This is a genomic window from Streptomyces sp. NPDC086077 (assembly GCF_040686175.1).
Taxonomy (GTDB): domain Bacteria; phylum Actinomycetota; class Actinomycetes; order Streptomycetales; family Streptomycetaceae; genus Streptomyces.
Window position 1 is genome coordinate 1 of record NZ_JBFBJT010000063.1, and the last position, 40,378, is coordinate 40,378.

The window sequence follows — 40,378 nt, forward strand, 5'->3', positions numbered from 1 at the left end:
CAGGAAGGCGGTGATCCCGCGCGGGCCGTCCTCGCCGGTGCGGGCCATGACGGTGTAGAAGTCGGCGATGCCGCCGTGCGTGATCCAGGCCTTGGAACGTGGCCTGCTGGGCGGCCCATTGGGGCTGCGCGGACGTACGGCTGCTGGGGCGGGTCGGGCCGGACGCGGCGGCGTGGCACGAGCGGGCGCTGACCGCGGCGGGGGTGCGGGCCCAGTTGGTGGTCGACCCGCAGGCGCCGACGGGGACGGTGATCTGCCTGGTGGACACGGGCGCCGCGGCCGAGCGGACGTTCCTCACCGACAGCGGCGCGTCGTTGCGGATCGGTCCCGGGGACTGGTCGGACGCGCTGCTCGACGGCGTGGCCTGGCTGCACCTCTCCGGCTACCTGCTCTTCTCCGAATCCGGCCGGGCGCTGGTGGCGGTGGCCCTGGCGGCGGCACGCGCGCGTGGAGTGCCGGTCAGCATGGACCCGGCGTCGGCAGGGTTCCTCGCGGAACTGGGGGTGGACCGTTTCCTCGCGCTCGCCGACGGCGTGCGGGTGCTGCTGCCCAGCCGGGACGAGGCCTGCCTGCTCACCGGGTTGCCGGACGCGGCCGACGCGGCGGCGAAGCTGAGCCGCCACGTCCCGCTGGTGGTGGCCAAGCAGGGTACCGACGGTGCGCTGGTGGCCCGCTCCGGCACCGTACGCGCCCACGTCCCCGCCGCAGCGGCCAGGCCCCTGGACACCACAGGTGCCGGTGACGCCTTCACCGGCGCCTTTCTCGCCGCCCTGGTCGCGGGAGCCGAACCGGAGGCGGCAGCGCGGGAGGGATGCGCGGCGGGCGCGCGGGCGGTGGAGCAGGTGGGTGGGCGGCCACCCGTGGGACCGGCCGTTCGGTGAGCGAGGCCCGAGCCCTGGTCGGACGACCGAACCGGTCACCGGCACACCGTCCGCGCGCTGCTGGGCGTGAATGCGTCCCAGTCCCCGGACGAGCCCCCGGAAGAATCCCCGCCGGACGAGCCCACCGCACACCTACCGCTTACGCCCCCACGCCGAAATCATCGGAGCGGCCGCCAGATCCATCGTGCCGGAGGCGATGTTGGTCAGGTGCTGCTCGACATCTTGGTCGGTGGCGAACTTCCCGGCGACGAGTTCTCCCCTTACCTGACGGATCGTCGCGGCCTCCAGGTCGGCGCAGGCCGGCGCCGCGACCGGGAAGTACGCGTCGGCCTCGACACGGACCATGCCGCACTGACGGAGCAGACGCGGCAGCCTGCGGCCGTTCTCGAGGTCGGTGCCCTGCCCGGCGAGGAACCGGTGCAGGCCGCGCCGCATCCGGTTCGCCAGTTGCTCCTCCGGGCCGTATTCGTCGGGGCAGATGAGGGGTTGCAGGGTGAGGTCGGTGTCCTCGACGAGGAGCCGGCCGCCGGGTCGCAGCGCCTTGACCATCGACCGCAACGCCCGCTCGATGTCCGGCACATGAACGAGGGCGAGTCGGGCGTGCACCAGGTCGAAGGCCTCCCCCGGCGGGTCCTGCGCACCCACGTCGTGCACGCGCCGCTCGACGGGCGAGCGGGACGGCCCCGAGGCCCACGAGCTGTCGGTGCCGGTCACGACGATCTTGCCGGTAGGACCGACCTTCTTGGCCAGCCAGGACTCCACGGAGGAACCGCCCGCGAGCTCCCAGCAACGCCAGCCGGGTCCGACGCCGAGCGCTTCGAAGTGCCGGAACGTCGTCGGGTCGAAGAGGCTTGCGAGGGCGTCGGAGAACGAGACCACCCGGGACTGGCGGCTGTCGGGCCGATAGCTGTTCTCGGTTAGCGTCATACCCCGATCATCCCACTTGTCCTACTTGTCCGAAGTGTCTGACGCTCCGGTACGACGAGTCGGCTGCGACGTGTGGTTTACAAGGCGACCCTCACACGGGGGCCATGGCGAGGACCGCGCCGGGGGCCCAACTCCCGTCGTCCACAACCGGGAACCAAGCGGAATCGGGGTTTTCCACAGGCTTACCCGCTGCTCACGCGGTCCTGGCACACTGGCGCGACAGGCGCAGGAATGCGGCGCGAGAGGGATCCACGCGAGGAGATGCAGATGTCCATGGCAGGGAATCTGCGGAAGGTCACGGGCCTTGGCAGGGGCGGCGGCCTGCGCAAGGTCGCGCGGCTGGCCAGGAGGCGCCGGCGCGTCGACCTGAGCCACCCGGCGCGGTCCCCGCTGGGCTCCTCGGTGGTCAACTGCGTGGCCTACGAGGAGGGGACCCGGCTCCCCCTCGGTGGCGACCTCGTGGATACGGTGAGCCGGGTGCGCAAGAGCGGGGCGGGCTTCGTCTGGCTCGGCCTGCACGAGCCGACCGACCAGGAGTTCGCCGGTATCGCCGAGCTCTTCGACCTGCACCCGCTGGCGGTCGAGGACGCGATCGAGGCCCACCAGCGCCCGAAGGTGGAGAGGTACGGCGAAACGCTGTTCGCGGTGTTCAAGTCGGTCTGCTACGTCGAACACGAGGAACTCACCGCCACCAGCGAGGTGGTGAACACCGGCGAGATCATGGTGTTCGTCGGCCAGGACTTCGTGGTCACGGTGCGGCACGGCCGGCACGGCTCGCTGGGCCCGCTGCGCGAGGAGCTGGAGGCCGACCCCCACCAGCTCACCAAGGGACCCTCGGCGGTGCTGCACGCGGTCGCGGACCACGTCGTCGACGAGTACCTGAACGTCATCGACGCGGTGCAGGCGGACATCGAACAGGTGGAGACGGACGTCTTCGCGGAGCACGGCGCACGCGCGGACCCGGGCCGTATTTACCAGCTCAAGCGTGAACTGCTGGAGCTGAAGCGGGCCGTGGTCCCGCTCGGCCGGCCGCTGCTGGATCTCGCCGACCGGCCGATGCGGGTGGTGGAGCCCGAGATACAGGCGTACTTCCGCGACGTCTCGGACCACCTGATGCGCGCGACGGAGCAGCTCGCCGGGTTCGACGAACTGCTCAACTCCATCCTGCAGGCCCACCTTGCGCAGGTCACGGTCGCGCAGAACGAGGACATGCGGAAGATCACGGCCTGGGCCGCGATAGTCGCCGTGCCCACGATGGTCTGCGGGGTCTACGGCATGAACTTCGACCACATGCCCGAGCTGCACTGGAAATATGGTTATGGCATGGTCATCGGCGTCATATCAGTGGCCTGCCTGGCCCTGTACCGCGGATTCCGGCGCAACGGCTGGCTGTGACCGCCCGGTGCGGGTGAGGCAGGCCGACGGTCAGCGGCTCGTGCTCCTGGCGTAGACCCGCTCCGCCCAGTAGGCGATCTGGTCCTCCGTCAGGTGCTGGGCGAGGTCGGCCTCGCTGATCATGCCGACCAGGCGCTTGTTCTCGATGACGGGCAGCCGGCGGATCTGGTGATCCTCCATCTCCTGGAGCACCTCGCCCACGTCGGCGCTCGCGTCGACCCAGCGCGGCGTGCCCTGAGCCATCTCGCCCGCGGTGACCTTGGACGGGTCGTGCCCCATGGCGACACAGCCGACCACGATGTCGCGGTCGGTGAGGATGCCGCAGAGCCGTTCGTTCTGGTCGCTGATGGGCAGGGCCCCGACGTTGAGCTCACGCATCAGCTGGGCGGCGCGGTCCAGGGTCTCGTGAACGGGGATCCACTGGGCGCCCCGGTGCATGATCTCTCCGGCAGTGGTCATGGGGTACCTCCCGGTGCCGGACGGCCGGCGCGGCGCGGAACACACCGCTAGTCCCGGCGCCTTCATTCTCGTCGGGCCGTCCTGCCCACGCACCCGGGAGCGGTCAGGGGGAGAACCCGATGATCTTCCGCGGTACGCCGCGGAAGATCACCCGGGACTCCTCGCCCTTCTCCGTCGGGGGATCGATGCGGCCGAGAGGCGTTTCAGCCGCTCCACGCCGGGCGGCGCGGGTCGTCGGCGCGGACGAGGACGTCGGCCGTGCCGGCGGGGTCGGTCTCCTGCTCGTAGCGCTCGAAGGCGGGGAGGGTCCAGTGGCCGGCCTCGGGGGTGCGGCGGCGCAGGGCGCCCGGGGAGAGCAGGAGATGAACGGTCAGGTCGAAGGGGAACCAGTGGCGCAGCAGGAAGGGGCCGTGCAGCAACAGGATGCCGCCGGGCGGGAGCTGGACGTAGGGGCTGCGCGTGGCGCGGTCGGTGACCGGGTCCAGGAGGTCGGGCAGGACGCGACCGTCGCCGTCCGCTTCGAGGGGTCCGAACACCTCGCGCCACAGGGCGCCGGTGTCGAACCAGCCGTCGTAGTAGGCGTCCACGTCCTGGTGCCCGTGCTCCAGACGGACGGAGGCAGGGCGGAGGAAGCCCTCCGTGCCGACGACCAGCGAGGAGCGGCCCCGGGTGCGCAGGACCTCGTGGACGCGAGCGGCGAGGTCTCCCGGCGCGGCCGCCGGGGCGCCGTCGAAGGCGACGCGTGGCCAGGGGCTGCCGTCGGCCGGCTTGAGGTCGAGCAGGCGTTCGGCGAGGCGGTCGCCGAGCCGGTCCCAGGTGATCGCTTCGAGTCGCACACGACCATGATTGCGGATGCGGGGGTGGTGACGGACAGGGCCGCGTCACGGTGCGGGAATGCGGGGCGTGGAAGCCGGGGGGCCGTGGGAATGAAGCGGACATGGCAGTGCGCGTGACTCCCTCGCCGGCCGGCGGAGGCGAGACCAGACCCCTCACCGGCTGCGGTACCGCTCCCGTTGTCATCCAGTCGCTGAAGAAGAAGCGCTGCGCCCGCTGCCGGCGTGGTCCGCTGTCGCTGCTCGTCATGGAGGACAGGGCGCCCCGGTGCCTCCACTGTGCCGACCTCGGGCATCTGGTGTTCCTCCCGCGTGGCGACACGGCGCTGACGCTCCGGGCGCGGGAGGAGAGCTCGCTGTCGGTGGTCGTCGTGCGGTTCAACCGGCGCAAGAGCCGTTACGAACGGCAGGGCGTCCTCGTCGAGGAGGCGGGGCTCGCCCGTGCCGAGGAGCGGTGCCTGGCGGACGCGGAGGCCCGCCGCAGGCGCCGGGCGCGGGACGCGCAACGCCGGGCGGTCGCGGACTCACGGTTCGCGGAGGCGTTCGCGGCGGAGATCCTGCGGCTGTTTCCGGGGTGCCCTCCGGAGCGGGCACGGGCAATCGCGGCGTACGCGTCGCAGCGGGGCAGCGGGCGCGTGGGGCGGTCGCCGGCCGGGCGGGCGCTGACGGAGGGGGCGGTGACGTCGGCGGTGGTGGCGGCGGTGCGGCATGGGGACACGCCGTACGACCAGCTGATGATGAGCGGAGTGCACAGGCACGAGGCGCGGCGCAGGATCGCGGCGTCCGTGCAGACGGTGCTGCGGGAGTGGCGGGAGGCGGGGCTCGGGTCCGTGGGGTGACGGGACGGGCTCGTGAGGTGACGGGGACCGGCCGTGGGATGACGGGGGCGCTGACGGAGCGCGTACCGCGACGCGGGCCTCCTCGCGTGGACGCTCGCGTATGGGCTTGCGGCGCCGAGGAATGGTCCGGGTCGGTCGGCCGGGATTCACTGAGGAGGAGCGGGGACGACCGGTGTGCCGGTCGGGGGCCCGATACGACATGGGAGGAGTGGGTGACGTGATCGACGGGCCGTACTTCGTGCTGACGGTCGTGGGGCTGCTCGGGGCGGGGCTGGTGGCGGGGGTCTTCTGCGGTTTCTCGACCTTCGTGATGCAGGGGCTGGCCGCGCTGCCCGCGGCGCAGGGCGTCGCCGCGATGAAGGCGATCAATGTGACGGCGTTGCGGCGGCCGTTCATGTCGGTGTTCCTGGGATCGACGCTGGTCTGCGCGGTGATCGCGGTGGTGACCTTCGTGCTGTGGCCGGACGAGGGGGCCGTGGAGCTGCTGGTGGGCAGCGCGCTGTATCTGTTCGGGTGTTTCGGGGTGACCGTGCTGGCGAACGTGCCGCGCAACGACGCGCTGGTCAAGGTGGAAGCGGGCACCGGGGAGGCCGCCGCCTACTGGCCGACGTACGTGCGCGAGTGGACGGCGTGGAACCACGTGCGGACGGTCGCCGCGGCCGGTGCGGTGGTGGCGTACCTGCTGGCCCTCGTGTGAGCCGCCGGCGGGGGCTCTGCGCGGGTCGCCGACGGGACGTATCGTGGCCAGAAGGGTGCCGCCGATGACGTACGGCCCGTCGTACCCCGATGCAAGGAAAGCCGGCCATGGCCGATCCCAAGGGTTTCATGACCACACCCCGCCAGGAATGGCCCAGGCGGCCGGTCGAGGAGCGGGTGCGGGACTGGAACGAGGTCTATGTCCCGGGGGCGCTCCTTCCCATCATCAACCAGCAGGCGGACCGCTGCATGGACTGCGGCATCCCCTTCTGCCACGAGGCGTGTCCCCTGGGCAATCTCATCCCGGAGTGGAACGACCTGGTCTCCCGGGAAGACTGGCGGGCGGCGAGCGACCGGCTGCACGCCACGAACAACTTTCCCGAGTTCACGGGACGGTTGTGTCCGGCGCCCTGCGAGGCGGGCTGTGTGCTCGCGATCAACCAGCCGGCGGTCACCATCAAGAACGTCGAGTGCGCGATCGCCGACCGCGCCTGGGAGGAGGGCTTCGCGCCGCCCAGTCCGCCGGACCGGCTGAGCGGGCGGACGGTCGCGGTGATCGGGTCCGGGCCCACGGGGCTGGCGGCGGCACAGCAGCTGACGCGGGCGGGACACACCGTCGCCGTGTACGAGAAGGACGACCGGGCCGGCGGGCTGATGCGGTACGGCATCCCCGAGTTCAAGATGGAGAAGCACCATCTGGAACGGCGGCTGGAGCAGATGCGGGCCGAGGGGACCAGGTTCCGTACGTCGACGGCGGTCGGGCGGGACATCGGGGCGGCGGAGCTGCGGTCGCGGTACGACGCCGTGGTGATCGCGACCGGCGCGACGGCGTGGCGGGAACTCGTCGTGCCGGGGCGCGAGCTGGCCGGTGTGCATCAGGCGATGCAGTACCTGCCGCTGGCGAACCGGGTGTGCGAGGGAGATCTGGAGGCCTCGCCGATGTCCGCGGCCGGGAGACATGTCGTGATCGTCGGGGGTGGTGACACGGGGGCGGACTGCTTGGGGACGGCGGTACGGCAGGGTGCGGCCTCGGTGACACAGCTGGACATCTACGCCCTGCCGGGGACCGAGCGGGACGAGGACGTGGAGCCCTGGCCGACGTACCCGAAGATCTACCGGTTGTCGGGGGCGCACGAGGAGGCAGGTGAGCTGCGGACCGCACCGGCGGCGGACGCGGACGCGCGCCTGTTCGCGGCGTCGACGCTCCGCTTCTCGGGGGACGCCGAGGGGCATGTGCGGGCCCTGCACCTCGTGGAGGTGGACGCGCGACGGCAGCCGGTCTCCGGCACCGAGCGCGAGCTGCCCGTCGACATGGCGCTGCTCGCGCTCGGCTTCTCCGGGCCCGACCGGGAGGACGGGCTCATCGACCAGCTCGGCCTGGCGATGGAGTCGCGGGGCACGATCGCACGGGACGCCGGGTTCGCGACCAACGTCCCGGGCGTCTTCGCCGCTGGGGACGCGGCGCGGGGGCAGTCGCTCATCGTGTGGGCGATCGCGGAGGGGCGGGCGGTGGCGGCGGCCGTCGACCGCTATCTGACGGGGAGTTCGGCACTGCCGGCGCCCATAGGGCCGTACGACCGGCCGATGGCGGTGTGAGGGGGCTTCGCGAGCCGGGGTTCCGTGAGGTCGGCGACCCCGGCGTGGGGAATCCCGCTCACGCCGGGGGCCGTGAGGGAGGGCGCGCCCCTCCCCTCAGCACGGTCAGCGGCGCCGCTCGTCCGTCCCCGCCACCTTCGCCGTGGACAGCGCCACCCGGTTCCAGGTGTTGATCCCGCAGACCAGGGCGATGACCTGAGCCAGTTCCTGGTCCTCGAACCGGGCCGCGGCCTCGGCGTAGACGTCGTCGGGGACGCCCGCGTCGGCGACCATCGTGAGCGCCTCGGTGAGGGCCAGGGCGGCCTGCTCCTTCGGGGTGAAGAAGTGCCGGGCCTCGCGCCAGACGGCGACCATGTGCAGCCGGTCCTCGCTCTCACCGGCCTTGCGGGCGTCGTTGGTGTGCATGTGCAGGCAGTACGCGCAGTGGTTGAGGTGCGAGGAGCGGATCTGGATCAGCTCGACGAGGGCCGGATCGAGACCGTCCCGCGCCGCCGCGTCGAAGCCGATGAGGGCGCGGAAGGCCTTCGGGGCGGACCTGGCGAAGTCGAGCCGGACCCGGCCGGCCTCGGCGGCGGCGCCGGCCGCAGGGGAGCCCACGGGAGTCGTGGTCCTCGTGGTCGCCGGGTTGGTCGTGCGGGTCGTGTCGGCCGGGGTCGTCGTATGCACCGTGTTCGTCGTCATGTCCTTCAACCTATGGGCCGCAAAGACCGACTGTAGGGTGCACTTCCATGGCAGAAACGTGGGTCAATCCCGCCCAACGCATCGGCGTGGACCTGCACTTGGAACTCGACGGTCCGGGCGGTCGTCGCGCCGCCCTCATCCGGGCCCTGCGGGACGCCGTACGCAGCGGCCGGCTCGCCCCCGGCACCCGTCTGCCCCCGTACCGCTCGCTCGCCGCCGACCTAGGTGTCGCCCGCAACACGGTCGCCGACGCCTACGCGGAACTCGTCGCGGAGGGCTGGCTGACCGCCCGTCAGGGTTCGGGCACCCGCGTCGCCGAGCGCGCCGAGCCCCTCAAGGGCGGCCCCCGGGTCGCGAAGAAGGCGCCCGCACGCGCGCGTGGCCCCCGGCACGACCTCCGGCAGGGCACCCCGGACGCGTCCGCCTTCCCGCGCGCGGCCTGGCTCGCCTCCTACCGGCGGGCGCTTCGGCAGGCACCCAACGAGGTGTTCGGGCCGGGCGACCCCGCCGGCCGCCGGGAGCTGCGCGAGGCACTCACCGAGTACCTGGCACGCGCGCGTGGCGTGCGCACGACGCCCGACCGCATCGTGATCTGCTCCGGCTTCGCGCACGCGCTGCGGCTGTTGTTCGGGGGTGGCGTCCTGGGCGGCCCGCTCGCCATGGAGGCGTACGGGCTCGGGTTCCACCGGGAGTTGCTGACGTCGGCCGGTGTCCGTACCGTCCCGCTCCCCCTGGACGAGGACGGCGTCCGCGTCGACCTGCTCGCGCGCGAGCGGGCCGTGCTCCTCACGCCCGCCCACCAGTTCCCGACCGGCGGCCCGCTGCACGCCACGCGCCGCGCAGCCGTAGTCGACTGGGCACGCGCGCGTGGGGCCGTGGTCCTGGAGGACGACTACGACGGCGAGTTCCGCTACGACCGCAAACCCGTCGGCGCCGTCCAGGGCCTCGACCCCGAGCGGGTGATCCTCGTCGGCTCGGTCAGCAAGAGCCTGTCACCGGCGCTGCGGCTGGGCTGGATGGTCCTGCCGGAGCGGTACGTCGACGGCGTCCTCGCGGCCAAGGGCGAGCGCGAGGCCTGGGCGAGCGTGCTGGACCAGCTCAGCCTCGCCGACTTCGTCACCACGGGCTCCTACGACCGCCATGTGCGCCGGATGCGGCAGCGGTACCGGAGCCGCCGGGACCGCCTCGTCGCCGCGCTCGCCGAGCACGCCCCGCACATCGAGGTCACCGGTGTCGCGGCCGGCCTGCACGCGGTGCTGCGGCTGCCGCCGGGCACCGAGCGCTCCACGGTCAAGGCCGCCGCCTGGCAGGGCGTCGCACTCGACGGCCTCGCCGCGTTCCGGCACCCGCGGGCCGGCATGACCGCGGGGGACGGCCTGGTCGTCGGCTACGCCGCCCCCTCGGAGCACGCGTACGGGGCGGCACTGGACGCGCTGTGCGGCGTCCTGCCGCCCCCGTGAGCCGGGGCGAAGCCTGGACGTAGACGCTTACGCCTTCCGTCCCACCGCGCCGTACCCCGGAATCACCCCGTCGTCCTGACCCGGCACCGGCTCCCCCAGTTCGGGACGCCATTCGGGCACCACCACGACGCCCGGCTCGACCAGTTCCAGCCCGCCGAAGAAGTCGGCGAACTCGTCCCGCGAGCGCAGCGCCAGCGTCACGCCCGCGGCCCGGAGCTGCTCGGTGGCCGCCGCGGACTCCTCCGGGGTGAAGTCGGCGGTGGCGTGGGTCATCATCAGGTAGCTGCCGGAGGGCAGTACGGCCAGCAGCTCAGAGACCAGCTCGTGAGCGCCGTCCGCGTCGGGTACGAAGTGCAGCAGCGCGACGAGGGAGAGCGCCACGGGCCGACTGAGGTCCAGGACCTTCGCGGCCCCCTCGATGATGGTGGCCGGATCCCGCACATCCGCCTGGAGGTACTCGGTGACGCCCTCCGGCGTGCCGCGCAGCAGGGCCGCCGCGTGGGCCAGCACGATCGGGTCGTTGTCGCAGTAGACCACGCGCGCGTCCGGCGCGACGGACTGCGCGACCTGGTGCAGGTTGGGCTCGGTGGGGATGCCCGTGCCGATGTCCAGGAACTGCCGTACGCCGTTCGTGGCCAGCCAGCGTGTGGCCCTGTGCATGAACGCACGGTTGACCCGCGCCATGACCGGCACCCGGGGGTCCAGGGCCAGCATCTGCCGGCCCATCTCCTCGTCGACGGGGTAGTTGTCCTTGCCGCCCAGATACCAGTCGTACATCCGTGCGGGATGGGGCTTGCTGGTGTCGATCGCGGTCATGAGGCGCTCCGTGGACGTCGGACGTGATGTGTGATCAATTCAGCACCAAGGTAAGGCAGTTGAGCCGGCAACAGGGAACCGGATGAAGCACGTCTACAAGCCGAGGTCCGTCAGGACAGCAGGAAGTCCGCTTCCCCCGCCTTCGCACCCTCGATGAACGCGGTCATCTCGTCGGAGGTGTAGATCAGCGCCGGCCCGTCGGGGTCGGTGGACTGCCGGACGGCGATACGGCCGTCGGCCAGCTTCATCGCCTCCAGGCAGTTGCCCCCGTTGCCACCGCTCCACGGCTTGTGCCAGCCCTCGCTGCCCAGTTCCCGGGCGGGCATGCCGTTGTAGATCCGCTCCGCGCGGACCCGCGGCTTGGGCTGGGACGTGATGCGATCCATTCACAACTCCTTGCGGAGATCCTCCAGGATCTCCTTCGTGCGATGTGCCGTAGCGGCCTGCGCCGCCATGCGGTCCATGACCTCCAGGTGGGTGGCCACCTCGACGCGCGCGTCCAGGTAGACGGCGCCGGTCAGGTACTCGCTGTAGACCATGTCCGGGAGTTCGGGCACGGCGAACCGGAACAGCACGAAGGGGCCGTACGTGCCGGGATGCGGTCCCGTGGCGAACGGGGCCACCTGCAACGTCACGTTGGGCAGCTTCGTCGCGTCGAGCAGCCTTTCGATCTGGGCACGCATCACCTCCGGGCCGCCGACCGGGCGGCGCAGCACGGTCTCGTCCAGCACGGCCCACATCCTCGGCGCGTCCCTGCGGGTGAGCAGGTCCTGGCGTTGCATACGCAGTGCGACGTGTCGCTCGATGTCCTCGGGCCGGGTCTGACCGACGGCGCCCGACCTCAGAACCCCGCGCGCGTAGTCCTCCGTCTGCAGGAGCCCGGGTACGAAGTGGGGCTCGTAGCTGCGGATGAGGGAGGCGGCACCCTCCAGGCTCACGTACATCGAGAACCAGCCGGGCAGGATGTCGTGGTACCGCTGCCACCAGCCGGGCTTGTTGGCCTCCTCGGCCAGCTGTACGAAGGCGTCGGCCTCGTCGTCGGAGATCCCGTAGGCCCTCAGGAGCAGTTGGAGGTACGGGATCTTGAGGGATACCTCGGCCGTCTCCATACGGCGGATGGTGGCGGGGGCGACGCGCAGGACACGGGCCGCTTCCTCGCGTTTGAGTCCGGCGCGTTCGCGCAGGTCGAGCAGGCGCCTGCCGAGGACGACCTGGCCGACCGTCGGCGCCGACCGCGGCTCGCTCACGCTCCACCTCCGCTCATCGAAACCCTGACAACTGCGCGATCCACAGGGATCCCGCGGTCATCCCGCATCAATCCCGTACGGACCTTGTACGAATCCTGACAGCCCAGCGGCGCCATTCGAAGACCTATTCGAAGGTCGGGGCCGACCTCGCAGATCTCAACTGGCGCCGCATCACATGCTGTTGCGAGCAGTGTGCCACGACCGTTCACCGCGTCACACAGCACTCTGCAATTTTCAGAGTGACACTTGCCAAGTTGTTCGCGGCAGGGCGATAGTGGCAAGCGTGATTCCGTCCGTGCCCTTAGGAACAGACGCCACCGCAGGCCTCTTCGGCCTCGGTGCCGATGGAGGTCCCTCCGCTCGCGCCGGTGCGAGAGTGGGGGAGCCGGCCGATCCCTTCGGGTCCGCCGCCGAGCGCCGGTTCCGCTTCGAGCTGACCGCGCATCCGGGTTCTCCCGCGCAGGCCAGGCGCCTGACGCGGATCCGGCTGAACGGCTGGGCCGTGTGCGAGGACACCTGCGACACGGCCGCACTGGTGGTGTCGGAGCTGGTCACCAACGCGATCCTGCACACCGCGAGCGATGTCGTCGTCTGCGAGCTGCAGGACCAGGACGACCTGGTGCGTATAGCCGTGCGTGACCAAGGATGCGCCACCGGTGAGCCCCACCCGTCCTCGGTCAGGGCCGAGGAGGAGCACGGGAGGGGACTGCTCCTCGTCGACGCGCTCGCACACGCCTGGGGCGCCCACGAACACGGCCCCGGCCTGCTGGTCTGGGCCGAGCTGCCGCGCCAGGCCGACAGCGCGCGCGGCGACCTCGGCTGGGGCGCCCGCCCCAAGCCGGACCCGTCCGGCGGCTCGGGCGAGGACGACGACGAGGCACACGCGCGCGTGTGCCGCCCGGCGCACGGCGAAACGGGGACCGAATGGGTGTGACGGCCGCTCCCGGCGGCGGACAGGCACTCACCCTGGACACGTTGGTCCGCCTCAGCCGCGGGCTGCGCAGGCCGGAGGCACCGTCGCTGCGGCTGTCCGTGCCCGACGGCATGACCGCCCCGCTGGGCTGCGACGCGGTGCAGGTGCCCGCCCGCTTCGGCCCGCTCGTTCTGCCCCGCCTCCCGCGCGTGGGCTGCGTCTACGCCGACGACGCGCACTGGTGGTGGCTGGTCCCGTCCGACTCGGACTACGCCCTGGAGTGGCCCGCCCCGGCGCGCTACGCGGCCGGTGCGCTGGTCCCCGAGGCCCCCCTTCTCATCCACCGCCCCGACGGCACCCTCCCCTACACTCCGCCGATCCCGCTCTATCTGGCCCTGTGCCGCATCATCGGGACGGCACCGAGCTGGTCACGGGCCATCACCGCGTAGGGCTCCGTCAGGTGCCTTCAGGGATCGGCCCACGGACGTCGTAGGCGCCCCCGCGCCGTGGGCGTACGCCCGCCGTACGGGCGAAGCGAGCCGGCACCACACGACCGACTGCCCCGGGCCGCCCTGATCCCCCGGGGCACACCTCCCCTGCGGGCCCCGCCCACCGGCACATCAGCCCGCGCGGTCCCTCTCCGTGCGCCCTCACCCCAAGGCCCGCACCCCCACGCACCCGGGCGTACGCCCCCGCCCCCCACCCTGCGCCCTGCCCAGTCGCCGACCGTGCCGCGATAGTGGCCGTTCGTGCGCGTTCGGGGGAGGTCGACCGTGGGGACGAGGGGCGGCGTGGGCAAGCCGGAGGTGTCCGAGTCGGAGCGACTGCTCTTCGGTGGCCCCCTCCGCTACGACATGGGCTGGAACCAGCACGCGGACGCCTTCCTGGAGCTCGGCTTCCGGGCCATGATCACGCGGATGCCCGCCCTGCTCGCCGCGAGCCTCCGGCTGGCCCGGCAGGCCGACCCGGGTGCCGCGCGGATCGTGCTGTCGGCCGAGGTGGGCCGGGGGCTCGCCCAGGCGGTGAGTCTGTTCGCGGTCAACAGCGTGCTGAGCGGACTCATGGGCACCGGCCCCATCGAGGACCGGCTGCGCGGCGCCGTCCCCGCGCTGACCGCCATCGCCGTCGTCCTGTTGCTCGGCGCGCTGCTGCGGGCGGTGTCGACGTACGCCACCGGCCGGCTGGAGCCCAAGGTGGAGCGCGTGGCCACCGAGCTGTACCTGGAGCGGGCCGCGGCCGTCGAGCTCGCGGCGATCGAGGACCACGCCTTCCACAAGCTGCTGGACACCGCGCAGTACGGCGCCTCCTCGGCTCGCCGCATGATCATGTACGGCACACGGGTGGTGAACGCGATGATCTCGCTGGTCGCGGCGGCCGGCGTGCTCACCGTGCTGCATCCGCTGCTGCTCCCGCTGCTGGTGACGATGACGCTGCCGAGCGCCTGGAGCGCGCTGACCAACGCCCGGCGCCGCTACGAGTCGTTCCACACCTGGGTGCAGCACGCGCGCGCTGGTCACCTGATCAGCGGCCTGCTGACGGAACCGGAGGCGGCCCCCGAGATCCGTGTGCACGGTGTGGGCCCGTTCCTGCTGCGGCACTTCCGGGCGATGTCGGAGGCCGCTGAGGCGGAGCAGGCCAGGCTGGCGGGGCTCGCGGCCCGTACCGGCCTGATCGCGGCGGCGTGGACGGGCCTCGCGACGGTGTCGACGTACGCCACGCTCGGTGGTCTGCTGCTCGCCGGGGCGATGTCGCTGGCGGTGGCGGGCACGGCCGTGATCGCCATCCGGACCGGCTCGGCGAGCCTGGAGACGCTCGTCCTGGAGATCAACCAGCTGCACGAGGAGGCCCTCTTCGTGGGTGATCTGGAGCGGCTGTACGTCGAGGCCGCCGAACGGGCGATTCCGGTCGGCGGCGCGGCCCTGCCGGAGGACCCGCGGGAGATCCGCTTCGAGAACGTCACGTTCAGCTACCCGGGTGACGCCACCCGCCCCGCGCTCGACGACATCACCCTGACGCTGCCGCTGGGCCGGATCATCGCGCTGGTCGGCGAGAACGGCTCCGGCAAGACCACCCTCGTCAAGCTGCTCGCCGGGCTGTACAAACCGGACCGGGGCCGGATCCTGTGGGACGGCGTCGACGCGGCGACCGCGGACCGGCACCGGCTGGCCGAGCGGGTCGCGATGGTGGCGCAGGACTTCAAGCGGTGGCCGTTCACGGCCCGGGTGAACGTGGCCGTGGGCCGCCCCTCGGCGCCGGTCACCGAGGAGCGGCTGGCCGCGGCGGTCGTGGAGGCGGGCGCCGAGGACGTGGTCGCGGATCTGCCGCGCGGTCTGGACACACTGCTGGCCCGCAACTTCAGCGGCGGGCACGAGTTGTCCGGCGGCCAGTGGCAGCGGCTCGGCATCGCCCGGGCGGCGTACCGGCGGGGCAGCATCCTGATCGTGGACGAGCCGACGGCCGCCCTGGACGCCCGGGCCGAGCTGGAGGTGTTCGACAAGATCCGCGCGCTGGCCGGGACCGGCCAGACTGTCGTACTCATCACCCACCGGCTGGCGTCCGTACGCCATGCGGACCTGGTGCACGTGCTGGACGAGGGCCGGCTCGTGGAATCGGGAACTCCGGAGGAACTGCTCGTCAAGGGCGGCGTCTACGCGGAGCTGTACGGGTTGCAGGCCGAGCAGTTCGCGGTGCGGGCGCCCGCGCCGAAGACGGGCTGACCCCTGCTCACTCCGTTCCGTCGCCACCTCGGACGATCACCAGGAACGTGTCCGTCGCGAGGTCCATCACGACCTCGGCGGGCAGCCCCTCCGAGCGACGTGCCTGCGCGAACTCCTCCGCCGGCCACGAGCCTCGCGGGCCGCCTGCGGGAAAGCGTTCGACCACCATTCGCCCGTTCACCATCCTGCACCTCCAGAAAGCGTCGTACTTGTAGGAGTTAACGCCGTCGGAAGGGAAATCGCCTCGCCAAGTGACACGACTGAGACGTAGTTGACACTCGTTCACCGTCAAACGTGCGGACGGCTGCCTCATTTCCGCGTTGACCGTTACCCTCTGCTTCACTCCTCGTACTCGTCGTGATAGCGAATCCGTTCGCTGCCCGCGGGTGCCCCGAATGCCGACGCGCGCCCCTTGGGTTCCTCCCACTCCTCCTGCCGACCCAGCGCGGTGAGGTCGAGAAGACTGGTGGTCGAGCCGAGTCCGTCCAGCCCGCGCTCGTACGTCGAATAGGTGTGGAACACCCGGTCCCGGTCCCGCAGGAAACAGCTCACGCCGGGACGCTCGACAAGTTCACCCTCGTGCACCAGCGTCGCCTCGAAGTCGACGTTGAAGTCGTTGCCGTACGACGAGTACCAGGGCAGCGTCCAGCCCATCCGTGCCTTGAACGGAAGGATCCTCGTGTACGGCGTCCGCGACACGGCGGCGAATGTCGTCCCGCGCGCGTGGAGATGCGCCAGATGGCCGACCTGGTCGAGGAACGCCGAGCAGCTGCGGCAGCCGGCCTCCCACTCGGGCGGAAACATGAAGTGGTAGACGACGAGCTGCTGCCGCCCCTCGAAGAGGTCGAGCAGGGTGGCCTTCCCGTCACCCCCCTCGAACACGTACTCCGTGTCGGCCTCCACCATCGGCAGCCGGCGGCGCTCGGCGTTGAGCGCGTCCCGCGCGCGTGTGGCCGCCTTCTCCTTGACCAGCAGTTCCTGACGCGCCCTGCGCCATTCCTCGCGCGAGGCGATCTCCGGAAGCGACATGGCCCCTCCTGTGCAACGGTCCCGTTGCGGGTGGTGACCGGTGGGCGGGGCGGAACTCATCGCGGATCCACGAAATTTTTCGGGAGGTTTTCCCGGGCCAGGTGACGGAGGGCGCCGCGTCAGGTGTCGTACTCCTGGATACGGCGTCCGTGGCCGCGGTCGATGAGCGCGGGCATCCGCTCGCGCAACTCGCCTGCGACCGCTCCCACGTTCAGGGTCAGCAGCTCGCGGTCCCGCATCAGTACCCGCCCTTCGACCACGGTCGTGCGGACGTCGCTGGAGCGGGCGCTGTGCACCAGGGTCGCGGCGAGGTCGTGCACGGGCTGGGTGTGCGGGCCGGTGAGGTCGACGAGGACGATGTCGGCGCGCCGTCCCGGGGCGAGGGAGCCGACGGTGTCCCCCAGGCCGACCGCCCGGGCGCTCTGCAGCGTGGCGTGGTGCAGGGCCTGACGCGCGGTCAGCCAGCGCGGGTCGCCCTCGGCGGACTTCTGGACGAGGGCGGTGAGCGCCATCGACTCCCACACGTCGAGGGAGTTGTTGGAGGCGGCTCCGTCGGTGGCGAGTCCGACGGGGATGCCGAGTGCGCGCAGGGCGCGTACTGGTGTGGTGCCGGGCCAGCCGAACTTCAGATAGCCGCGGGGGGCGGTGGCGACGGCGATCCGGCCGGCCGCGCGTTCCAGCAGGGGCAGGTCCCGGTCGAGGATGCCCGTGCCGTGCGCGACGAGGAGGTCGGTGTCGAGCAGTCCGGTGCGCTCCAGGACCCCGATGGGGGTGACGCCGTGGCGGGCGAGGCTGGCGTCGGTCTGGCCGCGGTTCTCGGCGGCGTGGAGGTGCACCGGCAGGTGGTGGGCGCGGGCCAGGCCGGCGGTCGCGGCGAGGTCCGCGTCGTCGACGGTGTAGGGGGCGTGCGGGGCGAGGGCGGTGGTGATACGGCCGCCCGCGCGCCCCCTGTTGCGCAGCGCGAAGTCGAGACTGCGCTCGCGCCCTTCGGGCCCCTGCGACGAGAAGAACGCCTCGCCCAGATGGGCCCGCATCCCGCACTCCTCGACGACGGCGGCGACGGCGTCCATCGTGAAGTAGTGGTCGGCGAAGCAGGTGACGCCGCCCCGGATCATCTCGGCGCAAGCCAGCCGCGCGCCCAACTCCACGTCCCGCGCGGTGAGATTGGATTCGACGGGCCAGACGACGTCGTTGAACCACGCCTCGGTGGGCAGATCCTCCGCGAGGCCGCGCAGGGTGACCATCGGGGCGTGGGTGTGGCAGTTGACGAGGCCGGGGAGGGCGACCTGACCGGCGGCGTCGATGCGCTCGACGGCCGGCCGGTGCCGTACGGCGTCGGCGGTCGTGACGGACTCGACGACTCCGCCCCGTACGACGACCGCGGCGTTCTCCTCGAACCGGATCCGCTCCTGGTCGTCGTGCACGAGGACGGCGCACCCGGTGATGACGAGGTCCGCGGGGGCTTCTGCGCGCGGGTGCGTGAGGGCTTCTGCGGGACAAGGCGTCATCCCGCCAACGTACGACGCGGCCGCCGGGGCGCGTGAAGTGAACGACGCATCGTGTCGCGGGTCTGTCCAGGGACCGCGCGCACGGGCACGCTGGCCTCACGACAGACGTCGTCCGGCCGCTGAAAGGATCCCGGCATGCTGCTCGGCACCTGGAACCTGGAGAACCTGTACCGGCCCGGCGGGCCGTACGGCCCCAAGGACAAGGCAGCCTACGAGACCAAGCTCGCCGCCCTGGCCGACGTGATCGCGGAACTCGACCCGGCCCTGCTCGGCGTACAGGAGGTCGGGGATCCGGACGCCCTGGCGGACCTGGCCGGAATGCTGGCCGGCAACTGGCACATCGCCCTGTCCGGGCACGCCGACAGCCGGGGTATCCGGGTCGGCTTCCTCAGCCGTACGCCGATGGTGGTGCTCTCCGACACGACGGGGTTCCCGGCACCGCTGCGGCCGGTGCAGGCGGACGACTCCGGGCCGGAGGTGACGGCCGCGGGCCGGGGTCTGCTGGCGGTGCGCGCCGGCGAGCTGTCGGTGGCGGTGGCGCATCTGAAGTCGAAGCTGCTGTCGTACCCGGACAACCGTTTCCACCCCCGCGACGAGGGCGAACGCGCCCGCTACGGGGCCTACGCCCTTTTCCGGCGGACCGCCGAGGCGACGGCGCTGCGCGCGCTGGCCGACAAGCTGCTGGCGGGCGACGGGCGGGCGCGGGACGTGCTGGTGCTGGGCGATCTGAACGACGAGGCGCAGGCGGCGACCACGCAGATCCTGCTCGGCCCGCCCGGTTCGGAGATCGGCACGCCCGGCTTCAAGGCGGCTGACAAGGGCGACGCGGCCCGGCTGTGGAACGTGGCGCCGCTGATACCCGCCGAACAGAGGTTCTCGCGGGTCAACTCCGGGCGGCGCGAGCTGATCGACCACCTGCTGTGCAGTCATCGGCTGGTCCGCCGGGTCACGGAGGCGGGGACGGGGCTGCCGGGGTCCAAGGCACCGGAACTGCCGTCGGTGGGACCGGATCCGGCGGAGCGCCGGGGGGTGGCGGGGTCGGATCACGCGCCGGTGTGGCTGCGGGTCGGGGTGTGATGGCCGCGTCAGGCCGGCGCGGTCATGTCGATGAGCCGCTGTTTCACGCGGACGGTCGACGTGGTGTCGCTCATCGCTGCCATCCGGACCTGGTGCCGGCCCCGCAGGCGACAAGCGGCCGTCTCGGCATAGGGGACGGCGTCAGGCGGCGACGGGCAGTTCCCGCACACGCGGGCCGAGTCGGCGGCCCCCGCCTCCAGTTCGTCGACGAGTTCGGCGAGCCGCCGGGCGTGACGGGGCGTGAGGCGGCCGGTGTCGTCGAGGTGGACGGCGCAGGCGGTGGTCAGGTCGACGAGCCGTTCCAGGGTGCCGGCGACCTCGTCGGCACCCTCCGTGTGGCGGGCGAGCGCGGGCAGTTCGGCGGCGGCGCGGGCGACGGCGCCGCGGGCCTCGGCGAGCGTGCGGTACGCCTCGCGGCGCAGGGCCCAGCGGGCGGCGCGGTCGTCGGACTCGCTCATGACGTGGGCGAGGTAGGCCAGGGCCGCACCGCCGGCCGCCGCGAGCCGCGCCCGCACTCCACCACCGCGCTGCCCCGGCATCGGCAGATGCCCGGCGACGAGCACGATCGCGCAGGCCAGAAAGGTCTCCCCGATCCGGCTCGCGGAGGCCTGCGGTTCGCCGCCCACCATCACCAGGGCGAGGACGAGGACGGTCGCGACGGCGGTCTGGGCGGCGAAGTGCCGCGTGGCGACGGGGATGAGGGCGCCGCTGAGGGCGACGAGCGCGACGAGCCCTCCAGGGCGGGGCAGTACGGCGGCGAACGCGGCGAAGGCGAGGGCCCCGAGGACAGTTCCGGCCGCCCGGCACAGCACACGGGACACCAGCGGCCCGAGGTCCGGCTTGACGAGGAAGACGACGGTGGCCGGAAGCCAGTACCAGTGCTCGTGCGGCCCGTACCACTGGGCGTGGCGCAGGGCCTGGGCGACGGCGACGCCGGCGCCGAAGCAGAGGGCGACGCGCAGCCCGTACTCGCGGCCGCCGACACCGACGACGGCGCGCAGCAGGTCCTTGCCCGTGCGCCGCCGGGTGTGCAGGTCGCCGCCCTCGCCGTGGTCGAAGGCCTCGGCGGCGTGCAGCAGGGCGTCGTCGAGGGCGCGCAGGGCGGGCATCGACCGGGACGGCGCGGGGAGCGGCCCGGCGTCCGTGTTCCCCCGGACGGCAGCGGCCAGCCGCCGAGGTCCCGCGGAGGCCCGCCCGCACAGCCCCTTCCCCGCCCAGGCGAGCGCGGTGGCGGCTTCGGCGAGGGGCAGGGCGGCGGCGTACTGCGCGTGCAACCGCCGCTCGGTGGCCGAGGAGGCGTGGCGCCGCAGCCGGGGCCCCGTGAGGGCGTCCTGGGCGTGGTCGAGAGCGGCGGTCAGGGCGGAACGCCGGGCAGCGGCCTGCGCCGTTCCCACGGCGTCGAGCAGGCCGCCGACGGCGTCGTACACGTCGGCGACGGCTTCCCGCTCCCCGTCGAACCGGTAGTCCCCGGCGAGGGCGCCGGGCGTGGGCAGCGCGAGCCGCAGCGCGAGCAGCCACCCGGCCCCCACGAGGAAGGCGAGCGCCCGCTGCCACCCCGGCTCGGGCAACGGCATCCCGGCGCCGACCGCGCACCCGACGAGCAACTGCGTACCGGCCGCCGAGGCGACGGGCCCGACAGCACTGACACCACCGGCGACCAGCCCGAGCCCGGTCAGCAGCAGCGTCAGCACCAGGGCACCCGTGCCCTGCCCGGCGTACGTCCCGGCGAGCATCCCCACCGCGCCGGCAAGCGCCGGCACCCCGAGCCGCCGCACGGACGCCCGTCGGCTGCCGGGCCGGTCGTTGATTCCGGCGAGCATGGCGGCGACGGCGGCGACGACACCGACGGAGGCGCGCCCCGCGACCACCGCGACAAGAAGCAACGGCCCGGCGGCCAGCGCCCCTCGGACAACGGCACTCCACGGCACGGGCCCACCCTGCGCGCGCAGGGCATGGGCCAGCCAGGGCGGCAGAACGCGGACGACGCGGCGGTACACGCGGCTCCTGTCGGGACGAGGGCGGGGGTGGCTGCACTCGGGCGACGGTGGCCGGGCGGCGGACGGTGCTGTCCACCGTAGATCGCGTTCCTGGAGGGGATGGAACGGCCGTATTGCCGGGATGTGACGATGCCTGGATGCGCCACGTTCTTTATGAACGCAACGGTCGCGGAGCGTTACGGGAGTGATCTCCGGCAGACACCGTCGGTACAGATCAGTGACCGTGGGCAGCCTTCACAGCCTTCTCGAAGAGCGCCTCGGCCTGCCCGATCGCTCCCGTCAGGGCGGTCCGGCCACTTCCTGCGGACAGGGTCGCGATCACGTCGTCAACGGTCCGCAACCCGGCCCGATCCAGCAACCGCTTCTCGTTGGTCACCCACTCCCCCCGCGCCGCCAGCACGGCATGTCCCGTCTGCACGGCGGCCGTGGCGATGGCGCCGGTCACCTCGGTCAGCCGGCCTGCGGGCGCGTGGTTGGCCTTGGCGTAGGCGAGGGTCGCGCCGGCGGTGCCGTACCAGCGGCGGCTCGCCGTGCGGCGCAGCTTCTCCGGGTACGACGCCGGCCTCGGCAGCTGCCCGCGCAGGACCTGGTTGATCGCCAGCTCGGCGACGATCAGGTAGGTGGGGATTCCGGCGAGATGGAACAGCAGCGGCTCCACCCGGAACCTGCCCTCCTGCGCCTCCGTCAGCTCCCGCTCCACGACGTCGAGGTCGCGGTAGTGAACGTCGACGCACCGCCCGTCGATCGTGAGCCACGCGCCCCCGTTGAACACTCCCCCGCCCCACTCGCCGACCTCGGACACCTCTCCTTCCCAGCCGAGGGCCCGGAGTTCGGCCGGCTCGAAGGGGCCGCGGTAGTAGACGGCCAGGTCCCAGTCGCTGTCGGGTCTGTGGGTGCCCTGAGCACGGGAGCCGCCGAGGGCCACGGCCTGGACGGTGGGGAGGGTGGCGAGGCGATCAGCGATAGTGTCGAGGAACGTGGTGTGGTCGGCGGGGACGGGCATGCTCGCAGCGTACGTAGTGGTGAGCCTTTGCTGCATGCGTGTGCGCCCTGGGCAGGGGCGAGTGAGGCACCTGCGCCCGTGTGACCTCGAGGCCGGGAAATGCGGATGCGCGCGTCGGCGCGGGCGCGGATGATCGGTGGGTCGACCACCGTACGCCCGTGTCGGAATGCCCAGTTGGCCGGTGTTTCTGTGCAGCGACACGCCCGTACGCCCCGCCGTCGACGTCAGGAGCGAGCCCATGATCAAGCGCGTCACCGTCCCCTCCCTCTTCCCTCCTCCCACCTACTCGCACGCCTCCGTCGTCGAGGCCGGCACGAAGCTCGCCTTCCTGGCCGGATCCGTGCCGCTCGACGCCGACGGAAAGCTTGTCGGGGAGGGGGATCCCGTGCGGCAGGCCGAGCAGGTGGTCGCCAATCTGGTGGAGCAACTACGTGCCGTGGGCAGCGACTTGGCGCACCTGCTGGCAACCGAGGTGTACGTCGTGAGCAGCGAACCCGCGGTGCTGTCCGCCGTGTGGGAGGTCGTCGAGGCGTCCGGGCTGAGCACCGGTCCGCACTCGTCGACGCTCCTCGGGGTGGCCTGCCTCGGGTACACGGGGCAGTTGGTGGAGATCACGGCCACCGCCGTCGTCCCCGACGGTTCTCGAGCGTGAGCCGGGTCGCTCTCCGCCGCGCCGTGGCGGCGGATGCCGGGGCCGCGGCGGACGTCTGGCTGCGGTCGTTCGCCGCCGCGTTGCCGACGGTCGTCCGGCCGCGCTCCGACGACGAGGTGCGGGACTACTTCCGGGACGTGGTGGTGCCGCTGCGGGAGACCTGGGTCGCCGAGACCACACAGGGTCTGATCGGCGTCATGGTGCTCCACGGTGACGAGCTCTCCCAGCTCTACCTCGATCCGGACTGGCGCGGCCGGGGCGTCGGGGACCGCTTACTGGACCTCGCCCGGCAGCGCCGGCCACACGGCATGACCCTGTGGACCTTCCAGGTCAACACCCCGGCCCACCGCTTCTACGAACGCCATGGCTTCGTCGCGGTCGAGCGCACCGACGGCAGCGGCAACGAGGAAGGGGAGCCGGACGTCCGGTACGAGTGGCGGCCCTGAGCAGCCGCCCACCGCGCAGGCCGGCGCAGCTCAGCGACTCGCGTACCGGTCCGTCGCCGCGACCAGCACCTCGGTGATCCCCGGCGCACCCGCGTTGTGTCCGGCCTCGTCGACCACCACCAACTCACTGCCGGGCCAGGCGTGGTGCAGGCGCCAGACGGTGCCGAGGAGGTTGCCGAGGTCCAGGCCGCCCTGGACGAGGACGCCGGGGATGCTCTTCAGCAGATGCGCGTCGCGGAGCACCACTCCCCCGTCGTCGCCCCCGCCCAGGAAGTGGTCGTTGCCCCAGTAGTGCGTGACCGTACGCGCGAAGCCCATGCGGAACACCGGGTCCTCGTAACGCGGCACGGAGCGCGGCGGCGCGGGAACGCACGCCGTCTCCCAGTCCGTCCACGCCCGGGCTGCCCGCTCCCGCACCCCCGCGTCCGGGGACTCGAGCAGCCGATTGTAGGCGGCGGCGAGGTTGCCTTCGCGATCACCTTCGGGCAGTTCGCCGACGAACCGTTCGAAGGCCTCCGGGAAGAGCTTGCCGAGCCCCCGGGTCAACAGCGCCACCTCGGCGCTGGACCCCGTCGCCACCCCGGTCAGCACCAGCTCGGACACCGCGCCGGGGTGCGTCTGCGCATAGCGCAGCCCCAGCACCGACCCCCACGACACACCCCAGACGAGCCACCGCTCGATCCCGAGATGCCGCCGCAACAGCTCCAGATCGGCGAGGAGACGATCCGTCGTGTTGACGCTCATGTCGGTGTCGTACGCACTGGCCCTCGGCGTCGAACGCCCGCACCCCCGCTGGTCCAGCAGCACGATCCGGTACGCCGCGGGGTCGAAGTAGCGCCGGAAATTCGGGGAGCATCCGGTGCCGGGCCCTCCGTGCAGCATCACCGCGGGCTTGCCGTCCGGGTTGCCGCAGGTCTCCCAGTGGACACGGTTGCCGTCGCCGACGTCGAGCATGCCGTGGTCGTACGGCTCGATCTCCGCGTAGAGACTCATCGGAGCACCGTAGCCCCGCCACGACGGCCCCGTCCGGTCAATTTCGCACCGCCAGCCCCGCCGTACGCCCCGCCTCGCGCAGCACGTCCCGCAGCATCTCCGGGGTGAGCCGGCCGGTGAAGGTGTTGCGCTGACTGACGTGGAAGCAGCCGAAGAGGTCGAGGGCGGGCAGTTGGTGGAGGGGTGGGGTGTGGGTGGGAGGTGGGGTGTGGGTGGGAGGTGGGGTGTGGGGTGGGGTGTGGGGTGGAGTGTCGGTGGGGGCGTTGGAGCGGGGGGGTGCGGTGAGATCGGCGGATGCGCTGAGTTTGGGGGATGCGCTCGGGTCGGCGGTTGCGCTCGGATCGGCCGGCGCGGCGAGCCTCACCCGTGCCCCGTGCGCAAAGGCGGGCCTCGGTCGCGGCACCGTCCAGCCCGCCGCCGCGAACGCCGGCAACGCCGCCTGCCACCCGAAGGCGCCGAGTACGACCACCGCCCGCAACGTCGGCCGCAGCAGCCCCAGTTCCTGGACGAGCCAGGGTCGGCAGGTGTCGCGCTCCGCCGGCGTGGGCTTGTTGGCGGGCGGCGCGCAGTGCACGGGCGAGGTGACGCGGACGCCGTACAGCTCCAGGCCGTCGTCGGCCGTCACCGCCGTGGGCCGGGAGGCGAGCCCCACGTCGTACAGCGCCTCGTACAGCACGTCGCCCGACCGATCACCGGTGAACATCCGGCCGGTGCGGTTGCCGCCGTGCGCCGCCGGAGCAAGGCCCACGATCAGCAGCCGGGCGTCCGGCGGGCCGAAGCCCGGCACCGGCCGCCCCCAGTACGTCCAGTCGGCGAAGGCGGCGCGCTTGGTACGGGCCACCTCCTCGCGCCAGGCGACCAGCCGAGGGCAGGCCCGGCAGCCCGCGATCCGCTGATCGAGGCCGGTGAGACCGGCAGGGGCGCTGCTGTCCATGCGTCCACCGTAGATCCGCGCCCCCGGCCTGCGGCGACCGCAACGGTGGCCGGCCCGGACCCGAGCTGGAGGAAAAGCGCCCCAGCGCACCGGGCCCGGCGGGCTAAGGTCAAGGGCATGGCTTCCGATCGCATGGACGAGGCGGGCAGCGGCGGGACCAGCCGGTACTCCCCGGACCGCACCGCGCCCCCGGCCGACGAACGTGCTCTCGAGACACCCCGGACCCGAGAGGCCGAGGCGGTACGAGGGACGACCGGCTCCTCCGCCCCGTCCGTTCCCACACCGTCCGCCGACGCCCCGCAGCCGGACGACCCTGCCGCCGCCCCCGAGGACCAGGGCGCCCCAGGGGATCAGGGCGCCCCAGGGGATCAGAGTGGCGACGCCGCCGGGACCGAGCACCCCGGCGCCGACGACCCGAAGGCCGCCGCCACAGCCGCCGCGATCGCCGCCGCCGAGGCGGCCGGTCCGGCGAACGGCGAGAGCGTCCGCATCGACAGCTGGATCTGGTCCGTACGGCTGGTCAAGACCCGCTCCCAGGGCGCCACGGCCTGCCGTGGCGGCCACGTGCGGCTGAACGGCGAACGGGTCAAGCCCGCCCACGCCGTACGCGTGGGAGACGAGGTACGGCTCCGGCAGGAGGGCTGGGAGCGTGTCGTCGTCGTCAAGCGGCTGATCCGCAAGCGGGTCGGCGCCCCCGTGGCCGTCGAGTGCTACATCGACAACAGCCCACCGCGTCCGCCCAGGGACCTCCTCGCCCCGGCCGGCATCCGTGACCGCGGCACGGGCCGCCCGACCAAGCGCGACCGCCGCGAACTGGAGCGCCTGCGCGGCCTCGGCGGCCCGGCGGGTCCGGGTGGTCCGGGTGCTCCGGGTGGTTCAGGTGGACTTGGAGGTGCTGGCGGCCGAGGTGCGCCGGGCGGACAGGGAAGTCCGGGCGGAAAGGGAAGTCCGGGCGGCAGGGGAGGCTCGGTCGGCAGGGGAGGCTCGGTCGGGCTCTGAGGCCCAAGCGGACTCGGTGGGCTCGGCGGGACGGGTGGGCCCGGAGGCCCGGGTGGCGGCTTCGGCCAGCCGGGTGGCCGGGGTGGCCGCACCGGAGGCGCTGACCTGCGGACATAGCGGAGAAGGCAGGGCGGAGGGGGCTCGGCGGCGGGGCCCGGCCGGAGGCCCAGCGGCGGAGCCCCGGCGGCGGAGGTACAGCGGAGCGGTGCGACGCGCTGTCACGGCCGTGCGGTGACGGCCGGTGTCATCCACCGATCGCCCCCGCCGCCGTACGCTCCCCGCCCGCCAGAGCCCGTGCCGCCGCTCGCTCCCGCCCGCCATACCCCCTGCCGCCGCACCCTCCCAGCCCGCCATACCCCCTGCCGCCGCACGGTCGGCCACGCCGGGCGCACCGTCCGTCACGCCCGTCGCCGCAGCATCCGCAGCAGCTCCGTGTTCTGGCCCCGCCGTGCCCAGGTGATCAGGGCGAGCGGCACCAGCAGGATCACCGGTGTTGCCGCGTTCTGCCCGTCGAACACCGTGAGCTGCGTGACGAACGCACCCACCATCAGCGCGCCCAGCGACATCGCGGCGACGGACTGGAGCGGCCGCACCAACAGGGCGACAGCACCTGCCAGTTCGAGGACGCCGACGCTGTACATCCCCGCGTTGCCCCAGCCCATGTCGGCGAAGGTCTCCGTGGCCGAGGAGTGCGCGATCAGCTTGGGCAACGCGCTGGCGACGGCGTAGAAGAGCGCGAGGACAACCTGTAGGGCCCGAAGGGCGATACGGGCCCGGCGGCCCCGAGCGGTCGCGGACTCGGCCGTCACGACGGGCGAGGGAGCGGGCGAGACGGATGCGTTGGACGCTACGGAGGCTACGGATGCGGTGGTCTCGGACATGGGGTCTCCTGTGTGAAGCGGTATGCGTTGCTGTCACAGAGACAGACCCGCCGCAGGTCGGGAACTCGTCGCCTCCGGCCGGAATTGCGCTCCCCAGTTCAGCCCTCTTCCACCAGCACGGCCTTCACCCACACCCGATCCTCCGTCAGGTACGCGTCCACTCCCAGGCCCACCTCCCCCAGCGCGGCCTCGAACTCCCCCTTGGTCAGCGGCCGGGCCCGGAACGTCTGTGTCCATGCCGCGTCCGGGAAGTCGTACTCCGCGCGCACCGAGTTCGTGCCGTCGCCGACCGGTTTCGAGGAGACGATCCGCACGGTGAAGCCACTCGGGTCGACCCGCTCGCGCGGCACGTTCGTGTGGTAATCCTCGCCCTCCCGCTGGATCAGCACACAACCGCCGTCCGCCAGGTGCCGCACGCCCGTCCGCAGCAGGCCGCGCCGCACCTCCTCGTCACCGGTGTGCACGAGGAACGACGCCAGCAGCACCGCGTCGAACCGCTCCCCCAGGTCGAGCTTCTCGATGGGACTGCATATCGTGCGCGCTCCGCGGACGCGCTCCAGCATGTCCGGGGACTCGTCCACCGCCGTGACCGTGTAGCCCCGCTCCAGCAGCGGGTGCGTCATCCGGCCGACCCCGCTGCCCAGCTCCAGAATGTGCGCCCCGGCCGGCACCGCGCCGGCGATGACCTCCGGCTCGTCCCTCACCGGAAGCCTTGAGTAGAGCTCGACCGCGCAGCCGTCCGGCGTGATCGCCCCCGGCCCCGTCCCCTGATGTCCCGCTCGCATTTTCAGCTCCATGCCCGCCCAACGGCGCGCGCCCGCACAGCCGTTCCCACCCGCCCGCACTTCACCCGTTCGAGTGATTGCACCCGGCCGCACGGGCCCGAGCCCCGCACCTGGAGAACGGCCGGGCCGGAGAGTACGTTGCGAGTGAGGAGTGATGATCGGGATGCGTACGGGCAGTGAGCCGATGACCGCGCGCAGTGCGCTGCGGGCGCGGTTCTGGCTGAGCGTGTGGGGAGTGGCCTGGGCGATCTTCGGCACGATCGCCTTCATGCTGGTCGGCCGACCGGGCTGGGCGATCGCCTGTGGCGTGCTGTGGCTGGTGATCACCGTCGACCTGGCCGTCATCGTGCGCCACATCCGCCAGGGCCCGCACTTCCAGCCGGGCCGGGACGTCCCGCCGTACCGGCCGGTGGAGAACCGCGCACCCTACCGGCCCCCGGACGACCACACTCCGTAGCCCGCGCTGCGGCTCACCGGTCGAACGGCGCCGTCCGCAGGCGGATCGGACGCCCCAGCCGCCTCGGACGGCTCACCCCAGGCGGATCGGACGCCTCAGCCACCTCGGACGGCTCACCCGTCGAACCGCGCCGCCTTCAGGTACTCCGGGTTCGGATCCAGCGCGGCCGCCAGCCGGAAATGCCGTGTGGCCTGGTCAGGCCGGCCCTGCCGCTCATAGGTGCGGGCGAGCGCGAAATGCGCGAACGCGTTGTCCGGCTCCCGCTCCAGAACGATCGTGAACTCCAGCTCCGCGGGCCGCAGTTGCGCGGCGGCGAAGAACGCACGCGCCCGCAGCAGCCGGGCCGCCGTGTTCTCGGGGTGGGCGGCGATGACGGGGTCGAGCAGCTTCACCGCGCCTCGGGGATCGCGCGCGGCGAGCAGTTGCTCGGCGGCGCGGTAGTCGATGACATGGGTCTCCGGCGAACGTCCGGTCGAACCGCTGGTCTCGGGCACGGCAGAGTCCTTCCCTTACTGCCTCGTTCCAACGCCCGCTCCCGTAGCCGCTATTCCCGGGACCCTTCCTGGGACGAACGCCGAGGCGCGTGCGCCCGGCGCACCAGCTCCGCCCACACCTCCTTCACGCGCCCCTGCAGCTCCGGCAGCGGCACGTCGTTGTCGATCACGATGTCCGCGATCTGGAGGCGCTTCTCGCGCGTCGCCTGGGCGGCCATACGCGCGCGTGCGTCCTCCTCGGTCATGCCCCGCAGCCGTACGAGCCGGTCGAGCTGGGTCTCGGGGCCGGCGTCCACGACGATCACGAGGTCGTACAGCGGCGCCAGGCCGTTCTCGGTGAGGAGCGGTACGTCGTGGACGACCACGGCGTCCTCGGCCGCCGCGGCCTCCAGCTCGCCGGAGCGGGCACCCACCAAGGGGTGCACGATCGAGTTCAGGACGGCCAGCTTCTCCGGGTCGGCGAAGACGATCGAGCCGAGCCTCGGCCGGTCCAGGCCGCCGTCCGGTGCGAGCACCTCCTCGCCGAAGGCCTCCACCACGGCGGCCAGGCCGGGAGTGCCGGGCGCGACCACCTCGCGCGCGATGCGGTCCGCGTCGATCAGCACGGCCCCGCACTCGACGAGCAGCCGCGACACCTCGCTCTTGCCGGCGCCGATCCCGCCGGTCAGGCCCACCTTCAACATGAGCGGAAGCTTAGGCCCTGCAGGTGACGAGGCACCGAGCGGAAACGGACGACGGCACGGCCCCCGGCCGACTCGTCCGGCCCCCCGAGCCACGCGGACCGCCCGCACCCCCAGGCCACCCGACCACCGGGCCCACCCCGCCACCCGCGTACGCCCCGACCCGGCCACCCGCCTCTGCCCCGATCCGACCCGACCACCCGGCCGCCCTCAGCTCTCCCCTTCACGCTCCGCCAGGAACCGCTCGAACTCCTGCCCGATCTCGTCGGCTGACGGAATCTCCACCGGCTCGGCGAGCATGTTGCCGCGGCTCTCGGCGCCCGCGACGGCGTCGTACTGGTGCTCGAGCCCTTGCACGAGAGCGGTGAGTTCCTCGTCGCCCTCCTGGATCTGCCGGTCGATCTCCGACTGGGTGCGATGGGCGTCCGTGCGCAGGGAGTGCGCGATGCCGGGCAGCACCAGCCCCGTGGCGGCCGTGATGGCCTCCAGGACGGTCAGCGCCGCGTCCGGGTAGGCGGAGCGGGCGATGTAGTGCGGGACGTGCGCGGCGACGCCCAGGACGTCGTGCCCGGCCTCCATGAGGCGGTACTCGACGAGGGACTCGGCGCTGCCGGGCACCTGGGCCTCGTCGAAGGGGCTGCGGTAGCCCGGCACGAGGTCGGTGCGGTTGCCGTGCGGGGTGAGGCCGACCGGGCGGGTGTGCGGGACGCCCATGGGGATGCCTTGGAAGTTGACGGCGAGGCGGACGCCGAGGCGCTCCGCGATCTGGTCCACGGCCGCGGCGAAGCGCTCCCACTCCACGTCCGGCTCGGGGCCGGACAGCAGCAGGAAGGGTGCCCCGGTGGTGTCCTGGACGAGCCGCACGGCGAGCGTGGGCTCCTCGTAGTCCGTGTAGCGGTCGCGCTTGAAGGTCAGCAGCGGGCGGCGGGCGCGGTAGTCGACGAGCCGGTCGTGGTCGAAACGGGCGACCACCTGATGGGGCAACGCGTCGAGGAGCCGGTCGACGATCTGGTCGCCGGTCTCGCCCGCGTCGATGTATCCGTCGAAGTGATAGAGCATGACAAGTCCGGCCGACTCCTGGGCGAGCGCCATGTCGACGACGGCCAGCCCCTTCGGCTCCCACGTGTACAAACCCTGCGGATCAAGCACAGTGACCGCTCCTCCTCGTGTCCGTACTCGACAACGCCGCCCGCAGGACGGGCATTCCCGCCCGGCATCCCAAGATCGGCTCGTGACGGAGCCGGCGAACACGTCGGAGGTAGGGCCGATTTCCCGGCTCGCCGCAGACACACCAAGGGGCCCGCACCACGAAGGTACGGGCCCCTTGGCTATCGGCTAGGCCTCAGCGGTGAGCGTTCAGCTCTGGCCGCCCGCCAGCTTCTCGCGCAGCGCGGCAAGCGCCTCGTCCGAGGCCAGCGCACCGGAGTTGTCCGGGCCCTCGGAGGAGTACGAACCGCCGGACGCGGCCGGAGCCGCACCCGCCGCGTCGCCGCCCTCGGCCGCGGCAGCGGCGTCGGCCTCGCGGGACTTGATGACCTGCTGCTGGTGCTGCTCGAAGCGGGTCTGCGCCTCGGCGTACTGGCGCTCCCACTCCTCACGCTGCTTCTCGTAGCCCTCGAGCCAGTCGTTGGTCTCGGGGTCGAAGCCCTCGGGGTAGATGTAGTTGCCCTGGTCGTCGTACGACGCGGCCATGCCGTACAGGGTCGGGTCGAACTCGACCGAGGCCGGGTCGGCACCGAAGGACTCGTTGGCCTGCTTCAGCGAGAGGCTGATGCGGCGGCGCTCGAGGTCGATGTCGATGACCTTGACGAAGATCTCGTCGTTGACCTGGACGACCTGCTCCGGGATCTCCACGTGGCGCTCGGCCAGCTCGGAGATGTGGACCAGACCCTCGATGCCCTCGTCCACGCGGACGAACGCACCGAACGGAACCAGCTTCGTGACCTTACCGGGCACGACCTGGCCGATCTGGTGGGTGCGGGCGAACTGCTGCCACGGGTCTTCCTGGGTCGCCTTCAGCGACAGGGAGACGCGCTCGCGGTCCATGTCGACGTCGAGGACCTCGACGGTGACTTCCTGGCCGACCTCGACAACCTCGGAGGGGTGGTCGATGTGCTTCCAGGACAGCTCGGACACGTGGACCAGACCGTCGACGCCACCCAGGTCCACGAAGGCACCGAAGTTGACGATCGAGGAGACGACGCCGGAACGGACCTGACCCTTCTGGAGGGTCGTGAGGAACGTCTGGCGGACCTCGGACTGGGTCTGCTCCAGCCAGGCACGGCGGGACAGGACCACGTTGTTGCGGTTCTTGTCCAGCTCGATGATCTTGGCCTCGAGCTCCTTGCCCACGTAGGGCTGGAGGTCGCGAACACGGCGCATCTCGACCAGGGAGGCCGGGAGGAAGCCGCGGAGGCCGATGTCGAGGATGAGACCACCCTTGACGACCTCGATGACGGTACCGGTGACGATCCCGTCCTCTTCCTTGATCTTCTCGATGGTGCCCCAGGCACGCTCGTACTGGGCGCGCTTCTTCGAGAGGATCAGGCGGCCTTCCTTGTCCTCCTTCTGGAGAACAAGGGCCTCGATCTCGTCACCGACGGCGACGACCTCGTTGGGGTCGACGTCGTGCTTGATCGAGAGCTCGCGGCTCGGGATAACGCCTTCGGTCTTGTAACCGATGTCGAGCAGGACCTCGTCCCGGTCGACCTTCACGATGACGCCGTCGACGATGTCGCCGTCGTTGAAGTACTTGATCGTCTCGTCGATCGCGGCGAGGAAGGCTTCCTCGTTACCGATGTCGTTGACCGCTACCTGCGGGGTGGTGGCGGTGGTCTCGGTGCTGCTCGTCATGTGGGAAAGGGCTCCGGTACGGACATTGAAGTCGTAGGTACTGCTTACGCCGGGAGCCCGTTTCGCCTCTGCAGAAGCCGGACAGCCAAGGAAGCGCCTCACCAGTAACCGGTGATGACGCCTCGACAACCGAGGGGACATACAACAGATGCGAGCGCAGCCTGCTACGTCTGAGGTGCGCAGGCCCGCAGCGCAACTTGTAGCATACGGGGGCAGCCGGACAGGGTCAATGCGCGAAGGCGCACACCCGGGGCGGATCACCCCATACCCGGCACAAAACCTGTCTCCTGAGGCCACGCGGGCCGTGAGGCGCCCCTCCAGTGACACCCCCGGGACGGGTTGGACGGCAGATTACGACGAGGGAGCCGATCATCCAAGAGCCGGAAGCGTTCGAGCCGGAAGCCACCCGGCGTACCGCGGATGTCACGGAGAGCGCCCGTGCCAACCGGGGCTGGTGGGACCGCAACGCGGACGAGTACCAGACCGAGCACGGCACGTTCCTCGGTGACGACCGATTCGTGTGGGGTCCCGAGGGCCTAGACGAAGTGGAGGCGGAGCTGCTCGGCCCGCCGGAGGAGCTGAAGGGCAAGCACGTCCTGGAGATCGGCGCCGGCGCGGCCCAGTGCGCGCGCTGGCTGGCGGCGCAGGGTGCCCATCCGGTGGCCCTGGACGTCTCCCACCGCCAACTGCAGCACGCGCTGCGCATCGGCGGGGCGTTCCCTCTGGTGTGCGCCGACGCGGCCGCCCTGCCCTTCGCGGACGCCTCCTTCGACCTCGCGTGCTCGGCGTACGGGGCGCTGCCCTTCGTGGCGGATCCCGGGATGGTGCTGCGGGAGGTGCGGCGGACCCTGCGGCCGGGTGGTCGCTTCGTGTTCTCGGTGACGCATCCGATCCGCTGGGCGTTCCCGGACGAGCCCGGCCCCGAGGGTCTGAGCGTCTCGGGTTCGTACTTCGACCGCACGCCCTACGTGGAGCAGGACGAACACGGCCGGGCAGTGTACGTCGAGCACCACAGGACGCTCGGTGACCGTGTCCGGGACGTCGTGGCGTCCGGGTTCCGGCTCGTGGACCTGGTGGAGCCGCAGTGGCCGGCCTGGAACACCGCCGAGTGGGGTGGCTGGTCGCCGCTGCGCGGGAACCTGATCCCCGGTACGGCGATCTTCGTGTGCGAGCGGGACTGAGCCCCTCCCCATCAAGCGCACGCGCGCGTAAGGGGCGGCTTCGCGGCCGTACGACACTAGGGTGCGTGATCCGTTACGACGCACTGGACGCGCTGCCCGTACGTACCGCTCTGCCCGCGCTGCGCGAGGCCCTCGACGGGCACGGCACGGCCGTCCTCGTCGCGCCGCCGGGCACCGGCAAGACGACGCTGGTGCCGCTCGCGCTGGCGGGGCTGCTCGGCGAGGGGCCGGCCCGGCGGGTGGTCGTGGCCGAGCCGCGGCGGATCGCGGCACGGGCGGCGGCCCGCCGGATGGCCTGGCTGCTGGGCGAGCAGGTCGGCGAGAGCGTCGGCCACACCGTGCGCGGGGAACGGGTCGTCGGGCGACACACGCGCGTGGAGGTGGTCACGACCGGGGTGCTGCTGCAGCGGCTCCAGAGGGACCAGGAGCTGAGGGGCGTCGACGTGGTGATCCTCGACGAGTGCCACGAGCGGCATCTGGACGCGGACACGGCGGCGGCGTTCCTGTGGGACGTACGGGAGGCGCTGCGGCCCGAGCTGCGGCTGGTGGCCGCGTCGGCGACGACCGACGCGGAGGGCTGGGCACGGCTGCTCGGCGAGGCTCCCGTGGTCGCGGCCCAGGGCGCCTCGTACCCGGTCGAGGTGGTGTGGGCGCCGCCGGCGCGTCCCGTGCGGCCGCCGCATGGGATGCGCGTCGATCCGGCGCTGCTCGGCCATGTGGCGTCGGTGGTGCGACGGGCGCTGGCCGAGCGGGCGGGGGACGTGCTGTGCTTTCTGCCGGGGGTCGGGGAGATCGCGAGGGTCGCCGGGCAGCTCGGGGACCTGGGGGACGTCGATGTGCTCCAGGTGCACGGGCGGGCGCCGGCGGCCGTGCAGGACGCGGTGCTGTCTGCGGGGGCGCGGCGCCGCGTGGTGCTGGCGACGGCGGTGGCCGAGTCGTCCCTGACGGTCCCCGGGGTGCGTGTGGTCGTCGACTCGGGGCTCGCTCGTGAGCCGCGGGTGGACCACGCGCGCGGGCTGAGCGCGCTGACGACGGTACGGGCCTCGCAGGCGTCCGGGCGGCAGCGGGCAGGGCGGGCCGGGCGCGAGGCGCCGGGGGCCGTGTACCGGTGCTGGGCGGAGGCCGAGGACGCGCGTCTGACGCGGTTCCCGGCGCCGGAGATCCAGGTGGCCGACCTGACGGCGTTCGCCCTGCAGGCGGCCTGCTGGGGGGATCCGGAGGCGTCCGGGCTGGCGTTGCTGGATCCGCCGCCCGGTGGGGCCATGGCGGCGGCGCGGGGCGTTCTGCGGGCTGTGGGGGCTGTCGACCCCGACGGCCGGGCGACGGAGCGGGGGGCGCGGCTGGCGCGGCTGGGGTTGCATCCCCGGTTGGGGCGGGCCCTGCTCGACGCGGCCGCGTACGTCGGGGCCGAGCGGTCGGCGGAGGTCGTCGCCCTGCTCAGTGAGGAGCCCCCTCGGGAGTACGGGGACGATCTCGCCGCGGCCTTGCGGGCGGCGCGGCGCGGCGGTGACGCCTACGCCGGCCGGTGGCGTGCCGAGGTCCGGCGGCTGCGGGCCCTCCTGGGGGAGTCCGCCGACGCGCCCGCCCGTCGTCGCCGGTCGGTGGACGTGGACGTGGAGGCCGTCGGCGTCGTCGCCGCGCTCGCCTTCCCCGAGCGGGTCGCCAGGGCCGACGGTGGGTCGTACCTCATGGTCTCCGGGACCCGGGCCGAGGTCGGGGAGGCCTCACCGCTGCGGGGGGCGCCCTGGCTCGCCGTCGCCGTGGCCGACCGCCCTCTCGGCAAGGGGCACGCGCGTGTGCGGCTCGCCGCCGAGGTGGACGAGGAGGTCGCCGGGCTGGCCGCGGGGGCCTTCCGCACCGACGCGCAGGAGGTCCACTGGGCCGACGGCGATGTCATCGCGCGGCGGGTCGAGCGGCTCGGGGCGGTCGAGCTGGCGGTGCGGCCGCTGTCCGACGCGCCCCCCGGCCTCGTACGGGATGCGCTGGTGGACGGGTTGCGGCGGGAAGGGTTCGGGCTGTTGCGGTGGTCGCCGGAGGCGGAGGTGCTGCGCCTGCGGCTCGGCTTTCTGCGGGCGCGGCTCGGGGAGCCGTGGCCGGACGTGTCCGACGGGGCGCTGCACGCGCGCGTGGAGGAGTGGCTGGAGCCCGAGCTGAGCCGCGTGCGGCGGCGGGGTGATCTGGCGCGGATCGATGCCGGGCAGGCGCTGGGCCGGTTGCTGCCCTGGGCCTCCGGGGAGGCGGCGCGGCTCGACGAGCTCGCCCCCGAGCGGATCACCGTACCGAGTGGGTCCAGGATCCGGGTGGACTACGGGGATCCCGAACGGCCCGTCCTGGCCGTGAAGTTGCAGGAGATGTTCGGGCTCCAGGAGTCGCCCGCCCTCGCGGGGGTTCCCGTGCTCGTGCATCTGCTCTCCCCCGCCGGCCGTCCCGCCGCGGTCACCGCCGACCTGGCCTCCTTCTGGCGGGACGGCTACAAGGGCGTACGGGCGGAGCTGCGCGGCCGCTACCCCAGGCATCCCTGGCCCGAGGACCCGGCCATGGCCGAGCCGACCCGGCACACCAGCGCGCGGCTCAGGCGCTGACCGGTTCCGGTTCCGTCGTCCGCCCGGGGGCCGGGTCGCCGGGGCGGCGGCCACGGGCCTCCAGGTAGAGGGCGAGGGCGAGCAGGAGGACGCCGAGCGTCAGGAAGCCCCAGGGCAGGTACGAGGTCAGCAGCAGGACGAGGGTGCGGTGGGAGTCGACCAGGTCGACCGTGTGGTCGATGTAGTCCTCGCGCATCTTCACATGTCCGGCGAACGCCGTGACCCTGTCACGGTCGCCGAGCAGGGTGCCGCCGCGGAGTTCCTCCTTGTGGATCTCCTCGCCGTAGACGGGGGCGCCGGTCAGTGGTTCCACCCAGAACTTGCGGACCGTGGTGTACCAGCGTGTCGTGCCCGTCGCGGCGACGGACTCGGGCGTGATGCCCGCCACGGGCATGGCCTTGGGGAACGGGACTTTCGTCCACGGGATCGTCTGCTCGAAGTAGTAGACCTCGACGCCGCGGAAGGTCTGTGTGCCTTTGTAGTGGATGGGTGCGGTGACGCGCGCCTGTGCGTCGAAGTACTCGTAGTTCCGTTTCTCCGTCAGGAACGGCCATTTGAACTCGATGCCCTCACGCCGGACGGGGTCGCCGTCGACCATCTCGCCGGTGGCGTGGACGGGTTCCTGGGTGTGCGCGTCGAAGATGTACCGCTCGGGGATCCTGGAGACCATCTTGCCGTCGGGGCCCTGGACGTAGGACAGGCCGTCCCAGACGACGACGTCCCGTCCCGCCGTCCGTTCGATCCGCTCGGAGGCCTCCACGTTACCCTTGAGGGTCTGCACGATGGTCACCTTGGGGACCTTGCGGGCCCGCATGGTGCCGTAGTCGAGGAGGGTGGCGTCCTTCGCTTCGAGGACCATGTCCTGGTACTGGTTCGGCGGGATCTTGGCCAGGCGCGGGAAGGCGTACCAGCGCAGCAGTGGGGACAGCGCCGCGAAGAACACGGCGAGCGCTAGCAGTACGAGGCTGGTCCTGCGGCGCATCTCGGTCTCCCTCCGCGGGGGTCACGGGTGTGCCGGCACCGTCGTCAGCAGCGGTCTCGGGGACGTCGCGCCGGTCGGCGCACCCATGGCCGTGATCGTGAGCACCAGGGCGACGGCGACGGCGAGACCGGTCGCTGCGGCGATCAGGGCGCGCATGCCTGCCTCCGGGCGAGCTGGAGCTGATATTTCGTCAGATCCGGCACCGTAGCAACGAGCGGGCGAGATGAGAACACGTCGCACACACGGGGGCGGCGCCCAGCCTTTTCGGGGGGCGCCGCCGCCGTGTGTCCGGGGCCGGGCGGTTACGCGTCCGGGGCCGCCGACTCGCCGGTGCTCTCGGACGGGGTGGGCGAGGGCGTCTCGGCCGCAGTCACGTTCAGCAGCACGTTGAGCGTCGCGCCGCCCTCGGCGGTGAGGCGGAGCATGTACGAGCCGGCGTTGTCGTCGGCGTACAGCTTGGGCAGCTTCAGCAGGCCGTTCGCGTCCGTCTCCAGGCCCGTGAGGGTGCGTACGGTCTTGCCCTCGGCGTCCTTGAAGTACGGGCCCTTGTCGTTCTCGGCCGGGTCGAGCACCGACTTGATGAGGGTGGCGGTGACCGCCACCCGGTCCGCCGCGGCGCCCTGGTACGTCGCCTTCACCTCGACCTGGTCGGCGAACTCGCCGCCCACCGGGCAGGTCAGCGGGGCGTCGCCGGTGCGGGCGAGGGCGTCCGCGGCACGGGCGGTGACGGTCGCGGTGTAGTCGACGCCGGTGATCGAACGGCCCACGACGGTGGCCCGCACGGTGAACGAGCCGGTCTTCTCACCCGCCTTCAGCGCCGGCGCGACGGCGACGCCCGCGGTGCCGGTGACGACCGTGGCGACCTTCTCACCGCCGGTGAAGGTGGCGTCGGTGTCGCCCACGATCGTGAAGCGGACCCGCACCTTGGCGACGCCCTTGCCCACCTTGCTCTCCGCGCGGGTGCTGACCCGCTCGGCGAACGCGTCTCCCGCCATCGTCGTGAGCTGCGCGGTGCCCCCGTCCTCCAGGTGGTGCACCGTGTCGGTGGGGGTCGGCGGGGTGACCGGCGGGGTGACCGGCGGCTTGGGCGCCGGCGGGGTGGAGCTGCCGCCCGACGGCGGCTTCGGCGAGCCGGTCTGCGGCTTGTGGGGCGGCTTCGGCGACGGCTTCGGCGACGGGCTCTCCCCGCCGCGGACGTCGCTGCGGCTCCCGGGCAGGTCGCCGGTGCCGTCGGGGATCTCGTGCGTGCCCTTGCGGTAGAACTCCAGCCAGGACAGGACAGTGTTCAGGTAGTCCGTGGAGTTGTTGTAGCTGAGGATCGCGCGGCGCAGGTCGTCCTCGACGGAGAGGTCCCAGCCGAAGCGGCACAGGTAGTGGCCGGCGGCGAGGGCGGCGTCGTAGATGTTGTTCGGGTTCGCGGCCCCGTCGCCGTTGCCGTCGCGGCCCGCCCAGGCCCAGGTGGAGGGGATGAACTGCATCGGGCCCACGGCCCGGTCGTACGTGCTGTCGCCGTCGAACGCGCCGTTGTCCGTGTCGCTGATGTGCGCGAAGCCGTCGCCGTTCAGGGCGGGGCCGAGGATCGGGGTGATCGTGTCGCCGGCGGCGTTGACGTTGCCGCCGCCCGCCTGGCCCGACTCGACCTTGCCGATGGCGGCGAGGAGTTCCCAGGGCAGGTTGCAGCCGGGCTTGGCCTCGCCCAGGGCGGACTCCGCCTTCTTGTAGGCGTCGAGGACGGTCGCGGGTATGCCCGCGGCGGCGTCGCCCGTGACGGTCGGGTCGGCGGTGGGGCCCACGGTGGGCGCGGGGCTGGGGCTCTCCAGCGGCGGCAGGTCCGTGTAGTACGGCGAGTTACCGGTCGCGCCGTCCTCTGTGGGCGTGTCGGGCGAGGGCCGGGCCCCGGTGGTGCTCTGTCTGCCGGCGTCGTCGGTCTCGACCCCCGGGGCCTGGGAGGCGACCAGTGCCGCCGCCACAGCCGCGGCCACGGCGGTGTTCGTCGCGCCCTTGCGCAGCCTCCTGCCGAAATGCGCCGCCATGAAGTGAACCCCTCCCGTGGGCGCCCGAGTCGCCCGCATATACCCTGTTGCTACTGCTCTGTAGACGCTGTTCTGTTGAAGCTGTCCTGTTGAGGCTGCTCTCTTGCAGCTGCCCCGTTGACGCTGCCCGCCGGTGCTCCAAGACTGGTGTCGTCCCGGTCGCGGTTGCACGCACTGCCCGGTACGTCAACCCACGCGACCCTACGGCAACTTCGTTCGCGCGGGCACCCGTTCCTGCCCGATTTTCACCGCTTGGCCATACGGCGTTGTGGCGTTGGCCTCACCCCGGGTTCGTGGGTTCGTCGCGTCCGGTCGTCGATACTGGACGCCGACGTCCGCCCTGAGGAGCACCGTTGCCGTTCACCCTCAGTCATGCGGCAGCCGTGCTGCCCGTAATCCGTCCCGATGGGACCGGCCGTGGCCCCCTGGTGCCGGCCGTACTCGTCGCGGGGTCCTTCGCGCCCGACATGACTTATTACGTGGCGAGTGTGCTGTCCGGCGCGATGGAGTTCGGCGACGTGACGCATTCCTTCGCGGGTGTGTTCACGATCGACGTGCTCATCGCCTGGGCGCTGGTGTGGGTGTGGTTGCTGGTGCGCGAACCACTGGTGGCGCTGCTTCCGCGCCGGCGGCAGCGCCGGGTGGCCGCGCTGCTGCGCTGCGGCGCGTCACGCGCGCGCGTACGGCCCGCCCTGGTGGCGCGGTGGTACGTGTCCGCCGTGCTCGGCGTGCTGACGCACGTCGTCTGGGACGCGTTCACGCATCTCGACCGATGGGGGATGCGGCTGTTTCCGGTGCTGGGCCAGGAGGTCGCGGGCTCGCCGCTGTACTGGTACCTGCAGTACGGCGGTTCCGCGGTGGCCGCGGTCGTGATCGCCGTGTTCGTGGCTGTCGCGCTACGGCGGATGCCCCTGGCCGAGCCGGTGGGGGTCCCGGTGCTGCCGGTACGGGACCGGTGGCTGGCCGGCCTCGTGATCGGCGGCTGTGCGGTGCTCGCGGCGGCGCATCGGGCGGCGCGGTGGTGGGCGTACTGGGGGTCGTCGGCGAAGCCCTGGGAACTGATCCCGACGCTGTGTTTCGGCGCGGGGGCGGGGCTGGCGCTCGCCGTGCCGGCGTACGCCGTGGCCGTGCGGCTGTGGCGACCTGCTCGCGTGCCTAGCGATTCGGGAGAGGCCGGCAGGGAGCGGGACCGGAGCCGTCAGGAGGCTTGATCACTCCGGCGACGGTGGGGAGCGGCGCGACGAACACCGTGAGTGTGCGTGCCGGGCGTGGGGCGCGGGGCAGCAGGGTGAGGCAGAGGGCCAGGTAGCTGCGGGCCAGATCCGCCCACAGGCGCCACGCGGCGGTGTCGC

Annotated in this window: 38 protein-coding genes and 3 pseudogenes; 17 read left to right on the top strand and 24 right to left on the bottom strand. The window is 72.4% G+C overall.

Annotated elements, in window-relative coordinates:
* Positions 1 to 95: 95 nt before the first annotated feature.
* Positions 96 to 881 (top strand): annotated as a pseudogene (locus AB0O67_RS19490) (PfkB family carbohydrate kinase); the annotation flags it as partial.
* Between the two features lie 132 nt (positions 882 to 1,013).
* Here the strand turns inward: AB0O67_RS19490 and AB0O67_RS19495 are convergent.
* Positions 1,014 to 1,808: a methyltransferase domain-containing protein gene (locus AB0O67_RS19495; RefSeq protein ID WP_365451632.1), complete on the bottom strand. Its 795-nt coding sequence runs from the start codon at positions 1,806 to 1,808 to the stop codon at positions 1,014 to 1,016.
* 267 nt (positions 1,809 to 2,075) lie between these two features.
* On the opposite strand from AB0O67_RS19495, the gene AB0O67_RS19500 reads away from it, so the two are divergent.
* Positions 2,076 to 3,203, top strand: a complete 1,128-nt coding sequence (locus tag AB0O67_RS19500; RefSeq protein ID WP_365451634.1) for a magnesium and cobalt transport protein CorA — start codon at positions 2,076 to 2,078, stop codon at positions 3,201 to 3,203.
* Between the two features lie 30 nt (positions 3,204 to 3,233).
* On the opposite strand, the gene AB0O67_RS19505 is transcribed toward AB0O67_RS19500, so the two are convergent.
* Positions 3,234 to 3,662 carry a CBS domain-containing protein gene (locus tag AB0O67_RS19505; RefSeq protein WP_365451636.1) on the bottom strand — a complete coding sequence of 143 codons (429 nt, stop codon included), beginning with the start codon at positions 3,660 to 3,662 and terminating at the stop codon, positions 3,234 to 3,236.
* A 203-nt stretch (positions 3,663 to 3,865) separates the two neighbouring features.
* Positions 3,866 to 4,498, bottom strand: coding sequence for a uridine kinase (locus AB0O67_RS19510; protein ID WP_365451638.1), 633 nt, complete (start codon positions 4,496 to 4,498; stop codon positions 3,866 to 3,868).
* Positions 4,499 to 4,599: 101 nt separating this feature from the next.
* Here AB0O67_RS19510 and AB0O67_RS19515 point away from each other — a divergent pair, with 101 nt between their 5' ends.
* The 3 genes from AB0O67_RS19515 to AB0O67_RS19525 all read left to right on the top strand — a co-directional run bounded on the left by AB0O67_RS19515 (position 4,600) and on the right by AB0O67_RS19525 (position 7,626).
* Positions 4,600 to 5,334: a DUF2293 domain-containing protein gene (locus AB0O67_RS19515; protein WP_365451640.1), complete on the top strand. Its 735-nt coding sequence runs from the start codon at positions 4,600 to 4,602 to the stop codon at positions 5,332 to 5,334.
* A gap of 217 nt (positions 5,335 to 5,551) precedes the next feature.
* Entirely contained in the window at positions 5,552 to 6,031 is a 480-nt protein-coding gene (locus AB0O67_RS19520; RefSeq protein ID WP_365451642.1) for an anthrone oxygenase family protein, read from the top strand.
* A 107-nt stretch (positions 6,032 to 6,138) separates the two neighbouring features.
* Complete coding sequence (locus AB0O67_RS19525) at positions 6,139 to 7,626, top strand: glutamate synthase subunit beta (RefSeq protein ID WP_365451644.1); 1,488 nt, start codon at positions 6,139 to 6,141, stop codon at positions 7,624 to 7,626.
* A 105-nt stretch (positions 7,627 to 7,731) separates the two neighbouring features.
* On the opposite strand, the gene AB0O67_RS19530 is transcribed toward AB0O67_RS19525, so the two are convergent.
* Positions 7,732 to 8,307 carry a carboxymuconolactone decarboxylase family protein gene (locus AB0O67_RS19530; RefSeq protein ID WP_365451646.1) on the bottom strand — a complete coding sequence of 192 codons (576 nt, stop codon included), beginning with the start codon at positions 8,305 to 8,307 and terminating at the stop codon, positions 7,732 to 7,734.
* Between the two features lie 47 nt (positions 8,308 to 8,354).
* Between AB0O67_RS19530 and AB0O67_RS19535 the strand changes: the two genes are divergently transcribed.
* Positions 8,355 to 9,767: a PLP-dependent aminotransferase family protein gene (locus tag AB0O67_RS19535; protein WP_365451648.1), complete on the top strand. Its 1,413-nt coding sequence runs from the start codon at positions 8,355 to 8,357 to the stop codon at positions 9,765 to 9,767.
* Positions 9,768 to 9,794: 27 nt separating this feature from the next.
* Here AB0O67_RS19535 and AB0O67_RS19540 read toward each other — a convergent pair whose 3' ends face one another.
* The 3 genes from AB0O67_RS19540 to AB0O67_RS19550 form a co-directional block, all read right to left on the bottom strand.
* The gene (locus tag AB0O67_RS19540) at positions 9,795 to 10,583 is read right to left on the bottom strand and encodes an SAM-dependent methyltransferase (RefSeq protein WP_365451650.1); all 789 of its coding nucleotides are present in this window, start codon (positions 10,581 to 10,583) and stop codon (positions 9,795 to 9,797) included.
* Between the two features lie 110 nt (positions 10,584 to 10,693).
* Positions 10,694 to 10,969 (bottom strand): DUF397 domain-containing protein, encoded by a 276-nt coding sequence (locus tag AB0O67_RS19545; RefSeq protein ID WP_365451652.1) that lies wholly within the window; start codon positions 10,967 to 10,969, stop codon positions 10,694 to 10,696.
* Positions 10,970 to 11,830 carry a helix-turn-helix transcriptional regulator gene (locus AB0O67_RS19550; RefSeq protein ID WP_365451654.1) on the bottom strand — a complete coding sequence of 287 codons (861 nt, stop codon included), beginning with the start codon at positions 11,828 to 11,830 and terminating at the stop codon, positions 10,970 to 10,972.
* A gap of 274 nt (positions 11,831 to 12,104) precedes the next feature.
* On the opposite strand from AB0O67_RS19550, the gene AB0O67_RS19555 reads away from it, so the two are divergent.
* From AB0O67_RS19555 to AB0O67_RS19565, 3 genes are all read left to right on the top strand, one after another.
* Complete coding sequence (locus AB0O67_RS19555; protein WP_365451656.1) at positions 12,105 to 12,764, top strand: ATP-binding protein; 660 nt, start codon at positions 12,105 to 12,107, stop codon at positions 12,762 to 12,764.
* Positions 12,755 to 13,192 carry a hypothetical protein gene (locus AB0O67_RS19560; RefSeq protein WP_365451658.1) on the top strand — a complete coding sequence of 146 codons (438 nt, stop codon included), beginning with the start codon at positions 12,755 to 12,757 and terminating at the stop codon, positions 13,190 to 13,192. The genes AB0O67_RS19555 and AB0O67_RS19560 overlap by 10 nt, the downstream gene beginning before the upstream one ends.
* A gap of 405 nt (positions 13,193 to 13,597) precedes the next feature.
* Positions 13,598 to 15,460, top strand: coding sequence for an ABC transporter ATP-binding protein (locus AB0O67_RS19565; RefSeq protein ID WP_365451699.1), 1,863 nt, complete (start codon positions 13,598 to 13,600; stop codon positions 15,458 to 15,460).
* 7 nt (positions 15,461 to 15,467) lie between these two features.
* On the opposite strand, the gene AB0O67_RS19570 is transcribed toward AB0O67_RS19565, so the two are convergent.
* The 3 genes from AB0O67_RS19570 to AB0O67_RS19580 all read right to left on the bottom strand — a co-directional run bounded on the left by AB0O67_RS19570 (position 15,468) and on the right by AB0O67_RS19580 (position 17,997).
* Complete coding sequence (locus AB0O67_RS19570) at positions 15,468 to 15,644, bottom strand: hypothetical protein (protein ID WP_365451660.1); 177 nt, start codon at positions 15,642 to 15,644, stop codon at positions 15,468 to 15,470.
* Between the two features lie 155 nt (positions 15,645 to 15,799).
* A complete protein-coding gene (locus tag AB0O67_RS19575; protein WP_365451662.1) occupies positions 15,800 to 16,489 on the bottom strand; it encodes a DUF899 domain-containing protein in 690 nt (229 codons plus the stop codon).
* A gap of 119 nt (positions 16,490 to 16,608) precedes the next feature.
* Complete coding sequence (locus AB0O67_RS19580) at positions 16,609 to 17,997, bottom strand: amidohydrolase (RefSeq protein WP_365451664.1); 1,389 nt, start codon at positions 17,995 to 17,997, stop codon at positions 16,609 to 16,611.
* A gap of 135 nt (positions 17,998 to 18,132) precedes the next feature.
* On the opposite strand from AB0O67_RS19580, the gene AB0O67_RS19585 reads away from it, so the two are divergent.
* Positions 18,133 to 19,074: an endonuclease/exonuclease/phosphatase family protein gene (locus AB0O67_RS19585; protein ID WP_365451666.1), complete on the top strand. Its 942-nt coding sequence runs from the start codon at positions 18,133 to 18,135 to the stop codon at positions 19,072 to 19,074.
* Positions 19,075 to 19,082: 8 nt separating this feature from the next.
* On the opposite strand, the gene AB0O67_RS19590 is transcribed toward AB0O67_RS19585, so the two are convergent.
* A complete protein-coding gene (locus tag AB0O67_RS19590) occupies positions 19,083 to 21,071 on the bottom strand; it encodes an FUSC family protein (RefSeq protein ID WP_365451668.1) in 1,989 nt (662 codons plus the stop codon).
* Between the two features lie 214 nt (positions 21,072 to 21,285).
* Positions 21,286 to 22,074 carry a nucleotidyltransferase domain-containing protein gene (locus AB0O67_RS19595; protein WP_365451670.1) on the bottom strand — a complete coding sequence of 263 codons (789 nt, stop codon included), beginning with the start codon at positions 22,072 to 22,074 and terminating at the stop codon, positions 21,286 to 21,288.
* Positions 22,075 to 22,312: 238 nt separating this feature from the next.
* Here AB0O67_RS19595 and AB0O67_RS19600 point away from each other — a divergent pair, with 238 nt between their 5' ends.
* Both AB0O67_RS19600 and AB0O67_RS19605 read left to right on the top strand, forming a co-directional pair.
* On the top strand, positions 22,313 to 22,726 hold the full coding sequence (locus AB0O67_RS19600) for a RidA family protein (protein ID WP_365451672.1): 414 nt from the start codon (positions 22,313 to 22,315) through the stop codon (positions 22,724 to 22,726).
* Complete coding sequence (locus tag AB0O67_RS19605) at positions 22,723 to 23,172, top strand: GNAT family N-acetyltransferase (RefSeq protein WP_365451674.1); 450 nt, start codon at positions 22,723 to 22,725, stop codon at positions 23,170 to 23,172. Before AB0O67_RS19600 ends, AB0O67_RS19605 begins: the two co-directional genes overlap by 4 nt.
* A 30-nt stretch (positions 23,173 to 23,202) precedes the next feature.
* Here the strand turns inward: AB0O67_RS19605 and pip are convergent, their stop codons facing one another.
* Together pip and AB0O67_RS19615 are read right to left on the bottom strand one after the other, a co-directional pair.
* Complete coding sequence (pip, locus tag AB0O67_RS19610) at positions 23,203 to 24,165, bottom strand: prolyl aminopeptidase (RefSeq protein ID WP_365451676.1); 963 nt, start codon at positions 24,163 to 24,165, stop codon at positions 23,203 to 23,205.
* 37 nt (positions 24,166 to 24,202) lie between these two features.
* The gene (locus AB0O67_RS19615; protein ID WP_365451701.1) at positions 24,203 to 25,006 is read right to left on the bottom strand and encodes a uracil-DNA glycosylase; all 804 of its coding nucleotides are present in this window, start codon (positions 25,004 to 25,006) and stop codon (positions 24,203 to 24,205) included.
* A gap of 534 nt (positions 25,007 to 25,540) precedes the next feature.
* Here AB0O67_RS19615 and AB0O67_RS19620 point away from each other — a divergent pair.
* Positions 25,541 to 26,215: pseudogene (locus tag AB0O67_RS19620) on the top strand (RNA-binding S4 domain-containing protein).
* A gap of 281 nt (positions 26,216 to 26,496) precedes the next feature.
* On the opposite strand, the gene AB0O67_RS19625 reads toward AB0O67_RS19620, so the two are convergent.
* On the bottom strand, positions 26,497 to 26,979 hold the full coding sequence (locus AB0O67_RS19625; protein WP_365451678.1) for a DoxX family protein: 483 nt from the start codon (positions 26,977 to 26,979) through the stop codon (positions 26,497 to 26,499).
* Between the two features lie 98 nt (positions 26,980 to 27,077).
* Entirely contained in the window at positions 27,078 to 27,776 is a 699-nt protein-coding gene (locus AB0O67_RS19630; RefSeq protein ID WP_365451679.1) for a class I SAM-dependent methyltransferase, read from the bottom strand.
* A gap of 142 nt (positions 27,777 to 27,918) precedes the next feature.
* Between AB0O67_RS19630 and AB0O67_RS19635 the strand changes: the two genes are divergently transcribed.
* The gene (locus tag AB0O67_RS19635; protein ID WP_365451680.1) at positions 27,919 to 28,221 is read left to right on the top strand and encodes a DUF6343 family protein; all 303 of its coding nucleotides are present in this window, start codon (positions 27,919 to 27,921) and stop codon (positions 28,219 to 28,221) included.
* A 113-nt stretch (positions 28,222 to 28,334) separates the two neighbouring features.
* Here AB0O67_RS19635 and AB0O67_RS19640 read toward each other — a convergent pair whose 3' ends face one another.
* The 4 genes from AB0O67_RS19640 to rpsA form a co-directional block, all read right to left on the bottom strand.
* Positions 28,335 to 28,715 carry a tetratricopeptide repeat protein gene (locus tag AB0O67_RS19640; protein ID WP_365451681.1) on the bottom strand — a complete coding sequence of 127 codons (381 nt, stop codon included), beginning with the start codon at positions 28,713 to 28,715 and terminating at the stop codon, positions 28,335 to 28,337.
* Positions 28,716 to 28,765: 50 nt separating this feature from the next.
* Entirely contained in the window at positions 28,766 to 29,398 is a 633-nt protein-coding gene (gene coaE, locus AB0O67_RS19645) for a dephospho-CoA kinase (protein ID WP_365451683.1), read from the bottom strand.
* A 207-nt stretch (positions 29,399 to 29,605) separates the two neighbouring features.
* Entirely contained in the window at positions 29,606 to 30,544 is a 939-nt protein-coding gene (locus tag AB0O67_RS19650; protein WP_365451685.1) for a PAC2 family protein, read from the bottom strand.
* 207 nt (positions 30,545 to 30,751) lie between these two features.
* Positions 30,752 to 32,248: a 30S ribosomal protein S1 gene (rpsA, locus tag AB0O67_RS19655; protein ID WP_015661187.1), complete on the bottom strand. Its 1,497-nt coding sequence runs from the start codon at positions 32,246 to 32,248 to the stop codon at positions 30,752 to 30,754.
* A 320-nt stretch (positions 32,249 to 32,568) separates the two neighbouring features.
* Between rpsA and AB0O67_RS19660 the strand changes: the two genes are divergently transcribed.
* Positions 32,569 to 33,429, top strand: coding sequence for a class I SAM-dependent methyltransferase (locus AB0O67_RS19660; protein WP_365451687.1), 861 nt, complete (start codon positions 32,569 to 32,571; stop codon positions 33,427 to 33,429).
* A 65-nt stretch (positions 33,430 to 33,494) separates the two neighbouring features.
* A complete protein-coding gene (hrpB, locus tag AB0O67_RS19665) occupies positions 33,495 to 36,011 on the top strand; it encodes an ATP-dependent helicase HrpB (protein WP_365451689.1) in 2,517 nt (838 codons plus the stop codon).
* Here hrpB and AB0O67_RS19670 read toward each other — a convergent pair.
* The 3 genes from AB0O67_RS19670 to AB0O67_RS19680 form a co-directional block, all read right to left on the bottom strand.
* Positions 36,001 to 36,993, bottom strand: coding sequence for a DUF3068 domain-containing protein (locus tag AB0O67_RS19670; protein ID WP_365451691.1), 993 nt, complete (start codon positions 36,991 to 36,993; stop codon positions 36,001 to 36,003). The two genes, hrpB and AB0O67_RS19670, sit on opposite strands and share 11 nt — an antisense overlap.
* A 21-nt stretch (positions 36,994 to 37,014) precedes the next feature.
* Positions 37,015 to 37,149 carry an SPW_0924 family protein gene (locus AB0O67_RS19675; RefSeq protein ID WP_365451693.1) on the bottom strand — a complete coding sequence of 45 codons (135 nt, stop codon included), beginning with the start codon at positions 37,147 to 37,149 and terminating at the stop codon, positions 37,015 to 37,017.
* A 146-nt stretch (positions 37,150 to 37,295) separates the two neighbouring features.
* Positions 37,296 to 39,026, bottom strand: coding sequence for a lytic transglycosylase domain-containing protein (locus AB0O67_RS19680; RefSeq protein ID WP_365451695.1), 1,731 nt, complete (start codon positions 39,024 to 39,026; stop codon positions 37,296 to 37,298).
* Positions 39,027 to 39,379: 353 nt separating this feature from the next.
* Here AB0O67_RS19680 and AB0O67_RS19685 point away from each other — a divergent pair, with 353 nt between their 5' ends.
* Positions 39,380 to 40,237, top strand: coding sequence for a DUF4184 family protein (locus AB0O67_RS19685; RefSeq protein WP_365451697.1), 858 nt, complete (start codon positions 39,380 to 39,382; stop codon positions 40,235 to 40,237).
* On the opposite strand, the pseudogene AB0O67_RS19690 reads toward AB0O67_RS19685, so the two are convergent.
* Positions 40,182 to 40,378, bottom strand: a pseudogene (locus AB0O67_RS19690) (hypothetical protein); the annotation flags it as partial. The gene AB0O67_RS19685 and the pseudogene AB0O67_RS19690 sit on opposite strands and share 56 nt — an antisense overlap.

Bases quoted from the DNA above. Each gene is read 5' to 3' on its own strand.
- AB0O67_RS19595 (WP_365451670.1), bottom strand. From the start codon at position 22,074: ATGCCCGTCCCCGCCGACCACACCACGTTCCTCGACACTATCGCTGAT.
- AB0O67_RS19680 (WP_365451695.1), bottom strand. From the start codon at position 39,026: ATGGCGGCGCATTTCGGCAGGAGGCTGCGCAAGGGCGCGACGAACACC.
- AB0O67_RS19560 (WP_365451658.1), top strand. From the start codon at position 12,755: ATGGGTGTGACGGCCGCTCCCGGCGGCGGACAGGCACTCACCCTGGAC.
- AB0O67_RS19580 (WP_365451664.1), bottom strand. From the start codon at position 17,997: ATGACGCCTTGTCCCGCAGAAGCCCTCACGCACCCGCGCGCAGAAGCC.
- AB0O67_RS19530 (WP_365451646.1), bottom strand. From the start codon at position 8,307: ATGACGACGAACACGGTGCATACGACGACCCCGGCCGACACGACCCGC.
- AB0O67_RS19505 (WP_365451636.1), bottom strand. From the start codon at position 3,662: ATGACCACTGCCGGAGAGATCATGCACCGGGGCGCCCAGTGGATCCCC.
- pip (WP_365451676.1), bottom strand. From the start codon at position 24,165: ATGAGTCTCTACGCGGAGATCGAGCCGTACGACCACGGCATGCTCGAC.
- AB0O67_RS19570 (WP_365451660.1), bottom strand. From the start codon at position 15,644: ATGGTGAACGGGCGAATGGTGGTCGAACGCTTTCCCGCAGGCGGCCCG.
- AB0O67_RS19515 (WP_365451640.1), top strand. From the start codon at position 4,600: ATGGCAGTGCGCGTGACTCCCTCGCCGGCCGGCGGAGGCGAGACCAGA.
- AB0O67_RS19495 (WP_365451632.1), bottom strand. From the start codon at position 1,808: ATGACGCTAACCGAGAACAGCTATCGGCCCGACAGCCGCCAGTCCCGG.
- AB0O67_RS19535 (WP_365451648.1), top strand. From the start codon at position 8,355: ATGGCAGAAACGTGGGTCAATCCCGCCCAACGCATCGGCGTGGACCTG.
- AB0O67_RS19675 (WP_365451693.1), bottom strand. From the start codon at position 37,149: ATGCGCGCCCTGATCGCCGCAGCGACCGGTCTCGCCGTCGCCGTCGCC.
- AB0O67_RS19585 (WP_365451666.1), top strand. From the start codon at position 18,133: ATGCTGCTCGGCACCTGGAACCTGGAGAACCTGTACCGGCCCGGCGGG.
- AB0O67_RS19630 (WP_365451679.1), bottom strand. From the start codon at position 27,776: ATGGAGCTGAAAATGCGAGCGGGACATCAGGGGACGGGGCCGGGGGCG.
- AB0O67_RS19500 (WP_365451634.1), top strand. From the start codon at position 2,076: ATGTCCATGGCAGGGAATCTGCGGAAGGTCACGGGCCTTGGCAGGGGC.
- coaE (WP_365451683.1), bottom strand. From the start codon at position 29,398: ATGTTGAAGGTGGGCCTGACCGGCGGGATCGGCGCCGGCAAGAGCGAG.
- AB0O67_RS19600 (WP_365451672.1), top strand. From the start codon at position 22,313: ATGATCAAGCGCGTCACCGTCCCCTCCCTCTTCCCTCCTCCCACCTAC.
- AB0O67_RS19625 (WP_365451678.1), bottom strand. From the start codon at position 26,979: ATGTCCGAGACCACCGCATCCGTAGCCTCCGTAGCGTCCAACGCATCC.
- AB0O67_RS19565 (WP_365451699.1), top strand. From the start codon at position 13,598: ATGGGCTGGAACCAGCACGCGGACGCCTTCCTGGAGCTCGGCTTCCGG.
- AB0O67_RS19540 (WP_365451650.1), bottom strand. From the start codon at position 10,583: ATGACCGCGATCGACACCAGCAAGCCCCATCCCGCACGGATGTACGAC.
- rpsA (WP_015661187.1), bottom strand. From the start codon at position 32,248: ATGACGAGCAGCACCGAGACCACCGCCACCACCCCGCAGGTAGCGGTC.
- AB0O67_RS19635 (WP_365451680.1), top strand. From the start codon at position 27,919: ATGATCGGGATGCGTACGGGCAGTGAGCCGATGACCGCGCGCAGTGCG.
- AB0O67_RS19670 (WP_365451691.1), bottom strand. From the start codon at position 36,993: ATGCGCCGCAGGACCAGCCTCGTACTGCTAGCGCTCGCCGTGTTCTTC.
- AB0O67_RS19575 (WP_365451662.1), bottom strand. From the start codon at position 16,489: ATGTCGCTTCCGGAGATCGCCTCGCGCGAGGAATGGCGCAGGGCGCGT.
- AB0O67_RS19525 (WP_365451644.1), top strand. From the start codon at position 6,139: ATGGCCGATCCCAAGGGTTTCATGACCACACCCCGCCAGGAATGGCCC.
- AB0O67_RS19545 (WP_365451652.1), bottom strand. From the start codon at position 10,969: ATGGATCGCATCACGTCCCAGCCCAAGCCGCGGGTCCGCGCGGAGCGG.